Here is a 57,671-nt window from a genome sequence, read left to right as displayed (position 1 = left end):
AGCGTGGCGCGACTCGGTCTGCTCGCGAACATAGGGCTGACGAACGTAGGGCTGACGAACGTAGGGCTCACTTGTTCGTTATGGGCGCCAGCGCACCGACCCGCAGCCAGGCTCGGCATAGGCTCGTCACACCAGCCGCCGGATCGTGTCTTCGACGCTGGCCGCACATTCAATCTCACGCTCAGGAGCACACCATGAACAAGGATCAAGTTAAGGGTCGTATCGAAGAGGCCAAAGGCAAAATCAAGGAAGCCGCTGGCAACATCGTGGGCAACGATGAACTGGAACTTAAGGGGAAGACCCAGAAAACCGGCGGCAAAGTGCGGGCTGCCTACGGTGATCTGAAACAGGACATCAAGGACGCGAGCAAGGGGAAGTAAGCATTTGAGCCATGGGCAGCGTGACCCGCGCCCGGCAGCGCCTGCCGCATCCTAGTGGTGCGTCGGGCGCCTTTTTCTCTGTGGTAACGCTCGCCACAGCTGGCCGAAGCCACTAAGTTGCAATGGCTGGTTTCGATCGAGCCGTGATGAACGTGCGAGCAAAAAAAGACCCCGGACGAATCCGGGGTCACCGTAGCGCCTGGCGGGATGATGCCGGGCGGGAGGAAATGGGACGCGGGCGGTGTTCGCGGGGGTGCCGGCGTCCCGAGGGTTGCGCTGTGCGATCAGGCGGTGGCGAGTTGCCGTTTGCCGCCGTGCTCGAGGCCGCGTTGCAGCAGGCAGAAGGCGCATAGCAGCACGCCGACGGCGATGCGGGTCCACCAGGAGTTGAGCGTGCCGTCGAAGGTGATCAGCGACTGGATCACGCCGAGGATCAGCACGCCGACCAGCGAGCCGGCGACATAGCCGACGCCGCCGGTGAGCAGCGTGCCGCCGATCACCACCGCGGCGATCGCATCGAGTTCCATGCCTTGGGCGTGCAGGCCGTAGCCCGAGAGCATGTAGAAGGTGACGACCACGCCGGCGAGCGCGGAGCAGGTGCCGCTGAAGGTGTAGACGAGGATCTTGGTGCGGCCGACCGGCAAGCCCATCAGCACCGCGGAGCGTTCGTTGCCGCCGATGGCGTACACGGTGCGGCCGAAGCGCGTGTAGTGGGCGAGGAACACGCCGAGCGCGACCACCGCGAGCGCAATGACCACGTTGATCGAGATGAAGTTCTCGCCCCACAGCATGATCTTGTGGTGCGCGATGGCCATGTAGGCGGGGTCGGTGATCTCGATCGAATCGATGCTGATGACGTAGCACAGGCCACGTGCGAGGAACATGCCGCCGAGCGTGACGATGAAGGGCTGCAACTGGAAGAAGTGGATCAGGCAGCCCATCAGCGCACCGAAGCCCGCGCCGATCGCGAGGCACAGTGGCACCACGACATACACCGGCCAGTGGTGATGCTCGACCAGGCTCGCCGATACCATGGTGACCAGCGCGATGATCGAACCGACCGACAGATCGATGCCGCCGGTGAGGATCACCAGGCTCATGCCGATCGCGACCACGAGGAGGAAGGCGTTGTCGATCAGCAGGTTCAGGAACACCTGGCTGGAGAGGAAGCCGGTGTAGGCCACCGCACCGTAGCCAAAGGTCAGCACGAACAGCAGGCTGGTCACCGCCAGCGGCAGCAGGGCGGGGTTGAAGAGACGGTTGCGGCTCATCAGCGGGGCTCCCGACGCAGGTGTTGCAGCAAGGTGGCGCGGAAGCTGTCGGACTGCATCAGGCAGACCGTGAGCACCACCACCGATTTGACGACCATGTTGATTTCCGGCGGCACGCCCAGCGAGTAGATCGCGTAGGTGAGGCTCTGGATGATCAGCGCACCGATCAGGCTGCCTGCAAGCGAGAAGCGCCCGCCAGCGAGCGAGGTGCCGCCGAGCGTGACGGCGAGGATCGCGTCCAGCTCCATCAGCAGGCCGGCGTTGTTGCCGTCTGCGCTCTTCACGTTCGATGCGACGATCAGTCCGGCGATCGCGGCACACAAACCGCAGAACGCGTACACCATGATCAGGATGCGGCGGGCGTTGAGGCCGGCAAAGCGTGCCGCCACCGGGTTGATGCCCACCGCTTCGATGAACAGGCCCAGCGCGGTGCGATGCACCAGCAGCAACATCAGCAGCGCCACCGCGGCCACGATGTAGAGCGCGACCGGCAGGCCGAACAGGAAGCCGTTGCCGATGATGAAGAAGGGCTCGTAGTACACCGTGATGATCTGGCCTTCGGTGATCAACTGCGCCACACCGCGGCCGGCGACCATCAGGATCAGCGTGGCGACGATAGGCTGCATGCCGGCACCGGCGACCAGCGCGCCGTTCCATAGCCCGCACAGCAGGCCGGCGCCGAGTGCGATCAAGAGTGCCAGCGCCATCGGGGTCTGCGACACATACACCGGCGTGCCGTTCTGGATGATCAGCGTGCCCCCGATCAGGCTCGCGGCCACTGCGCCGCAGATCGCAACCACCGCGCCGACCGAGATGTCGATGCCGCGTGTGGCGATCACCGGCGTCATGCCGATCGCGACCAGCATCAGCGGCGCTGCGCGGTTGAGGATGTCGATCAGTGCGCCGTAGAGGTGGCCGTTCTTCACCGTGATGCTGAAGAAGTTCGGGTTGAAGGCGCCGTTGATGATCAGCAGCAGCGCAAGCGTGGCGCAGGGCCAGAACAGCCGGCGGCGGGTCAGCCCCTGCAACGGGGCCGGCAGTGCGAAGCGGGCGGGTTGAGGCATGGTCTCGGCTTTCATTGTTCGGCTCCGGCGATCAGGCGGAACACGTCGCGCTCTTGCGCGCCGGCCCCGTCGATTTCACCGACCTTGCGGCGGTCGCGCAGCACCGCAATGCGGTCGCTCACACGCAGCACCTCGGCCATCTCGGACGAAATGAACAGGATCGCAAGGCCTTTGCGGCACTGCGCTTTCACCATGTCCATGATCTCCAGCTTGGCCGCCACGTCAATGCCGCGTGTCGGTTCGTCGAGGATCAGCATCTTCGGTTCGGTGGCGAGCCAGCGCGCGAGCAGCGCCTTCTGCTGGTTGCCGCCCGAGAGCTGGCCGATCGGCTTTTCGGCGTCCGGCGTGCGTACGCCCAGTTGGGCGATCAGCCGGTCGGCGATCTCGCGCTGCTTGCGCTTCGGGATGTAACGGAAGATGCCGCGCCGCGCCTGCAGTGCGAGCACAATGTTCTCGCGGATCGACAGTTCGGCGACGATCCCCTCGGTCTTGCGGTCTTCCGGGCAGAAGCCGATGCCGGCGCGGATCGCATCAGCCGGGCTGCGGAACTGGCGCTTGGCGCCGCCGCAATCCACGCTGCCGGCGTCTGCACGGTCGATGCCGAACAGCAGGCGCGCGGTCTCGGTACGGCCGGAGCCGAGCAGGCCACCGAGCCCCAGCACACGGCCGGCGCGGAACTCCAGATCGAGCGGTTGCACCGCGCCACGCTTGCCGAGGCCGCGGGCGCTGAACATTGGGGCGCCGGTGTCCTGCGCAGCGTGTTCGCCGCTGGCGTCTTCGGCGGGGCGCGCGAAGGCGCTTTCTTCAATCGCGCGGCCAACCATCTTTTCGATCAAGGCCATGCGCGGCAGTTCGGCCGCGAGGTATTCGCCGACGAATTCGCCGTTGCGCAGCACTGTGATGCGGTCGGAGATCGCGTAGGTCTGATCGAGGAAATGCGTGACGAAGAGGATCGCGATACCGCGCGCCTTGAGCCCGCGCAGCGTATCGAACAGCCGCGCGACTTCGTCTTCGTCGAGGCTGGATGTCGGTTCATCGAGCACCAGGATGCGTGCGTCGGTCGACAGCGCACGCGCAATCGCGACCATCTGCTGGATCGCGACCGGGTAGTGGCCAAGTGGCAGCGATACGTCGACATCGACGTTCAGCGCCTTCAGGGCGGCCACCGCGTCCTGCTGCATGTGCTTCCAGTCCACCATGCCGTGGCGCATCGGGAAGCGGCCGATGTAGATGTTCTCCGCCACCGAAAGGTTGGGGCAGAGGTTGATTTCCTGATACACGGTGCTGATGCCCAACTGCTGGGCGTGCCCGACGCACTCGGGGTGCACGACCTCGTTGCCGAGGCGGATCTCGCCGGCGTCCGGCGTTTCTACGCCGGTCAGCACCTTGATGAGCGTGGATTTGCCTGCACCGTTCTGCCCCATGAGGGCATGCACTTCGCCGGGAAAAAGGCGCAGCGCGGCTTTCGAGAGCGCATGAACGCCCGGAAAGCGTTTGTCGATGCCCTGCATTTCGAGCACCGGCTGTGAAGCGTTGACGACCATGACCGTCCCTTGCTGGAAAGGATTCCGTCGCGGGGCCCCGGCGGGCCACTACCGCGGGGGTACCCCGCGGCGGAACCGGTTGCGCGTCAGCCTTCGCACCAGGCGAGCCCGGTGCGATCAGGCGGGGCTCAGTACTTGCGGTTCGGGAATTCCTTGGCCGCGACTTCCATCGGGAACACGCCTTCCTTCGTCACGATGCGCTTGGGCAATTGCTTGCCGGCAACCACGGCCTTTGCGGCTTCCATCAGCTGCGGGCCGAGCTGCGGGTTGCACTCAACCGTGACGTTGAGCTTGCCGGCAATCATCGCTTCGAAGGCGCCCTTCACGGCGTCGATCGAGATGATGATGATGTCCTTACCCGGCTTGAGGCCAGCTTCTTCGATGGCCTGGATCGCGCCGATCGCCATGTCGTCGTTATGTGCGTAGAGCACGTTGATCTTCTTGCCCTCGGCCTTGAGGAAGGCTTCCATCACTTCCTTGCCCTTGGCGCGGGTGAAGTCGCCGGTTTGCGAGCGGATGATCTTGAAGCGCGGTTGGGCCTTGATCACTTCTTCGAAGCCGTTCTTGCGGTCGATCGCCGGGGCAGAGCCAACGGTGCCTTGCAGCTCGACGATGTTCACATCGCCCTGGCCCTTGTAGTTGTCGAGCAGCCATTTGCCTGCGCGGCGGCCTTCTTCAACAAAGTCCGAGCCAATGAAGGTGACGTACAGCGAATCGTCCTTCACGCTGACGGCGCGGTCGGTGAGGATCACCGGGATCTTCGCGGCCTTGGCTTCCTGCAGCACGGTTTCCCAGCCGCTTTCCACCACCGGCGAGAAGGCGATCACGTCGACCTTCTGCGCGATGTAGGAGCGGATCGCCTTGATCTGGTTCTCCTGTTTCTGCTGTGCATCGGAGAACTTGAGGTTGATGCCGGCCTCCTTGGCCGACTGCTTGATCGACTGCGTGTTGGCGGTGCGCCACTCGCTTTCTGCCCCCACCTGTGCAAAACCAAGCGTGATCTTCTTGTCCGCTGCCTGTACGCCGGCAGTTGCTGCGAGCAGCAAGCCACCCGCCAGCGTGAGGACACAACGTCTGCTGATGCTCATCTTCTTGTCTCCTTTGGTGTTTGGGGCCTTTTTGGCGGGGCTCCGACCGCGTGTGCCTGTGTTTCCTGCTCCGGTCTTGCGGCGCTCTTTGGCGCCTTGTGTGATTTGAAATGCGCAGCCGCTGGACGCGGCATTCAACCAGTCAATCTTCGGGTGACTTAGTGCTTTAAAGCATAGGCCAGCTCGTTCCACCGAATTTCGTTACGGAAGGCGTCGATGCGGGTGTCGCGGCCGATCTGCAGGAACTCGATGTCGAGCATGTCGGCGAAGATGCGCAGCGTGTCGACATCCAGCGCCTGCGTGAACACGGCGTGGTGCGCGCCGCCCGCGTGGATCCACGCTTCGGCCGACACCGCGAGGCTCGGCAGCGCCTTCCACACCGCACGCGCGGTGGGTAGCTTGGGCAGATCGTGCGGCGGGTCGATGACATCGAGCTCGCTGACGATCAGGCGGAAGCGGTTGCCCATGTCGATCAGGCTGGCGTTCACCGCCGGGCCGGCCTTGGCATTGAAGATCAGGCGGGCAGGGTCGTCCTTCTTGCCGATCGACAGCGGCAGCACATCGAGCTTTGGCTTCGTGTCGCCGGCGATCGAGGGACAGACCTCCAGCATGTGCGAGCCGACAACGAGGTCGCCCGACATCGCGAAATCGTAGGTGTAGTCCTCCATGAACGATGCGCCGCCGGGCAGGCCTTCGCTCATGAACTTCAGCGTGTGCAGCAGCGCGGAGGTCTTCCAGTCGCCTTCGGCACCGAAGCCGTAACCCTGCTGCATCAAGCGCTGCACCGCGAGGCCCGGCAGCTGCACGAGGCCGTGCAGGTTCTCGAAGGTGGTGGTGAAAGCGCCGAACTTGCCGCGTTCGAGGAAGTTCTTGATGCCCAGCTCGATGCGCGCAGCTTCCAGCAGGTTGACGCGTTTCTCGCCGCCCGCGCGCACGCTGTCGGCCAGCGTGTAGCGCGTTTCGTATTCATCCACCAGCGCCTTCAGGGCGCTGTCTTCGACCGCCTCGATGTCTTTCACGAGGTCGCCCATGCCGTAGCCATCGACCGCGTAGCCGAACTTGATCTGCGCCTCGACCTTGTCGCCCTCGGTGACCGCCACGTCGCGCATGTTGTCGCCGAAGCGCGCCACCTTGAGTTGGCGCATGTCGTGCACCGCAGCGGCCACGCGAATCCAGCGGCCCAGCTTGGCCTGCGCGGCAGGGTCCTGCCAGTGGCCGACCACCACCTCGTAGCTCTTGCGCATGCGCGCGCCGATGAAACCGAACTCGCGACCGCCGTGCGCGGTCTGGTTCAGGTTCATGAAGTTCATGTCCATCGTCGCCCAGGGCACCGATGCGTTGAATTGCGTGTGGAACTGCATCCACGGCTTGTTGAGCGCCTGAAGGCCGGCGATCCACATCTTGGCGGGCGAGAAGGTGTGCATCCAGGTAATCAGGCCGACGCAGTCCGGCGCGTTGTTCGCTTCACGGCAGACGGCGAGGATTTCTTCCGCGCTCTTCACGGTGGGCTTGAGCACGAGTTTGAGCGGCAGGCCGGCTTCGGCGTTGAGGCCGGCGACCAGCTTCGTTGCGTTGTCCGAAACCTGTTGCAGCGTCTTCGGGCCGTACAGGAACTGGCTGCCGACGACGAACCAGACTTCGAGTTGTTTGTAGCGTTCCACGGTATGTCCTTCCTTGGATGGATGCGTGCGTCAGCCCCGGCCCTGGCCGTAGTAGGCCTTGGCGCCGTGCTTGCGCAGGTAGTGTTTGTCGAGCAGGTAGTCGGCGATCGGCCCCTGCCGTGGATTCAGTGAGAGCGTCAGCAGCGCCATGCGCGCGACCTCTTCGAGCACCACCGCGTTATGCACCGCGTCATCCGCCGACTTGCCCCAGGCAAAGGGCGCGTGTTCGGACACGAGGATGCCGGGCATCGCGAGCGGGCTGCGTTCGCCCAGCGTCTCGATGATCACGCTGCCGGTGTTCAGCTCGTATTCGCTCTCGACCTCGGCGTTGCTGAGCGGCCGCGTGCAGGGGATCTCGCCATGGAAGTAGTCGGCATGCGTCGTGCCAAAGGCCGGTATCGGCTTGTGCGCCTGCGCCCATGCGGTGGCGTGCGTGGAGTGCGTGTGCACGATGCCGCCGATTTCGGGATAACGCCGGTACAGGGCCAGATGCGTCGGCGTGTCGGAAGACGGGCGCAGCTCGCCTTCCACCTTCTCGCCATCCAAGCTCAGCACCACGATGTCGCGGGCGGTCATGTGCTCATAGGCCACGCCGGAGGGTTTGATCGCAACGAGGCCGCGCTCGCGATCCACGCCGCTGACATTGCCCCAGGTGAAGGTGACAAGGCCGTGGCGCGGCAGGGCGAGGTTGGCTTCGAGTACCGCTTCGCGGAGGGCGAGGGTCGACATCAGTGGATCTCCGCCGCGAAGAGCGGTTCGCCGGCCTTGGCCCATTCGAGGTAGCGCTGGTACAGCGCGTCGAACTTGCCGGTGCGTGCTGCGTCGGGCGTGAAGGTGCGTTCGATGCGGCTGGCCATCTTCTGCTGTGCGGCTTCCACCGTACCGTAGGTGCCGGCTGCGACGGCCGCGAAGATTGCGGCGCCCAGCGCACAGCATTGATCCGACGCAACCACGTCGATCGGCCGCTGCATCACATCGGCGCAGACCTGCATCACCGTCGGCGCCTTGCGCGCGATACCGCCCATTGCGAGCACGCTGTTCACGGCGACTTTCTGGTCGATGAAGCATTCCATGATCGCGCGGGCGCCGAAGGCTGTTGAGGCGATGAGGCCGCCGAACAACGCCGGCGCATCGGTGCCGAGGTTGATGTCGGTGATGACGCCCTTGAGGCGTTGATTCGCGAAGGGCGTGCGGCGGCCGTTGAACCAGTCCAGCACCACTGGCAGGTGATCCAGATCCTGCGAGGCGGCCCAGGCTTCGGCGAGCGCCGGGATCAACTGTGCCTGCGCCTCGGCCAGCGGACCGGCGAGCGACGGGTTGTGTTTGGCAGCGAATTCGAGCGGCCAGCCGAGCAGGCGCGCGTACCAGGCGTAGATGTCACCAAAGGCGGACTGGCCCGCTTCGAGGCCGATCTTGCCGGGCAGCACGCTGCCATCGACCTGGCCGCAGATGCCGGCGATGGCGCGCTCGCCAATCGTGGCGGCGTCCGCCATCAGGATGTCGCAGGTCGAGGTGCCGATCACCTTGACCAGCGTGTGCGGGCCTGCACCGCCACCGACCGCGCCCATGTGGCAGTCGAAGGCTCCGCCCGAGATGATCACCGTATCGGGCAGGTTGAGCTTTTCGGCCCACTCCGGGGTGATGCGGCCGACCGGGTGTTCCGCCGTCCAGGTGTCGGCAAACATCGGGTACCGCAGCGTTTCGAAGATTTTCGGATCGAGCGCTTCGATGAAACCGCGTTCGGGCAGGCCACCCCATTCCGGGTGCCAAAGACTCTTGTGGCCGGCGGCGCAGCGGCCACGGCGAATGTCCTGCGGACGGGTGGTGCCAGAGAGCAGGGCAGGCACCCAGTCGGCGAGTTCGACCCAGCTCACCGCCGCGCGGCGCACGCGCTCGTCCGCCGCGGTGACATGAAGGATCTTGGCCCAGAACCATTCAGAGGAATACACACCGCCGATGTAGCGGGTGTAGTCACGGAACTGGCCGCTGCGCGCCAGCGCGTTGATCGCTTCGGCTTCGTCGATCGCGGTGTGGTCCTTCCACAGCACGAACATCGCATTCGGGTTGTCGGCGAAGTCCGGATGCAGCGCCAGCACATGGCCGGCTGCGTCCACCGGCGCCGGCGTCGAGCCGGTGGAATCCACACCGATGCCGACCACCGCGGCGCGTTGCTCGGCGCTGAGTTGGGCGACAACTTCGCGCACCGCTGCCTGCATCGACTCCATGTAATCAAGCGGGTGGTGGCGAAACTGGTTGCGCACCGGGTCGCAGAACTCGCCGCGCTTCCAGCGTGGATACCAGGCGACATGGGTGGCCAGCTCTGCGCCGTCGCCGCAGCGCACCGCCAGCGCACGCACTGAGTCACTGCCGAAATCGAGGCCAATCGCGATGGCGCTTGAAGGGCTTGCTTGCACGAATCGAATCTCCAGACAGCGGCATCGCGTTGATGCCATCGATGTGGCGAACCTTAGGAGTTCGAATCAGAGGGGTGTCAGGAGGGGGCGGCTGGCTTCATGCACTTTTCGGCTATGACCCCGAATGTTGCGGCGCAGTAAATGGATGGACTGACTGAGTTCTGTCGTAGTTATGGACAAAACGGCTGAGTCCGCCTGTTTGGTCTTGCAGAGCCTTTTATGGGTCGATCATCGGGACTTATGATCCGTTCCGCGTCGTCGAACAGCCTTGAGGTGGGTGGTAGCGTTGGTCTTCAAGGCAAGTAACTGCAAGGTTTTGCGTGCATTTCTGTGTTTCGGGTTGGGCCGGGCTGTGCGTGCTGGCCGACGCGAAATCGGGCGGTTCAGTGGGTGCATTCCACGCAAAACACTGGATGCAAGGGCGCCCGAACAGTTGTGCTTGGTGCTGTTTTATGGATTTTTGTGTGGAACGCGGGGTGCGCCGATATGGACGAATGGCGGGCCCCGGATGTGGAGAGAGTCACTACCGGGGGCGGTAGTGATGCAGGAGGCGGCAGGCCGAACCGGCTGCCGGACAAGGGGGCGTGGCGCACCGCAGAAGAGCGGGGGCTGCACTCCGGACACAAACAAGACAGGAGACGAGAAGATGCAACGCAGAACTGCTTTGGCGACCGCGCTGGCCTTGGCCGCAGCCGCCTACATGCCCGTACTGAGCGCGGCCGACAAAGGCTTGGTGGGGATCTCGATGCCGACCAAGTCCTCGGCACGCTGGATCGCCGACGGCAACAACATGGTCAAGGTCTTCCAGAGCCGCGGCTACAAGACCGACCTGCAGTACGCAGACGACGACATCCCGAACCAGCTCGCGCAGATCGAGAACATGGTCACCAAGGGCGTCAAGGTGCTGGTGATCGCGTCGATCGACGGCACCACGCTGACCGATGTGCTGCAGAAGGCGCACGACAAGGGCGTCAAGGTCATCGCCTATGACCGCCTGATCAAGAACTCGAAGAACGTCGACTACTACACCACCTTCGACAACTTCCAGGTCGGCGTGATCCAGGCGCAGTCGCTCGAGAACGCGCTGGGTCTGAAGCAGGGCAAGGGCCCGTTCAACATCGAGCTGTTTGGCGGCTCGCCGGACGACAACAACGCCTTCTTCTTCTACAACGGCGCGATGTCGGTGTTCGACCCCTACATCAAGAGCGGCAAGCTCGTGGTGCGCTCCAAGCAGATGGGCATGGACAAGGTTTCGACGCTCCGCTGGGACGGCGCTGTTGCGCAGGCGCGCATGGACAACCTGCTGTCGGCCTTCTACACGAAGGACAAAGTCAACGCGGTGCTGTCACCGTATGACGGTCTGTCGATCGGCATCCTTTCCTCCCTGAAGGGTGTTGGCTATGGCACGGCCGGTCAGCCCTGGCCGTACGTCAGCGGCCAGGATGCGGAGATCCCGTCGGTTAAGTCGATCCTGCGCGGCGAGCAGTACTCCACCGTGTTTAAGGACACGCGTGAACTTGCCAAGGTCACCGCCGATCTGGTCGACGCGGTGCTGCAGGGCAAGCAGCCGGTGATCAACGACACCAAGACGTACAACAACGGCGTGAAGGTCGTGCCGTCCTACCTGCTCAAGCCGGTTGCCGTCGACAAGACCAACTACAAGCAGGTGCTGGTGGATAGCGGCTACTACACCGCGGATCAGCTGAAGTAAGCCGGATGCGGTGCCGCGCGGTGCGGCACCGCTGCGTTTGAAACCGGGTGGGCGGTGCGCCGCACGCCCGGTAATCGGAGGAGCAGAGTGGAATCCATCCTCGAGATGCGCGGCATCACCAAGCGCTTTCCGGGCGTGGTTGCGCTGAAGGACGTGAACCTCGCGGTGCGAGCCGGCGAGATCCACGCGATCGTCGGCGAGAACGGCGCGGGCAAGTCGACGCTGATGAAGGTGCTCAGCGGCGTGTACCCCTACGGCAGCTACGAAGGAACGATCCGCTTCGAAGGGCAGGAACAGCGCTTCGAATCGATCGGCGACAGCGAAGAACAGGGCATCATCATCATCCACCAGGAACTGGCGCTGGTGCCGATGCTGTCGATCGCCGAGAACATCTTTCTTGGCAACGAACAATCACGTCGCGGCATCATCGACGAGGCACAGACACATCGCCGCACGGTCGAGCTGCTCGCGAAAGTAGGGCTCTCGGAGTCGCCGGATACGCCGGTCGGAGACCTGGGCGTCGGCAAGCAGCAGCTGGTTGAGATCGCGAAGGCGCTCTCCAAGCGTGTGAAGCTCCTGATCCTCGACGAACCGACGGCGAGCCTGAACGAGAACGACAGCCAGGCGCTGCTCGACCTGCTGCTGGAGTTCCAGTCGCAAGGCATCACCAGCATCCTGATCTCGCACAAGCTCAACGAAGTCTCGCGCGTCGCCGACACGATCACCGTGCTGCGCGACGGCTCAACGGTTACCTCACTCGACTGCAGCGGCGGGCCTGCCAGCGAGGATGTGATCATCCGTAACATGGTCGGCCGCGAGATGGCCGATCGCTACCCGCCGCGCACGCCGAATATCGGCGATGTCGTGTTCGAGGTGCGTGACTGGACCGTGATGCATCCGCTGCACCGCGAGCGCGAGGTCACCAAGGGTGTCAGCTTGAACGTGCGCCGCGGCGAGATCGTCGGTATCGCCGGCCTGATGGGTGCGGGGCGCACCGAATTTGCAATGAGCCTGTTCGGTCGTTCCTACGGCCGGCATGTGAAGGGCAACGCCTTCCTGAAGGGCGCGCAGATCGATGTCAGCAGCGTCGAGCGTGCGGTGCATAACGGTCTGGCCTACGTCACCGAAGACCGCAAGGGCTACGGCTTGGTGCTCGAGAACGAGATCCAGCACAACATCTCGCTCGCACACCTGAAGGGTGTCGCCGCGCGCGGGGTCATCGACGTTGGCCGCGAGTTCTCGGTCGCCACCGAGTACCGCCGCAAGATGCGCATCCGCAGCGCGGACGTGTTTCAGCACGTTGGCAACCTGTCGGGCGGCAACCAGCAGAAGGTCGTGCTCTCGAAGTGGCTGTTCTCGGAGCCCGAAGTGCTGATCCTCGACGAGCCGACTCGCGGCATCGACGTTGGCGCGAAGTTCGAGATCTACAGCCTGATGGCGCAACTGGCGGCCGAGGGCAAATGCATCATCCTGATCTCGTCCGAAATGCCCGAACTGCTGGGCATGAGCGACCGGATCTATGTGATGAATGAAGGTGCTTTCGTGGCCGAAATGCCGGCCGCCGAAGCGAGCCAGGAAAAAATCATGCGGGCCATCGTCACGGCCGGCAAAGAAGGCTGAAGTCGGGAAATGAAAGACATGGATACGATGATGGAAAGCGCGGCACCGGCCGCCAGCCGTGGCAAATCCCTGCTCGGCTTCGTGAAGACCAACCTGCGTGACTACGGCATGCTGTTCTCGCTGGCGGTCATCATGGTGTTCTTCCAGTACATGACCGAAGGCACGCTGCTGCAGCCCCTGAACATCACGAACCTGGTGCTGCAGAACAGCTACATCGTGATCATGGCGCTGGGCATGTTGCTGGTGATCGTTGCCGGGCACATCGACCTCTCGGTCGGCTCGGTTGCGGGCTTCATCGGCGCGCTCGCGGCGGTGCTGATGGTCAACTACCACTGGCACTATCTGCCGGCGGCGCTCGTATGCCTGGGCGTCGGCGCGGTGGTCGGCGGCCTGCAGGGCTACCTCGTGGCCTTCCACAAGATCCCGTCCTTCATCGTCACGCTGGGTGGCATGCTGGTGTTCAAGGGGCTGGCGCTGGCCTTGCTCGCCGGGCAGTCGGTCGGCCCTTTCCCGCCCGAGTTCCAACTGCTGTCTTCGGGCTTCATCCCAGATCCATTTGCTGGTGAAGCGCTACGGCTGACCTCGATGGCGCTCGGCGTTGTCGGTGCGGTAGCGCTGCTTTATACCGGGCTGCGGGCGCGGGCGAACAAGACGCGCTACGGTGCGCAGGTTGAGCCGCTAGGCCTGTTCCTCGCGAAGACCGGCATCTTTGCAGCGGCGATCCTGTTCTTCACCTACCTGCTCTCCAGCTACAAGGGCCTGCCGAACGTGCTGGTGATCATGCTGGCGCTGACGCTGATGTTCGACTTCGTTACCAAGCGCACAACGATCGGTCGCCGCATCTACGCGCTGGGCGGCAACGAGAAGGCCGCACGGCTGTCGGGCATCAAGACCGAACGGCTGTCCTTCCTCGCCTTCGTCAACATGGGCGCGCTTGCGGCGCTCGCCGGCCTGGTCTTCGCCGCGCGGTTGAATACCGCAACGCCGAAGGCGGGCCTGGGTTTCGAGCTCGACGTGATCGCCGCCTGCTTCATCGGCGGGGCGTCGGCCTCCGGCGGGGTGGGCAAGGTCATGGGCGCAGTGATCGGCGCATTCATCATGGGCGTGATGAACAATGGCATGTCCATCCTGGGTATCGGCATCGACTACCAGCAGGTGATCAAAGGCCTGGTGCTGGTCGCCGCAGTGTTCGTCGATGTCTACAACAAGAACAAGTGAGCGCTTGCGATGCATGAGCCGATGCCGGCATCCGCGATGAACTACGGCGACAACGGGGGCAAGCAGCTCAACCCGTTGTTGCCGGGCTACTCCTTCAACCTGTATCTGGTGGCCGGGGTGACCCCGATCATCGAGAACGGGCCGCTGGATTTCTTCATCGACCGCCCGAACGGCATGAAGGGCTTCATCATCAACATGACGGTGAAGGGCGAGGGCAAGGTGGTCGACGGCGATGAATCCTTCATCTGCCGCACTGGCGACCTGCTGCTGTTCTCGCCTGAAACCCCGCACTACTACGGCCGCGCGCCGGGTAGCCCGGACTGGTATCACCGCTGGGTGTACTTCCGTCCGCGTGGCTACTGGGCCAACTGGCTCAAGTGGCCGCACCCGACGCGACGCGTGGGCAAGCTGAGCCTCGGTTCGCCGGAACTGATCGCCGAGTTCGATGCGCTGTTCCAGGAAATCGACCGCACCCATCGCGGCGAGCGGCGCACCTCGGAAGAGCTCGCGATCAACCTGCTCGAACGGCTGCTGATCCGGGCCTACGAAGAGCGCCCGGAGAATCTGCCCAAGCCGATCGACAGCCGCGTGCAGGCCGCATGCCAGTTCATCGCAAAGAACCTTGCCGATGACCTGGGGCTGGACGACATTGCGCGGCATGTGTGCCTGTCGCCCTCGCGGCTCGCCCACCTGTTCCGCGAGCAGATGGGCATGAACATCGTGCGCTGGCGCGAAGATCAGCGTGTGCTGTTGGCAAAGCATCTGCTGCAGAGCACGCGCACGCCCGTATCGCGCGTTTCGGAAATCGTCGGCTACGAAGACCAGCTCTACTTCTCGCGCGTGTTCCGAAAACGGGTCGGCATCAGCCCGAGCGGTTATCGCAAGTCCTGCGACACCGAGCCTCATCCGCTGGTCGATCCGCAGTTGATGGCGCCGCTATCGAACTTCGCCTTCGAGGCCTTGCAGAAAGGGATCAGGGGATGACAATCCGCCTCGTGGCGCTTGATCTGGACGGTACGCTGCTCGACAGCCGCTTGCAGATCCGCCCCGAGTCGGTTGCGTCAATCACAGGTTTGCGTGAGCGCGGTGTCGACGTGATGCTGGTGACCGGTCGTCACCACGCCGCAGCGGCGCCTTACCATCGCGCGCTCGGTCTTGAACTACCGGCCATCTGCTGCAACGGCACCTACCTGTACGACTACGCGCGTGGAGAGGCGCTGATGCCGAATCCGTTGTCGCGCACCCAGGCGCTGTTCCTCCTGCGCAAGATTCGCGAGAGCGGCATCCACGCTTTGATGTACATCCGCGACACCATCACCTACGAGCGCATCGAACCCCACCTCGCGCGCCTGCTCAAGTGGATCGAGACGCAGCACCCGTCAGACCGCGCTGCCTTCCAGCAAGTCGCTCGATTCGAGGATGTGGCGGTCACCGCCGACATCGTCTGGAAGTTCGCGCTCACGCATCCGATCGCGGAGCCCTTGGTCGAGCTCGTCGCGGAGGTTCAGCGCGAAATGGGGTTGGCGTGCGAATGGTCAGGCAGCAACCGCGTGGATATCGCGCAAGGCGGCAATAGTAAAGGTGCGCTGCTCGCCCGCTGGCTTGCCGAGAACGCCATCGCGCCTGAAGACGTGATCGCCTTTGGCGATAGCCCCAACGACATCAGCATGCTCGAACTCGCTGGCGTCGGTGTTGCCATGGCGGGCTGCCTGCCCGAAGTCCGCGCGGCCGCAGACTGGCTCGCGGGGCCCAACGATAGCGACACCATTGCCCGCACGCTCGAGCGGTTCGTCACCTGACACTTCCGGCTACATGCCCCTCCGCCTAGGCAGGGGAGCCTGGGGGTCGTGGATCAGTTTGATCGCGCTGGTGTGCGTTTTTGGGGCGATGCTCAGGCCTCTGCGTCGGCCCAGCAGTTGGGCGTTTCGTACAGCCGAACCCGAGCGAGCTTCAGCCGACCGGCATACGCGTTGTCAAAATGCGGTGCGAGGGTGTCAAACGCGATTCGTGCCAGATTCTCGGCCGTTGGCACGAGCGCTAGGACCACCGTCTTGTGATCCGGCAATGATTCCAGAAAGCTGCGTACCGCCGTATCGTCGGCGTGCACCAGGAACGCGTGATCCCAGCGATCGACGATCTCGCGTTTTGCGATGAATTTGACGTCGGAAAAATCCAGCAGCATCCCTTCGTCCGACGACCCCTTGGTACTGATCGGCTCGCCTTGCAGCGTCAGTTCCAGCGTGTAGCGGTGGCCATGCAGATTGCGGCACTGGCTGGCGTGGTGCGGGATTCGATGACCTGCATCGAACTCCAGGCGGCGGGTAATTTTCATGTTCTGCTGTCTTACGGGTGCGTTGGTGCTGCCTGCTGAGTCCGTACCGGAGTCAGCAAAAGAAAACGGCATCCTGCAGGATGCCGTTTTTCATTATGCCGGGAAGTCGGGGCTTAGCCAGCCTTCTTCTTCGCCTTGGCTTCCTTCTTCAGGTTCTTCAGCAGATCCGGATCGGCCTGCTTCAGGTACTCGATCACGTCCAGATCATCCTTGCGGATCTTGCCGATGTCGACCTGTTCAACGTGCACCAGACGGAGCAGGGCTTGAACCGGGCGCGGAATGTTGCGACCGCTTTCATAGCGCGAGCCCCCGCTCTGCGTGACGCCGATCTTCGACCAGAACTGGGATTGATTCAGTCCAAGCTTGCGGCGGATCTCGCGAACATCAACCTTGTCGTTAGTACTCTTCATGATGGCAACCTCACTTCGTTTTTTTGCGCTTCCCCGACCGTCGTTATAAAAACGGCCTGCCTTGCGAAGACCGGAAACTGATCGTCCAGTTCCCGAATTATAGATCAATATCTGATTGCCATAGTTCCATATGCCAAGCCATTGTGCGAGCAACTGTTAAACAGTGTCACCCGGGATCTGCGGCGGGCAGGGGAGTTCGTGTACAATCGCGGGTCCTACGCGAAACAGATAAGACGATGGCTCTGATTGTTCAAAAGTACGGCGGCACGTCGGTTGGTACCACTGAGCGTATCAAGAACGTGGCCAAGCGGATCGCCCGCTTCCAGAAGGAAGGTCACCAGCTGGTGATTGTTGTCTCCGCGATGACCGGAGAGACCAACCGCCTGATCGGTCTGGCCAAGGATATTCAGGCCTCACCCGATCCGCGTGAGCTGGACGTGGTGGTGTCGACGGGTGAGCAGGTCACCATCGGATTGCTGTCGATGGCGCTGATGGAGCAGGGCCTCAAGGCGCGCAGCTACACCGGCCCGCAAGTCCGCATCCTGACTGACAACACGCACACCAAGGCGCGCATCCTCAAGATCGACGAGGACCGTATCCGTCAGGATCTGGACGAAGGCCATGTCGTTGTCGTGGCCGGTTTCCAGGGTGTCGACGAGGCGGGCAACATCACGACCTTGGGGCGCGGCGGTTCCGATACCACCGGCGTAGCGCTTGCCGCAGCCCTGCACGCCGATGAATGCCAGATCTACACCGACGTTGACGGCGTCTACACGACCGACCCGCGCATCGTTCCGGAAGCACGCAAGCTTGATCGCATCACCTTCGAAGAGATGCTCGAGATGGCCAGCCTTGGCTCCAAGGTGCTGCAGATCCGCTCTGTCGAATTCGCTGGCAAATACAAAGTCAAACTGCGCGTGCTCTCCAGCTTCCAGGAAGATGGCGAGGGCACGTTGATTACCGTTGAGGAAGATAGCAGCATGGAACAGCCGATCATTTCGGGTATCGCGTTCAACCGTGACGAAGCCAAGCTTACGGTTCTCGGCGTGCCGGACCGTCCCGGTATCGCTTATCAGATTCTCGGCCCGATCGCGGATGCGAACCTGGATGTAGACATGATCATCCAGAACGTCGGCCACGACGGCACCACTGACTTCTCCTTCACCGTCAATCGCAGCGAGTTCGACAAGGCCCGCGGCGTGCTCGAAGAGGTCAAGGCCCATATCGGCGCCCGTGAAGTGGTCGGCGACAAGGGTATCTGCAAGGTGTCTGCCGTAGGCGTTGGCATGCGCTCGCATCCGGGCGTCGCGAGCAAGATGTTCCGCACGCTGGCAGAAGAGGGCATCAACATCCAGATGATCTCCACTTCCGAAATCAAGATTTCTGTCGTGCTTGACGAGAAGTACTTGGAGTTGGCTGTTCGCGTGCTGCACAAGGCTTTCGAGCTGGATCACGCGAACTAAAGTTGTACCGGCGCGATTGACGGCGGAGGTAAAAAACCGCTATAGTCGCGCCTCTTAAGTGCGGAGAGTTGGCCGAGAGGTCGAAGGCACTCCCCTGCTAAGGGAGCATACGGGCTAAAACTCGTATCGAGGGTTCGAATCCCTCACTCTCCGCCAAAAGAAAAAATGCAGGTGTTAAAAAAATACTTGCAATGCGGAATTAGGTAGTCTATAGTTCTGTTCTCGGTTGCACCCGTAGCTCAGCTGGATAGAGTACCTGGCTACGAACCAGGGGGTCGGGCGTTCGAATCGCTCCGGGTGTACCAACTTCTTCAAGCACTTAGCCCAGTCCTCGGACTGGGCTTTTTGCTTTCTGCTGGTCGATGGCGCGTTTTGTGCCTGTACTGTGCCTGTTTGCCGCTTGCTTTCGGTTTCGTCGGGGACAGGGCGCACGTTCCTGCTTCCACTTCTGTTGGCGTAGCGCCTCGTTGATTCCCCGCAAAACTTCGCGCCACTCGGCAGACCGCGTGCCATGCTCGGGGGAGTCGCCCGCGGCCTTGTCGTGCCCTCGGTGGTACGCGGGGCAACATTGGTTTCTCCCTAAAGCGCCAATGCTGGATCAGTCCCATCTATTCCGAAAGTTGCTACGCTGAAAGTGTCGCGCATCGAACCGGATGCCGTCGGCTTCAGGAAGAAGCTTGGCCCGCAGTTCGACAACATCGGCAGCGACCCGGCCGTCGACAGCGACGGCCGCTTGACGTGGGGCGACCATGAGCAAGCACGGAAACAACAGGCGCAGGTTGTCGGAACTTCCCGACACGATGACGCCGGCACAACGCGCGTCGGTAGCGAAGATGATCGCTGACTACGAGAAGAACGAAGCGGCGCGAACCATCGCGGTAGGCGTTGGTGCCCAGGGGCGAAGCAACAATGACCCGACGCGGCTCAGTCCGGAAGAAATTGAGTCGTTGCGCCAAGGCGCGCGTGACGCCTTGGCTTCCTTGCGGGCGAATCGACTGCCCGATCTAGCTGGGACGCCACCAGCGATTAACAAGCGGCGAATCTCTCAGTTGCCGGACGCGACGACGCCAGAAGAGCGCGCCGCAGTGAACAAGATGATCGCGGACTGGGAGGCGAAGGAGGCGCTGCGGAAATGGGAGGGAGACCATCCACCAGTTGGTGGTTCGGAAGTACAGCCTGACACCACAATGCTGGGCGGGGTTTGACGCGCATGAACGTCAAACGTGCTGATTTTTACTGATTTCACGCGCGGCGAGGGATGCGCGCGAATGCGATGCAGCCACGGACTGACCAATTCGGTTCGTGGCCCACGTCGACCGATTTAGTTGTTCTATGCAAGGAGGAAGCAGTGCAAATGGACACAACGGCCCGGTTTGGATATCGAGATTTCATCAAACTGTGTCGTGTTACTGATCCTGAAAACTGGGAGGACTGTTTCTCGGTTCGTGGTGACGGGGTGTATGTTCGCGAGCATCAAGGGATCCTTACTCCGGCTGAACGGGAAGCGATTTCGGAGCACCCGACTGGCAACTTGAAGGAACCTGCCCTGCCGTTTCCGTGCTCGCTAGTGCAATTCCAAGTCTTCCTCGAACGACAAAGACTCTACCCATACGTGGATCCGTTCGACATGCTCGAGTGGGCATTGGCGCGTTCATCCCCGCCGAGTGCAAGTGCTAAGAGTGCGTCTGGATCTGCCGTAGTGCAGGAAACACTCTTGGTTTTGGTCGCAACGCTCTGCGACTACAAGGGGATTGACCATAAAGAGCGCGGAGCTGCTCGTCGGATCGCAAAAATGACCGAGGAGTTTGGCGTGCCGGTGTCCGATGACACGGTTCGTCGAGTCCTAGAAAGAATCCCAAACGCGCTTGAGAACCGCCAGAAATAAGGACTCGATGCCGCATGCGGTATTCATGAAACCGCATGCGGCCCTGCATCAAGATGGATCTAAGAGGATGCCTCCACCCTAACTTGGATGAGGAAGTATCCAAATGAACCACCTCCCCGAAACCGGTTTTCTTCGCCTTTCGCAAATCATCGGCAATCCCGATGCCGAACCGCCCATCCCGGCGATCATCCCCGTCAAAAAATCCTGTTGGTGGGCGGGCGTCGCTGCAGGCAGATTCCCCAAACCTGTAAAGCTCGGGCCACGAGTTACTGCGTGGCGGGTTGAGGACATTCGCGCCCTGATTGCATCAGTTTAGGGGACGAAGATGACTAAAAAACAATGGGCCGGAACGGTGGCGACCGTCCGACCCAAAGGACTTCTGATAGCCGTAATCCTACCGGAGTCAGCGCGCTGCAGGGATGTTCCTGTCACGCCAAGTCGCGCCGCAGCCAATGCCTCCAAGAGCGCGACTGGCAACGGAGGTGGCAATGACGGATTACTTTGATCGCATCCGTGAAGCCCTGCAATTCATCCCTGTCGGTGGGCATGACGAGCGGTTTCGCATCGGCTGCATGGTGAAGTCAGAACTAGGCGACGCCGGCCGCGACCTATGGGACGAATGGCGGGATGGGCGTGGTAACGATGAGGCCGCATACGTCTGGAAGAGCATTAGCGAAACCGGGCCGCTGAGAATCGGCACCCTGTTCCGTGAAGCCAAAGTGAATGGCTGGCGCGATGATGGGCGATACCAGAGGCCGACACCTGAACAGCTCGCCGAGCGGCGACGCATTGCGGCGGAGTTCGCAGCAAATGAGGATGCCGAGACCGCCCGCGAACGCGCCGACACTGCCTTGAGGGCGGCGGCGATTCTGAATGCGGCGACCGAAGCGAAAGCCGATCATCCATACCTCGCGCGCAAGCGGGTTCTACCGGTGGCAACCCTGCGGGAGATTGACGCAGGCGTGGCGGCGGAGATCCTTGGCTATGCCCCGAAGTCGGGCGCTGATGTGCTAAGCGGGCGTTTGCTAGTGGTTCCCGTCAAGCAGGGCAATGGCATCTCGACGCTGGAACTGATTGACGGCGCTAAACGCAAGGCCGCTCTTGCCGGGCGCGGTAGCAAGGTGGGTGGCTATTGGGCAAGCGAACGCCTTAGCAGTGGCGACGGTGAGGGCCTCACCCTACTGATTGGCGAGGGCGTGGCGACCGTGCTGTCTGCCAAGCAGGCGACAGGGCACCCAGCCATTGCGGCGCTTTCGTCCGGCAACCTGCGGACCGTGACGAAGGTGATGCGCGAACGCTACCCTGCTGCGGCACTGGTGATCTTGGCTGATCTAGTGAAGGCGACTGGCGAGCCTGATCCGCATGCGATCGAGGCCGCCCAGGCGGTGAGCGGGCTGCTCGCAGTTCCTGACTTCGGAGCCGACCGCGATCCCGCCGCCACGGACTTCAACGACTTGGCAGTGATCTGCGGGCCAGATTCCGTGGCGCGCGCCATTGCAGGTGCAAGATTACCCGCAAGGGGTAAGCAACTCCTCCGCAATCATGACGAGGCTGCGTGCGAATACGCGCGGGACGTGACTCTGATCCGCGCCTGTGATGTGACGCCCGAAGCAATTGCATGGCTTTGGAATGGTTGGCTCGCGGCCGGGAAGATGCACGTCTTCGGAGGTGCGCCGGGCACTGGCAAGACCACGATTAGCATGGGTCTGGCGGCGACGGTGACAACAGGCGGGCAATGGCCGGATGGCTCCCGATCCACAGCCGGGAACGTTGTGATCTGGAGCGGTGAGGATGATCCGGCCGACACGCTGATCCCGCGTCTGACACTGTCCGGCGCAGACCTGTCTCGGGTCTATTTCATCGCCGACATTCGGGATGGCAACGAACGGCGTTCCTTCGACCCGGCTCGCGACATGGAGCCGCTAAGGCGCAAGCTCACCGAGATTGGTGGCGTGCAACTGCTGATCGTCGATCCAGTGGTTTCAGCGATTGCCGGCGACAGCCACAAAAATGCGGAGGTACGGCGAGGCCTCCAACCCTTGGTTGACCTGGCTGCTGCGATGCGCTGCGCCCTGTTGGGTATCACACATTTTTCCAAGGGCACAGGTGGACGCGATCCGGTAGAGCGGCTGACCGGAAGCCTCGCTTTTGGTGCACTGGCCCGCGTGGTGTTGGTTGCCGCGAAGTGCCAGGAAGAAGGTCAGGATGGGCGCACCGTGCGACTCTTCTGCAGGGCAAAATCCAACATCGGTCCGGATGACGGTGGCTTTGAATACGATCTGCGTCAGGCCGAGCTCAAAGCGCATCCTGGCGTCTTCGCGTCATCTGTGCTTTGGGGCAATGCGGTGGAAGGCGCGGCGCGGGAACCGTTGGCCACAGCGGACGCCACGGGCGACGACGGTGAAGGTGGCACCTCTGCCGATGCAAAGCGATTCCTTTCGGACCTGCTGGCGGCTGGCCCGATGCGAGCCGGGGACGTGTTCAAGGATGCCGACCAGGCCGGATACTCCAGACGCAGCATCCAGCGTGCCGCCAACACGATCAAGATCGACAGGCGAAAGGACGGGATGAGAGGTGGATGGACGTGGCGACTACCTCCGAAGGTGCCAACCATCCACGAAGATGCCGTAGATGCCAGTCAAAAGAGCTTGGCGCCTTTGGCACCTTCAACACCTTCGGCCGCCAATTCGCTTGTCGAGGTCGAAATATGAACGCGGCGAGCATCATCCGCGAAGCGCACGCGGACGGGGTGCGGCTGGTGCTATCGTTAGTTGGCACCATCAAGGCGACGGGCGACGGCGCCGCCGTGAGTCGTTGGCTGTCTACGCTTCGCGATCACAAAGCAGAAATCATTGACGCACTCAAAGCCGGCCGAGGCGACGTTGACTCTCTTACCGCCCGCGAGGAGGCAGCAATCCGGGCATGGCTAGCGCTGATCGAGGAAACCGACCCGGCGACGATTGATGAAGTGATCTGCCGGTGCCGGTGGAGCGCGGATGTGCGGGACTACTTCAACTGGAGGGCGGAGTCATCGTCCCCGCCCGCCTGAGCTACTAACGGCCACTTGCAGCTTTTGGCCTCGACTGCGGGTGGCGAGCCGCAGGCGACTAATTGGCATTGAGGCGGCAAGCGCCGGTGACACATTCCTGCGCACGATGTGCCGAGTGCCGGAGAGCCAATTCGTTGCCTTAAGGTGCGACCCGTTCCAGCCAAGCTCTGTAGCGTCCGTCGGATTCCCCTTGTCGCATTGTGTGGGACTGATTGAACTCTTCGTCCATCCCGAAGATTCGCCAAACTAGCGGCGCCAAGTCGCTTGCAACACTGTTCGCGTGCGTGGCGTCTTTGAGTAGCTGAAGCGTTCGTGCTTTGTATTCGGGGAGTACGTCGGAGCCATACTCCTTTGCTTTCGCAAGCCCCGACAGATACATGAGCTTTGGCACCTCAGCGCTTGGCCAGTGCAGTGCCATGTTCAAGGGCCAATCTAGCATGTTGCGTTCGCCCCAGAGTCCGCTTTTTGGTGCGATGTTATTGGCGACGAGGGTCAGCATGAAGAGCTGGCCAAGCTCGGTGAGGTAAGGGGCCAGCGCGTCAGCAGGCGGGCGACGGTAGAACGCGTCGAGCGGTGTTTCCCGTTTTCGGCCCACGTGAGCCAAGATCTTCTGTTCAAGGTGACGCACGGCATCACCGATTTCGGCTCGCGTTGCGGTGGCCTCTTCGGTCACGTGGTGTGTTCGTGTTGCGCAATCCCACAGCGTCAGCGAAATCTGCCAAGCGTCTCCTTGATTGCCGATCTTGCCGGTGACCAACCAAGCCGTTTGCGACGGCACGATGTCGAACAAGCCTTCCACGTTCAGCTCTTCGCTGAACACGATGGGCCCTCCGCCATCAACGGCCAGCACGTATGTCGCAGCTGCGAAGTCCGTCCAGTAATGGGCCGATTCGGCGAGGTAGAGTGGAATCGCGCGCGTATAGCGGCCGACATCGTCTTCCCGTTGTTCCTCCGCCGCATTGGAAGCAGAGTCGACTTTAGCCAGCGCAAAGAAGCCGATCTGCGGCGCGTCGTCCGGTTTTTGATGCAGCAACCAATCCGGTTGTTGCAGCCCGTACTGCCAGATTGGCTGCGTGATCGCGACTGTGGTCGTCTTGAGTTGATCGGTGTCGATAGGCTTTGATGCAGTCTGCGCGGTCTTGATGTTCTGCAGTTCGTTGGCGAACCGATCCAGATGCTGTTTGTACGGCGCAAGGTTCAATGCATAAAGTCGGGCGAGAAGCGCCTCACCATCATTCACCCGAGCTAGGTGAACACACGCTTGCAGCAGATTAAGTCCAGCGCGCGGATCGTGTTTTTCTGCGTCGAACACCGGGCCCAGCAAATCAAGCATCAATTCGATATGTCCGTGGTTGCCCAGGTCGCCCGAAATCATCATCAGGGACTGCGCGTCAAACTGACCGCCGGCCAGCACCTCCTCATAAAGTCGTCGCGCCGAATCAAGCTCTTTGGCGTCGAGGTGGTGGCGCGCAATCCACAGCTGGGCTCGCCAACTGCCTGGCAAGTCCGCAACCGCCTGCAGCGCTCGCAGGTGGCCGGCATCACCCTCGCGGTCCACGTGGATCGCAGCCCACCACAGTAGGCCGTTTTCCATGTTCGGGTCTTTCAGCAAGGCTTGCCAGAGCAGTGCTTCAGCCTGCTCGTGAGCGCCGCGCTCGGCTTGAACCTTGGCCAGGTTCGTCAGCAGCGTCGCGGTCTCACCCACCTTCTGCACACCCGTTTTGAACGCCGCTTCCGCTGCATCGAGCTGGCCGGTTTTCAACAGCACGATGCCCTGGATCGTGAAAGCGCGCTCAGGAGTGCCATCGATCTCGGTCAACCGCCTTGAAGCCGCGACAACGTCGGCAGCGAAGCCGTCATCCAGCGCGGTGAGGATCAGGCGGTACAGCTCATCCGCGTTGTTCCACTGCTTTTCGAGATTGGGCAGCAACATCTTTTCGCGCCATTCATTGCGCGTGATCTTCAGTTCACGCCCGTAGGCGTCATACACCGTGATCAGCTGCTCTTCCGCTGGCGAGGCATCGGCGGGTGTCGTCTCTTGTGTAGTTGGAGCGGCGTTCTTCTTGCCGGTCAGGGCGGAGAGCAGGCGTTTGAACATTGTCGTCGCGTCAATAGATGAGAGGAACGGTGACTTCCCCGATCACGGGAAATTGCTTGCACCGCACTGTCCCCGGCTCGTTTGCAGGTCCGGTGCAGTGCGGACGAACCTGAGTCGTCCTGTTGGCCTCTGGGCGCATGGAGTGTAAGTTTGCCTGGCGTGCGGCTAAGCGAGCCCGATAGCCTCAAGAACAATGGAACAAAAGTCGGAGGTCGGCGTTCCGTGCGAAATCGGCACGACGCCAACACGGTGCGCGGCGATGAAAGCGCTGCTCTCCAGACCAAGTGCGCCGCCACCAGCGGGCACCAGGAGCAAGGACATCTCCGCGCGCTGATCACCCCAACGCAAACTGTCCTGATAAATGTGTGCTGATGACATCGCGTCGAGCACCGCAGAGCGGTGCGTTCGGTACTTTGCGTCCAGTACGGCGAACTTCTTGCCCGTCGCTGTTTCGCTGGTCAGCACGATATCTGGCCTGCGTTCGCCCGACAGGCTTCTGAATCCTCGCCATGGCGGCTGGTCGAATGCTGGGAAGCGAGGCTGCAGATAGAGCGTGACAACCCCATCGGCGGACTCGCCGCGATACACGATGCCGTCGTCGCGTTTTGAAGGGTATTTGCGCGACCAGACCAAGCCCGGAACGCTGTCTTTGATGCAACGGAACACTTCCAGAAAGCACCAGCGCTCATAGACTTCCCACGTGGGGCTCATCCACAACAATTCATCTCGCGCTGCGCCCGCAATACCCTGTCGCAGGATGCGCCAGCATGACTTGTAAGCGCGCGCGTAGGTCGGGTGGGCAGATATCGTGTTCAACGCCGCGGCGGATATTTCCCGCCGGCTCGCATGACTAAGTGGTGCGCTTGCGCAGGCCCTCCGCAAACTGCCCTCAATTCGGTTGAGATAATTTAGGCGATAGGGCAGGCGGGGCGCCACAGACGTTCGTGTCTCGCTCGATGCGTCGGATGCTGCACTGGAGACAAGTTCATCGCGGACGCTTCGCAGTCGCCTCAGCACTGCATGCACCACCGTCAGCAACGCGCGGTGCGCTGGCGTATCCAGATCTGGTCGAGAAAACGGAACGTCGAAGCCAAGTGCTGCTACAGCATCGTCCAAGTGTCCGGCCACAGCGGCCAATGCAGGCACATTGCGGCGCATTGCGATCAGTGAGCGCTGATCTAGCCGCCGCACCTGGTTGATTGGCAACACCTCGCGATCGTGCGTAGTGTGGGTCAGCGGACGCGCGGCAATCCGGTTCAGGGCGTGCAACAGTTCGTCGCCGTACTGACGAATGCGCGCGTACTCCAGTGCTAGCGCTGTAACCGCGCCTTCCGCGCCGATTTCGAACTGCGTGGATTCCGAGCCCATCAGCAGCGCGGGCTCCTGCTCGTAGATCGCATCGAGCATTGCCACAAACGCGTCCTGCCCCAACTTTGCGGGATCAGGGGAAACGTCCAGCCGGTAGCGGCAGATCACGCGCCCGGCGGTATCCATCAGCTCGGCCATCACCGTTCCGGCAAAGAACGCTGGCGACCATGTCCAAGCGTTCGTCTTGCCCGGCACTACGGTCAGCGGTACTTCGTCGACCACCAGTGAGCAGGGGGCCGGTCGAGCGGCAACGAACTCGCAGGCGAGCATCTCGCGAAAGCCTGGCGTGGCGACGCCAACATCGGGTGCCACTTCAAACTGCAGGCCGTCGGCGCGAATGCAGTAGAGCAACATCGCATCAGCGCCAGAAACGGGCGCTGCCGGTATGTTTCAGATCCTCAGCCAACTCGGTCAGTTTTGCTTTTGACTCCGCCAGCCCCGCGTCCTGAAGCACCTCGATAGCGGTCTTGAATGCCTCACGCAGGCGCGGGCTGTCTTCCCCTCGCAGCTTTGGCAGCACCTTGCCGTAGATCGCCTGGTCGAGCGCTTCGGCGTCAGTAACGCTGCCCGCCGAGCTCGCTGCGCGCACGTACCCAAGCACGTCGCCGACTGTGCGCCAGCCAAAATGCAGCCTCACCGGGCGCAGCGCCTTAGAAAGCGCGACCAGCGTGCTACGAATCGTCTCGACGGTGGCCGGCGCAAGTTCCGACTTTGCCCAGTCGGGATACTTGGCGATGTCGATGTCCCAGAACTCGATCACCGAACAACGATCCAGCACCTTGTCGCTCAAGCCGTGGGTCGTTTCGTCCATGTTCACGGTGCCGATGATGACCAGGTTCTCTGGGTAAGGTACGCGCGGCGGTACGCCACTGACTTCGCCCTCCTCAGCGTGAAGAACAATGTCATCGCCCGTCTCCATCGCCGAGAGCAGAGGGGCGAAGTACTGTTCGGGGTGAGACAGGTTCATTTCGTCGAGCACCACCGTATAGGGGCGCCCCGGGTCGCCGCTGGCTTCGAGCAAGAACTCAAGGAACGGCGTGCGCACGTAAACCTCTTGCGCCAACGGGTTCACATACCCGAGCAGGCTGCTCGGGTCATGCCAGCCCGGCTGAACCGGGATCGTGCACAGCCCCGCCAACGCGTCGCCCGCGTCGAGTCGCAGCGCCTTGCCATATGCGCGCGCCAGTGCGGTCTTGCCTGCGCCGCTTAAACCGGTGAGTACCGCGAAATGACGGCGGGGGTGGAGCCACAATCCGGCATGCAGTCGCGTGACCAGCGTCGGTGAGAATGGCGTGGCGCTTGGCATGGCGGCGATGATCTCTGCGGCGTTGGGGCTGCAGAGGGTTTCCTCCTCGTCCTCCTCGTCTTCCTCTTCCTCTTCTACTTCCGATCTCGTGAGCACATCGGTTGGTGGCTGCAGACACTCCGGCGTCCAATGGATCCGCGCGGCCCACTCACTGCCGTCGTCCGTCAGGCGCCACTTCTTGCCATGATCCAGTTTGATCAGCGCCATGGACTTTGCCCACTGCACCATTACGCCAGGGGCAAAATTGCTCTTCCAGCCGGGATTTGCCTTCTGAAGTAAGGCCACCAGTTCCTTCTGTGTTGCGGGAGTTTGCCGCAGGGCGAACAAGATGTGGTCGAACCCAAGAATCCGCGTCAGCAACCAGTCCGACGCTTCCGCCGGGTCCTGTGTCTCAAGCAGCGCAGCACCCCGCGGCGTCAGCCTGATCTGATTGCCCTCGGCAACCAGCGCACCCCATTCCGCGATTAGCGAATTGATCGTAGTCGCGATTGAGTTGGGGTTGAGCTTGGCGTTAACTGAGTGAATGTGGACCTTCAAGTCTTCACGGGAACACCCCTCGGCCGCGAACTGCAGCAGCTGTGGCAGCGTGTCGAAGTAACCCGAAATGCCCAGCATGCCACGCCGACGCCGCGCGGCAGGCAAAGGCTTCAGCTTTTCGTGCGCACCTGTGGCGCTCCCTTCAACGATGGCGTCTTCGCCCTGTTCCTCCAAGCCTGCAAGGTAGAGCATCCATGGCAAGGTCATCCGGGCCGCAGGGTCGGCACCCACCGCACCCAGCGCATCGGTCAGCGCATCGAGCACCCTGCGATGCAACTCCACCACGTGCAGTGTGTTCGCCTGCGGAATCTGCATCCATTGCCCCAGGGTGCGCAGTTTGGTCCCGTGCGCGATCGTCGAAAACTCCTCGGGGTGCAGGGCAGCAAAGACTCTGCAAAGCTTCAGGCGCGGCATGCGCTTAGTGAGCGTCGAGAGTCGCAACACGCATTCGTTCCACGCCTTCACCAGCCCCGCGGTGCGCTCAAGCGGCGCGGCAGGTAGCGGCGTCTGCTTGAGCGTCCAGAGATACTCGGCAAACGAGGCATCGTGCAGCACGGGTTCGATGTTCACATGACCATTGCCCGTGGCGGATATCGCCTGGTCGTTCCAGAGCCTGCGCTGAAAGTCGGGCGAAACGAATTCGTCATGCCCCACTGCGCCCACCATTGCGAGGTGGGCGCGCAGTTCGACCAGCCACTTCTTGTAGCTTTCTTCGCTGCCGTATTTCTCTTCAACCAGTTTGCTGCTTGCAAGCAGATCGTCTTTCGTTGCGAGTTTCATGACTTGCCGTTTCGTGCGGGGCTCAGGTTATTCGGGGTCAGGCGCTTGCGGCTTTGCGGCCGCGTTTGGGTTTGGGGGCGGCGTCGCGCTGGGTGGCGAGGCGTTTGAGGAGTTCGGTGGCGGGTTCGTCGTTTGGGTCCTGGGGGACGAGTTCGCCGCGGAAGGCTTTGGCGAGCAGGGCGGGGGTGAGCTGGCCGGCCTGCTTGCGGGCGGTGGCGAGGCGGGCTTCGAGGCGGTCGGCGAAGGCGAACAGGGTTTCGACGCGGCGGACGATTTCGTGTTGTTCTGCGCGCGGCGGTGTCGGAATTGGAAACGTCTTGAACAACGACAAATCAATGCGCAAGCGCGTAACGCCAAAGCAAACCGATTCGGTGATCTTCTTGGATGTCGGCGAATTGAAGTAGTGCATCAAATACTCTGTGCGGGCCACATCTTGATCTACCGTCATCTTCATCACATCTGGAGTGACCATTGCTGTGCCGATGCCCGCTGGATAAATGCAGGCGTCTCCAGGTGGGTCTCCGAGTTTCGTGACCAAAAGTTCACCACCAAAAACTGAGTATGGCTGGTGATGCTCCTTCCAGACCGCTGAATCCATAAAGTTCGGTTTGTGGGTTCGATACTCTCCCGCACCAACGTGGCGAAGGAAGATAATTGGGACACCACTGTCTCGAAAATCCTTGGCTTTAAAGATAGTGCCGAATGGGCCGGCGCAAATTGCGTTGCTATCAGCGGCGGCTAAGCGATGGTTTTCGATCCATGCCCACGACGGAGGAAGCGGGTGCAGCAGTTCAGCTTCTACTTGTATTGAGGCGCCGCGGACTTTGACGCCAGCCGTGCGCTTGATTTCTTTCGCGGATACTTCCAATTCGGCTTGATTGTCCTGCCCAGGATTCGTGGCGCGCCAGTCTTCGGTCAGGCGGCCGGAGGTGGCGGCGGCGAGGATGGATTGGCGGAAGCGTTTGAGCAGGGCGGGGATGCGGTCGAGGCGGTCGCGGCAGGCGTCCACCCGCGCCAGCACGGTGTCGAGCTTGTCGGCGATGCGTTTTTGTTCGGGGAGCGGGGCGAGCGGGACCGCAATACTTCCGAGCGTCTTGAGATACACGCCCTTCTGAGCCGTACCTTGTGCGCTATCACCAAGGATCTTCTGAACCAGCGGCGACTCCAGGGCGTATGAGAGGTATTGGCTGTCGAACGATGGAGCGCGAAGGACCGCGACACTACGCTGGAGAGCGAATGGGGAAACGTGGTCACCGACGACCGCCGTGCGACCGATGGTCCCCACAATTGTCATAAGGACGTCGCCAGCGCGAACGGCAGTGCGCTGATGCTCGACTTGAAAATCGGCTTCGCTAATCAGGCGGTATTCACCGAAGTTGATCCGACGATCTTGGATGTTTCGTGCGCTCAGCATTGGTCGCCCGATGTCCACGCCTTTCGGTGGATTGTGGGAGCCATCGACGATGCGATCGCAAATGTCGGAGAGTGAGGCGACGTGCCACCCGCGTGGCAATCCAATCATTCCACCACCTCTTCACCCAGTTCCTTCAAGATCGCCTGCAACTCCGCAATCGCGCCTTCGAGTTCGTTCATCGCCTCCTGCGCGAGCACGGCGGGTTCGGGCAGGTCGGCGGCGTCCTCCGCGTTGTCGTCTTTGAGCCAGGCGATGTCGAGGCTGTCACCGCGTTCCCTGATCCACTCGCGGGTGAAGCGGCGGAAGCGGCCCTGTTCGCCTTGGTCGGTGCGCGGGCCGTGGCTGGCGCCGGTGGCGGCGCGGGCCTGGGCGGTGAGCGGGGCGTAGGCGGATTCGAAGTCCTTGAAGTGCTCGCGGGTGAGCGGGGTGCGCTTGCCGAAGCGGGGCATGTTGGCGCGCAGGTCATAGACCCAGACTTCCTGCGTGGCGCCCTCGGCGTTGTCGCTGAGCTTGTCGAAGAACAGCACGTTGGTCTTCACGCCTTGGGCGTAGAAGATGCCGGTGGGCAGGCGCAGCAGGGTGTGCAGGCGGCACTTGTCCATGAGGTCGCGGCGGATGTCGGCGCCGACGCCGCTTTCGAACAGCACGTTGTCGGGCAGCACCACGGCGGCGCGGCCGCCGTCCTTCAGATGCCGGTAGATGTGCTGTACGAAGGCGAGCTGCTTGTTGCTGGTGGTGTAGGTGAAGTCGTCGCGCGTGGGGCCGCCGCCGCCCTTGGCGGTGCCGAAGGGCGGGTTGCTGAGGATGACATTGCTCTTGGGCAGGTCGGCACCGGCGCTGCCGAGCGTGTTGCCCAGGTGCACGACGCCGGCTTCGTCGCCCTCCATGCCGTGCAGCAGGCAGTTCATGAGCGCGAGGCGGCGCGTGCCGGGCACGAGTTCCATGCCGAGGAAGGCGTGCTTGCGCTGGAAGGCGCGGGCTTTCTCGTTGAGGTCGTAGAGGTTGTCGGTGCGGGCCTTGATGTAGGTGTCGGCCGCGATGAGGAAGCCGGCGGTGCCGGCGGCCGGGTCTTGCACGGTTTCGCCCGGTTGCGGGTCGATCAGTGCGACGATGCTGTCGATGAGCGGGCGGGGGGTGAAGTACTGCCCGGCGCCGGACTTGGTTTCGGTGGCGTTCTTCTCGAGCAGGCCTTCGTAGAGGTCGCCGAGGCCGTCGCGCTGGGCGGAGAACCAGTCGATGGCGTCGATGCTCCTGATGAGCTGTTCGAGGTGGCGCGGTTCCTTGAGGCGCGTTTGCGCGTCGGCGTAGATGGCGGCGAGCAGCGGGTCGGTGCTCTTGGATAGATCGAGCAGGGTGGCGCGGTAGTGGTTGAGCAGGTTGAGGCCGCTGAGTTTGGCGATGTCTGGCCAGCGCGCGCCGGCGGGCAGCTTGTGGCCGGACATGACGCCGCTCTCGGCGTTTTCGTGCTCCATCTTGATGAAGAGCAGCAGCACGAGTTCGGTGACGTAGTCGGAATAGTTGATGCCGTCGTCACGCAGGACGTCGCAGAGGTTCCAGAGTTTCTGGACGATTTCGTTGTTGCTCATGGTGCTTCCTGATTGAGCAGCGCGATGTAGGCGCTGTAGGCAAAGACGCGGTTGCGGCGGTTGCCGGTGAGCTCGCGGACGATGCCGAGGGTGTGCTCGAGTGCGTCCAGCGCCTTGCCCACGGTGGCCGGGGTGAGGCCGGTGGCCTGGGTGATGGCGTTGACGTTGGCGATGGGGCGGGCGAAGAGGGCGTCGAGCACCTGCGTGGCGGAGCCGGCGAGCCGCCCGAGCGCCGGCAGGCGGGCCTTGTCGGCCGCATGCAGGGCACTGAGTTGCTGCGCGGTGCTGACGGCCTGGCTGGCGGTGGCGGCGATGGCGTCGACAAAGAACAGCAGCCAGGCTTCCCAGTCGCCCACGGTGCGGACCTGTTGCAGGCGCTCGTAGTAGGTCTGGCGGTGGCGCTTGAAGAAGACGGAGAGGTAGAGCAGCGGCTCTTGCAGCACGCCGGCTTCGACCAGGATGAGCGGAATCAGCAGGCGGCCGAGGCGGCCGTTGCCATCCAGATACGGGTGGATGGTTTCGAACTGCACATGCGCGAGCGCTGCCTTGATGACCGGCGCGGTGGTGGTGTCGGCATCGTTGATGAAGCGTTCCAGCGCGGCGAAACAGTCGGCGATGTGGGTGGGCGGCGGCGGCACGAAGGTCGCCTCGTCGGCACGGTGGCCACCGATCCAGACCTGGGTGCGGCGGAACTCGCCGGGGCCGCGCTGGATGCCGCGTCCGGAAGTCATCAGCGCGGCGTGCAGCTCGCACAGCAGGCGATAGCTGATGGGCTGGCCTTCGCGGATGCGCTGCATGCCCAGATCGAGCGCCTTCACGTAGCAGGAGACTTCCTGCACGTCGTCCATCGGTACGCCGGGCAGGCCTTCCATTTCGTAGAGCATGAGATCGCTGAGCGAGGACTGTGTGCCTTCGATCTGCGAGGACATGACCGCTTCCTTGCGCACGTAGCTGTAGAGGAAGAGCTTGGCGTCGGGGAGCAGGGTGCTGATGGCGTCGAGCCGGCCGAGGGCGAGCAGGGCGTCGTTGATGCGCGCCTGGAGCTTGTCGCCGAATTCGAGCGGTGGCACCGGGGGCAGCGGGGTGGGCACGAAGGCCTGGCAGGGCACGCCGCCCGCGATGCTGGGCGTGAAGCTGCCGGTAAGACCGCGTTGCATGGCTAGGCTGGCCCGAAGTTAAAACAAGCGAGCATGTTATTTTAGTTTTGGCTTAAAAGTAAAACAGAGGCGGCGCTTGTTTCAGGTTCAGGCGGCCTCGGGCCAGATGCCGGTGGCGAGTTTATCGAGTACGTCGCCCAGCTTCCCGCCGAGCAGCCGGTCGAGCTGCTTGGCGCCGCCGTCTTGCTGGAAGGCCACATTGACGAACTGGGTGTCGATGACCACTTCGTGGGTGAGCTGCTTGGCAAGGCGCTCCAGCCACTTGCGCTGAATCGGTGTCCAACTGGTGAGTGCGAAGATGCGCTGCATGGCTTGTGCGACGCGCTGCTCGAAGGGGAGCAGGGCTTCGCCCAGTGCGGCCTGGCGGATGTAGCCGATGATGCTGGCGGCGATGTCGTGGTTGGTGGCATTGCGCCAGGCGGACTGCAGGCGGGCTTCGGTGAAGCCGTGCTGATCGAGCAGCAGGCGCACTTCCTTGAGCTGTTCGCGGGTGAGGTCTTTCGGGCGATTGACGACGACGGCGAGCGCGGCGGACTGGTTGAGCTGCTCGCGCACGAAGTGGTTGAAGCTGTCGAGGTAGTCCTCGGGGCGGTTGTAGGCGCCGTAGCTTTGCTCGCGTGCGACGAGCTCGTCCTTGTGGTCTGAGAGCACCGGCATGTAGGCGCTGCCGACGAGTGCTCTGACTTCGTCGATCTGCTGCAACAGCGCGGCTTGCTGGCGCAGGAACGCGGCGGCGTCTTGCGGGCCGAGAGCCTTGAGGTGCTTGTGCAGCTCGGCCGGGGCGACGCCCCAGAGGGCTTCGAGTTCGCCGAGGCGGGTTTTCAGTGCGGGCTTCTTCTCTGCCTTGTGGGTGGCGTCGCGCAGCACGCGCATCAGCTTCTGGCTGAGGGCGTCGAGCACGTCGTGGGCGTGGGTTTGCTCGCTGCGGCTGCCGGGGGCGTTGAAGCTTTCGGGGTTGTGCAGTTCGCCGAGCAATTGTTCGAGCGTGACGTTGGGGTCTTTGACCAGTGGCTTCATGGTGCTGACCTCTTGCAGATCGCTGTAGAGGTCGACCGGATCGTAGATCTTGAACACCGTCTTGCCGATTTCGTCGCAGCGGCGCGTGGCGCGACCGATCATCTGCTCGTAGAGGATGCGGGAGCGCACCCGGCGCATGAAGACGAGGTGCGCGATGCGGGGCACGTCGATACCGGTGGTGAGGAGATCGACGGTGATCGCGATGTTGGGGTAGCGCTCGTTCTTGTAGCGCTTGATGAGCTCGTTGACCTTGTCCGATTTGCCGGTGATCTTGCGCACGGCGGCTTCGTTGTAGGCCTCGCCATGCACGGCCTTGAACGCATCGTCGAGCAGGCGCTTGACCATGTCGGCGTGCAGATCGGTGGCACAGAAGATCATCGTCTTCTCTTCGCCGAAGGGGTCGAGCTCCTGCGCGAGTTGCTCGCAGATGACGCGGTTGAAGTCTTCATTGATGACGCGGCGGTTGAAGGCTTCGACCTCGAAGTTGAGTTCGTCTTCGAGTTCCGCCTGTTCGATTTCGCCAGTGCCGAGGTTGATGGCGCTGACGGTTTCGCCCTTGTCGAACTTGATGCCTTGTTGCGACAGCAGGGTCTGGTAGCGGATCGGCGGCTCGTGGTCGATGAGCCAGTCGTCGGCGACGGCTTCGCGGTAGGAGTAGGTGTAGACCGGGCGGCCGAAGATCTCGGTGGTGTGCCGGGCCGGGGTGGCGGTGAGGCCGACCTTCACTGCGTCGAAGTAGTCGAGCACGCGGCGATAAGTGGAGAGGTACTGGCCCTGGTCGCGCACCCGCAACTCGCCTTCGGACATTTCCTGGTCGAGCGTGTAGCCGCGGTGGGCTTCGTCGACGATGACGCAGTCGAAGGCGTCGATGCCGGGTGGGTCGTCTGACTGGAAGATGCGCTTGACCATGGCTTGCACCGTGGCGACCTGCACCCGCGTTTCGGCCTCGGCGGCCATGTCGCCGAGCTCTGCGATGTTGTAGATCTTGGAGAGCGGTTGGTTCTGTTCGAGCAGCGCGTCGCCGAAGGCATCCAGCGCCTGCGTGCCGAGCGCAGTGCGATCGACGAGGAAGAGGATGCGGCGGAAGCGCTCGGCTTTGAGGAAGCGGTAGATCAGGCCAATGATGGTGCGCGTCTTGCCGGTGCCGGTGGCCATGGCGAGCAGGCAGGCGCTCTGGTTGGCGGCGATCGCTGCTTCGACGGCCTGGATCGCCTTCTCCTGATAGGGGCGCAGCTGCAGGTAGGCGAAGCCTTCGGCCTTGAGCTTGGCCTCGGCCGCTTCCTTGCTGCGCTGGAGCTGGTCGAGCAGGCCTTCAGGCCTGTGGAAGTCCATCAGCGGCCGGGCGAGGTTCGCAGGGCTGCGGACATCGCGGAACCAGATGCCGGACTGTTCAGCGAGCTGCTGCAGGTAGGGGCGGCTGTTGCTCGAATAGACGAAGGGGATCTGGAAACTTTCACCCTGGCCGTCTGGCCACGGCGCCGGCAGGCCAGCGAGTTCCCATGCCGGCTTGAAGCCTTGTTCCTGCTGAAAGCCGCGCGAGTAGCGCTCGGCCTGCGGAATCTTGCCGGCGACGTTTTCGTTCTCCCGCTTTGCTTCGACCACCGCGATCGGAGAGAGCCCGGCGAAGAGGACATAGTCGGCCGCCTGCTTGCCGGTGGTGGGCCATTCAGCAATCGCGCGCTGCTTGCCTTTCTCTGGCCGCGTGCCCTTGGCGTAGGTGAGGTTCTGGGTATCGGCTTCCCAGCCTGCGGCGACGAGTTGCTGGTCGATCAGGATGCGGGTCAGCTCTTCGTTGAGGACGAGCTGCTTGCTGGCGGACTGCGTGGCTTGGGTGACCGACTGGGCGGCCTTCTGGCTGTCGGCCAGCTGGGTCTGCAGGTCGGCGATGCGCACTTCGAACTCGGCGCGAACGCGGTCCACTGCGGCGCTTTGTTCTTCAGCCAGCGATTGATAGGTGCGCGCTTCGACATCCATCTGCTGCGCGAGCACCGCGAACTCTTCCTTCTCACGGGCGAGCAGGGCGGCGAGCTGCTGGTTGGAATCGAGCGCCTCGCGCTTGCCGAGCAGCTCGGCCCTGAGCGCGTCGATCTCGGCATGCAGCTCCCGCAGTTGCGCGCTGGGGTCTTGCGGCGGGACGAAGGGGCCGGCCTTGAACGAGGCGCCCGCCTTGCCGAAAGACTGGTGGAACCAGATCGCGAGTGCGCGGGCAACCTTCAGGCCGTCCATCGCCTGCTTGTGCTGGGTGCGAAACTGATGCGTCGCCTTGTTGCCCTCGATGCGCAGCGTGTGGAAAAGCTCCCGCACCGTTGGGTCGAGCTTGATCTCGCGATTGAGCCGGAACAGCAGATCGGATTGGCTAGTCTCCGCATCGAACTGCACGCCAGCCCGCGCGGCCACGTCTTGCGCTAGTGCTTCACCGAGCTGGCGGAGCTTGATCAGCGTGGTGTTCGGGTCGGCGGCGAAGACCTGCTCGGCGGTTGTGGCCAGTTGCAGGAAGACAGGGTCGTGTTCCGCGAGAAACGAGAAATTGCTCAGCGTCGCCATCGTCCAAGTGAGGTGTCAGGGCCCAAACAGCGGAAGTATCGCCGTTTTGCATTCCAGCGTGTGCTTTGCGAGATGAGGGTTGATCACGCGCAGACGGCCCTGCACGGTTTGGCCCGCCGAACGAGTCTTGCGGCAATCGACAAGATCGCCAAGCGAGCACTCATGGTCGAAATTGTGTGTACGCGCCAGCCGGGAGGGGTGTCCGGTTTTCGGCCCGTCGGCCTAGGCGCGGCTGGGCTCAGTTTCGCCGGTTATGCCTGAGTCCGTCAGGCGCGGTTCTTGAGCGTCAGCACGTGATCGGCGGCGCTGGTCAGTAGTTCGATCCGTTCGCCAAGCATTTGCCAGGCTTCGCGCATTTCGCGGGCGTAGTCGTGCCGCTGGTAGATCCGCTTCATGCGGTTTTGCTCAAGGTGGTTCAGGCAGCGCTCGACGACTTCCGGCAACACGCCAAGCGCCACCATCATCGTGGCGCCGGTGCGGCGTAGATCGTGTGGTGTCCATTTGCCTCCGGGCAGAATGAGCGCATCAGTGCTGGATGTGCGATTGCTCATGGCGCCCCGGTCGCCCCGTTGGCGGTCGCCGATCTGCTTGGCAACGGATTTCACACATAGGTGCTGGTCGTGGTGCTTTGCGGGCATGACCCACGGCGATGGAATCAGTCGGCCCGCTTCGTCGGTGACGGCCCCGGACAGGGGGCGCAGCTCTTCGAAGCAGCGCAGGGCGAAGTCCGATAGATAGACGACGTGCTCGCGCCCGTTCTTGGCAACGTCTGGCGGAACCGTCCAGGTGCGGGCTTCGAGGTCGATGTGCTCCCAGCGCGCTTGCGTGATTTCACCGACGCGGCAGCAGGTTGCCAGCATGATCCAGATGGATAGCTCGGTAGTCTTGAGCAACTTGCCAGTCTGAATGGCGGCGGGGAGGGCGCGGATCTCGGCATCGGTTAGCACCCGCTCGCGCTCGTCGGCCTTGGCGCCAATGTCGGTGCGTTTGATCGCGGCGGCGGGGCTCGCTTCGATCCAGTCAAAACCCACGCAGTAGTCGAAGAACTGCCGCAGGTCGGCGGTCATGTGGCGGGCTAGTACCAGGGCGCCGCGTTGTTCGATAGCGGCCAGCAGTTCGCGGACGTTACCCTTCGTGATGTCGGCCAGTGCCAATGCCCCGATCTTGGGGAACACATCCCGCTCGAAGCGGCGGATCAGTTCGTCGCTCTTGGGTTTACCGCTGCGCTTGCCGGGGGCAGCGAACCAGTGGCGGGCGGCCTGTTCAACGGTGCGGCGCTGGGCAATGCGCAGCTGTTCTGCTGCCGCTGCGGCGCGCTCCGCAAGGTGCCTCGACTCGTCGGCCTCGCGTTGGGCTTGTTCCAGTCGCGCGATCTGCTCCAAGTGATCGCGAACGTTCTTGACGCCGCTTTGATAAAGCTTCGACAACTCGCCGGCCTTGGCGCGCGCCTGCGCCAGCGTAAAGCCATGCACCCCCTTCGGGTCGTACTTGCCAATCGGATAGCGGTCCTGCTTGCCTTCCGCATCGTTGTATCGGAAGTAGAACGCGGCAGCGCCGCCGCGCGTGATGCGGGCGGTGAGGCGCCCAGTCCCCTTGGTGCCGGGGTCCGTAAGCCAGTTTGACGTTTTGCCGTCCTCGAGCCCCATCTTCAGCTCTTTGTCGGTGATATTGCCCATAGTGCGCCGCCCTTGTACCTGTTTGTACCTGTACTGTGCCTGTTTGGTGCTGGCTCTTACGGGATTTTGCCGGACAGCCCTGGACGATGCAATTGGCTGTAAGTCAATTAATACGGTGGTTTTTGATCTTTTCTCAGGATCGAGTGGACTCAGCTGGATGGATTGTTACCTATCTACGAACCAGGGGGTAGGGCGTTCGAATCGCTCCGGGTGTACCAACTTCTTCAAGCAAAAAGCCCAGTCCTCGGACTGGGCTTTTTGCTTTCTGGCGCCAGTGGTGACACTTTTGGTGACACCTTCCGATCCAGCGCCAAATGCGCCCAAGCAGCCTTTTCGACGGCCTTTGGTGCTCATCTCGTTGGGCAGGGTTTGACGATGACGCCCATGACTTGGGGTCTGACGCTTTGTTTGCGGGACCGTCTTTGCGGAGCCGGGAGCAGCGAGATTGGGTGGGTTTGCCCATAAGCGGGCCGTTCGAGTTGCAAGACTAGTGGCGCCGTGAGTCGATGACTCTACCGGCGGTGCAGCACTGCATTGCCTTCGTCGTTCGTTTAGCTTCGGCGGCCTGAGTAGCGGTCCCGTTCTAGGCCATGGCGTGCGGCCTCCGGCCTGAATTGCGGATTCCGGTGCCGCTGATTGGCATCACGGCGTCTATCGAAAGCTCGTCACCCGCGGTGATTCGGTGGGTAGTCTTCCCAGGCTGGAAGAGGACCTTACGCTCGCGCATCGGCGCGCCTGCGTTCAGAGAAAGCTGTCGCTCGGCTGAGTCCCTTGGGAACCGGACATTCGGGTTCCGAGAATTGCTAACCGCTTGAGCTGCGGTCGTGTCTTGCGAGGTTGTGGTTGCCGTCGTCCAATACGGCGCTTGCGAATTTCAACGTGTGAGCCAGGATGGCTGGGCCGTCGGCGTCAGCCGGCGGCACGCCGTTCAAATCAGTCCAGCCGTCGTTGAGCGAGACGGCTCCACGCTTCTCTCTCGTTGCCGAGACACGTTGTGTCCTGTCGTATCCCGCAGGGCCGTACTTGAGAGGCTCACGCGGAACTCATCGAGGTCTGGCGCCACACGTCTGGTGAGACGCCGCACGCTTTCTTGAAGGCGCGCCCAAAGGCGCTGCAGTCGGAATAGCCAAGGTACGCGGCGATCTGTCCGGCGGTGAGGTCAGTATCGCGCAGGAGTTGGGACGCCACTTCCCTACGCGCAGCACTCAGCTCCTTCCGAAACGTGGTGGCATAACGTTGGAAGATTCGGTTCAAGGTCCGTTCATGGACGCCGAGGGCATTGGCCAGCGAGGCTTGGCACGGCGTGTCGTGGGTCAGGATCATCGTTCTGAGTTGTCGCCGGGCGAAGTGCCGCAGGTCGATGGGGGCGGACGTCAGTGCTTCATTCGGCGCCGGTACATTCGCGCGTGCTTGCCCCTGATCTGCCAAGGCGTTCGGATAGTCCAGCCAAGCTTTTGAAAATACGACGGCCGAGATTTCCGATTGATAGCGAATATTTGCAGAGCCGAAGTGCTGACTAAATAAGTGAGGCCGATCCGGACGACGGCACGGCAGCCGGATGTCAAGAGGCCTCCATCGCGGGCCACAGATCTCTTTAAGTAGCCTGTAGGCCATGAGGATCGCCCCGGCGTTCAAGTGTTCACAGCCAGGGCAATCGGGTACGTAAACGCCGTAGGACAGGTATACGAGCTCGCCTTCGATGGCCAGCGCCACAACGGCGCCCGTATCGTGAACATGCATCGAGTCGACCAGACTTCGCAGTGCAGATCGAACATCCGGTGCAGCCCGCATCAGACGTCCCACTGCGCCGAGATCGCGCGTTCCCCCTTGCGCCGCGACGAGGAGCGGGAGATCGGGGCGCCCCGAGATTTGCGCGCCTCGGTTCAATAGCCAACCAACGGTGGCGTAGTCCAGGTATCGATCCTGATCACGCAGGTCCGCCTCCGTTAGGGATCGCGCGGCGAGCAGCGGTTCGGGGTCGATGCCGAGCCCACGCAAAGCCCCTGGCAGATAAGCAATGATGCTGACGCGCAACTGCCCCTCGCGGGGGGGCAGTTGCTTTTCGGAATTGTCCAACTCGTCCATCCGTGCTCCCTTTGCCGATGCTCTGACACGACTGCTTGGGCCGAACCCACCACCGCGTTGCGGGCGCGTGCTCCGTGCTTGCCGCGCGCATTGTGGTCGCAATGTAACGCGTAGCGCCCACCGGCGACCGTGTTGAGTTGCATTCCCTGAGCGAAAGAAAGAACGCTGGCCGAACCCAAGGGCTCGGCCTTTCGCCTCAGATGCTCCTTCGGTCTTGTTTGTTCCGACCAGGCGAGTTCGCGTTCGTGTGGCGGTGCTGCCGAGCATGCATGCTGTCGGCGCAAATCGCCCAGCCAAGCATTGAATGCAGATCAACTTGTGTCGCACTAGTGTCGCAAAATGTCCAACCGGTCTTCTATATCAGTGAAATGATTCGAGCGCCTCACTGTGGTGTTCAGAGGTTGCCCCCCATACGGCACTCCGACTGACGACTGTTCAACGGTCCAGGTCGATGAGTGCCGAGAGATCGAGGACTGGACGATGCGAATTCAACTAAGTCTCTCTGCCGTGCTGCTGCTGGCGACGATGACGGCATCCGCGCAAACCTATGTGTACCCGGCAAAAGGACAGTCGGCTGAGCAGCAGAAGAAGGATGAAGCGGAGTGCTACACCTGGGCTGTTGGTCAGACTGGATTCGACCCAGCCAAGCCTCCGCCTGCGCCAACCACCGCCGCAGCCCCGCCGCCAGCGCCGAAGCCGAGCGGCGCACGGGTAAGGGGGGCGGCTGCCGGGGCAACGGTGGCGGCCATTACGGATCACGACACGGGTGACGCGGCCGTGGCTGGAGCGGTTGCCGGTGGGGCTGCACAACGTGGCGCCAAGCGCCAAGCCAGCCAGCAGCAAGCCGCTGCCCAGCAGCAGGCGGCACAGCAGCAAGCCACGCAACAGCAGAACCAGACGTCAGCCTTCAACAAGGCCCGTTCGGCGTGTCTGGAAGGGCGCGGATACACGATCAAGTAGGACTCTTCGCCCTACGCAATGAATTTCATCCGACGCCGAGGCGCGCTCAAGCTCGGCGCAAAGATGAAATCCGCCGGGTGGCCGGCCCGACGAGTCTGATTTGTTGTGCGGTACTGGCGCGGGTGGCGACAGATCTAAATGTTCTTCAAAGGAGTAGTCGACATGCTTGCGCGTTCTGCCTTTACAGCCTTGGCTTTGTGCAGTGCAGCCGTTTCGACCAGCGCGCTGGCGGGCAACACCGACGCGTGGTCGGTGACTGGGGGGATCTACGCCTACCTGCCGACGATATCCGGCACTTCCGCTTTTTCGGTGCCACCCAGCACGGGTGGCAGCGAAGCGAGCGTGGATATCAACAAACTGCTTGACCACCTTAATGGCGTATTCATGGGGTCCTTGGACGTTCGCAAGGGCGAATGGGGCGGCTTTACTGATCTGCTCTACATGGATATCGGCGGCACGAAGTCGCAGACGCGTGCCATGACGATCGGACCGGCAGGCTTGCCCGCCGATGCCACTGCCACTGCTGACTACAGCCTCAAGGGAATGGTGTGGACCTTGGGTGCCTACTTCCACGCTGAAGCGAGGCCAGATCTGAATGTCGACCTGCTGATGGGGGCGCGTTTGCTGGATCTGGATCAGTCCTTGGGCTGGACGCTTGCCGGCGACGTGGCGTCGGTTCCTGTCATCGATCGTGCGGGCCATCGTGCGGCGGGGATCAAAAGCTGGGACGCCATCCTCGGCGCCAAAGGTCGATATGTATTCGGCGAGGGCCGCAAGTGGTTCATCCCCTTTTACGTTGATGTCGGGGGCGGCGACGCCGACTTGACGTGGCAAGCAATGGCGGGGCTCGGCTACTCCTTCGGTTGGGGCGATGTGCTGGCCTCCTGGCGCCACCTCGACTACGAGTTTGCCGAAGGGAAGGCGCTGCAAAACTTGGCATTCGATGGCCCCGCGTTTGCTGCGGTGTTCCATTGGTAATTGTTGTTCAACCCGGCTGACATCTGAGGTCGACGTTCGATCGCGTAAGTGTTTTCGAAGTGACCTCGTGCTCGACTCATTCTGGATGGAGTAATTGATGAAAATTCGCTCACTGGTCGCCGTTCTGGCTTGTCTTGGTATGTCGTTCAGCGCGATTGCGGACGATGCATCTGGTGCGTTTGTTTCGGTGCCCGGCAAGGCTGCGCTGCTTCGTCATCAAACGGTCACCGGCCAGGTCACGGCGGTCGACCCCGCCACGCGCGTGGTGAAAATCAAACCTACCAACGGGGAAGAGCGGGAAATCGTTGCAGGCAATGAGGTCCGCAACTTTGCCCAGATCAAGGTTGGCGACAAGGTGAGTGTGGAAGCGATCCAGGCGCTCACACTTGAGCTCAAGAAAGGCGGCGCCGGCATCCGTGAGCGTGTTGACGCGGTCGATGCCCAACGCGCCCAGGAAGGTGAGAAGCCGGCGGGTGCGGTTGGTGCCAAAGTCACCGTATTGGCCGACGTGACGAAAGTGGACAAGAAGAAGAGCACCATCGACCTGCGTGGCGTGCACCACTCCCTGACACTGAAGATCAGCGATCCGAATCAGCTAAACCTGATCGCTGTGGGCGATCAGGTTCGCGGTACCTACGTCGAAGCGGTAGGCGTCGCGGTGACACCTGCGACTGGCAGCAAGCAGTAACGGGCGCCAAGCGAGCGCGTCCGAACGCAAGACTTGGCTGTTGATCGTCAGGCCTGCCGTTCGGACCGTTCAAACAATGAATGGAGGGGCCGTGCAATGACACGCAGGACTAACGTTTACCGAACTCTGGCGCCCGCGGTGGCGTCGCTGTGTGCGACGGGCGCCGTTGCGCAGACGGCAATCGATCGGTCGGTATTGCCGATCGCCGAACCGAAGCGCCCAAAGTACACCGAAGTCGACGCGCGCAACGTCAAATCGCCGGCGCTGTTTGAGGTGAAGGCGCCGCAGGCGGCGCCAAACGTGGTGATCATCCTCCTTGATGACATCGGGTTTGGCGGACCCAGTACCTTCGGCGGACCGATCAACATGCCGGCGCTTGATCGCCTTGCCGAAAGCGGTCTGCGCTACAACAACTTCCATACAACGGCGCTGTCGTCACCCACCCGCGCCGCACTTAAGACTGGCCGTAACCACCACTCGGTGAACATGGGGTTCATCACCGAGATGGCGACTTCGTTGCCGGGTGCGACCGGCCAGGTGCCAAGCAACGCGGCACCGCTCGCAGAAGTCTTGCGACTCAACGGCTACAGCACGGCGGCATTCGGTAAGTGGCACGAAACCGCAGCGTGGGAAACCAGTATCGCCGGGCCGTTTGATCGTTGGCCCACTCGTCAGGGCTTTGACAAGTTCTACGGCTTCCTGGGGGGCGAGACCAACCAGTGGGCGCCGTATCTGTATGACGGCACCGCACAGGTGGAATTGCCCAATGATCCCAACTACCACTTCATGTCCGACATGACGGACAAGGCGGTGGCATGGATCAAGCATCAGAAAGCCCTCGCGCCGGATCGGCCGTCCTTCGTTTACTTCGCGCCAGGGGCGACACACGCGCCGCACCATGTTCCGAAGGAATGGATCGAACGTTGGAAGGGTAAGTTCGACCAGGGATGGGACAAGATCCGGGAAGAAACGCTGGCGAGGCAGATCCAGATGGGCGTCGTGCCACCGGGAACCCGGCTTGCGCCGAAACCTTCAGCGCTCAAAGATTGGGACACGCTATCGGCCGATGAAAAGCGCTTGTTCGCGCACCAGGCCGAAGTCTTCGCCGCCTACGCCGAATACGCGGACCACGAGATCGGCCGCATGCTCAAGGCCTTCGAGGATGTGGGGCAGGCCGACAACACGATGGTCGTCTACATCGCGGGTGACAACGGCACCAGTGGCGAAGGCGGCCAGAGCGGCATGTTCAACGAGTACACCTATTTCAACGGTGTGCAGGAAACCGTGCCGGACATGCTCAAGAAGATCGACCAATGGGGCGGGCCTGAGACCTACCCGCACATGTCGGCTGGTTGGGCTGTTGCATTCGATTCGCCGTTCGGGTGGATGAAACAGGTGCCGTCTGACTTTGGCGGAACACGCAACGGCATGGTTGTGAGTTGGCCCAAGCGCATCACAACGCGGAACGAAGTGCGTACGCAATTCAGCCATGTGATCGATGTTGTCCCAACCGTGTTGGAGGCGACGGGGCTGCCAGTGCCGAAGAGCGTAAATGGCGTGAAGCAGATTCCCATGGAGGGCACGAGCTTCGTTTATTCGTTCGATGCACCGAAGGCAAAGGAACGCCACACGACACAGTATTTCGAGGTGGCCGGCAACCGTGCGATCTACCACGACGGATGGTTCGCTCGCACGATTCACCGCGCTCCGTGGGAGGCAAAGCCGCGTCGTGCGCTGTCCGACAATTCCGCGTGGGAACTGTATGACGTTCGCACGGACTTCAGCCTCGCAAATGACCTCGCTGCAAAGAATCCGAAGAAGCTTGCCGAGATGCAGAAGCTGTATCTCAAGGAAGCGGCGAAGTACAGCGTGCTGCCTATGGATGATCGGCTCTTTGAACGCTTGAACGGTGAGACGGTTGGGCGGCCCGACATCATGCGTGGGCGCAAATCGATCACGCTCAGCGAGGGCATGACCGGGATGATGGAAGGCGTCTTCCTCAACGTGAAAAACCGCTCCAGCGTGATCACCGCCGACGTCGAAGTTGACGCATCTGGCGGCAACGGGACGGTGTTCGCGCAAGGCGGGCGTTTCGGCGGTTGGTCCTTGTACGTCAAGGATGGCGTGCCTGCCTACGATTACAACTTCCTCGGCATGCAGCACACGTCGATCAAGGCGCCGAAGAAACTCGCTGCCGGAAAGTCGACGCTGCGCTTCCAGTTCGACTACGACGGCGGCGGCCAGGGCAAGGGTGGGCAGGGCGCCCTCTTCGTCAATGGCGAGAAGGTCGCAGAAGGGCGCATCCCCGCGACCGAGGCGGGCTTGTTCTCGGCCGACGAAACGGCAGATGTTGGAGTCGACCTGGGAACAGCCGTGGTGGAGTCGGTGGGGGCCGAGCATAAGTCCCGCTTCACCGGCCGCATTCCAAAGCTGACGATTGAAGTGAAGTAACACCCGCAGTGCTGCCGGGGATTCCCTGCAGGGGGATCTCCGGCCTTCAAGGTTCAGGGGGCAGATTTGACGAATGCGTCCGCTGTTGGCGGTAAGCCCGGAATCCATGTACTCGCCAAACCGATCGGCGCAGTGTGCGACATCGCGTGTGATTACTGCTTTTACCTCGAGAAGCGAGCGCTTTTCCCGGGTAGCGAGCAGTTCAAGATGCCCGAGGCGGTACTTGCGAAATACATAGAGGAATACGTCGCCGCGCAATCCACCCCGGTGGTGGAGTTCGTCTGGCACGGCGGTGAACCGACGCTGCTGGGCATTGACTTCTTCCGCCGCGTCGTTGAGTTGCAGCAGCCTTTCCGTGCGCAGCGTGAGATCCGTAACGTGCTGCAAACCAACGGCCTGCACCTGAGCGACGAATGGTGCAGGTTCTTCAAGCAGAACGACTTCTTTATCGGGATCAGCCTAGATGGGCCGCAGGCCATCCACGATCGCTACCGAAAGGACCGCCACGGTGCTGGCACTTTCGAGCGCGTCATGGCCGGTGTTCGTCTGCTGCAGCAACACGGGATCGAGTTCAACGCACTCGCCTGTGTGGGCAGGGAGACGGCACACCACCCGCTAGAGGTCTATCGATTCTTCAAGGCAGCGGGCATCAACTTCGTTCAATTCACGCCGATCGTGGAGCGCGAGCCCGATGCCGAAACCAAGGCAATCAAACTCTGGCTCGCCCGCCCGTCGGTCCTTGATCGCCAAGAGCCCAATGCGCGCGTTACACCGTGGACCGTCGAGCCTGAGGCCTACGGCGACTTCCTGATTGCGATCTACGAAGAATGGGTGCGCCACGACGTCGGCGCGGTCTTCGTCATGAATTTTGAATGGGCGCTGACGGCGTGGCTTGGCGAACCATCACCTGTTTGCATCTTCGCAAAGCAATGCGGGCGAGCGGTGGCGATGGAGCATGATGGCAGTGTGTTTGCGTGCGACCACTATGTCTATCCGGAATATCGGCTTGGCAACGTGATGCGTGATTCGCTTGAGGCGATGGTCGATCGTTCGGTGGCGTCCGGCTTTGGCCCGCACAAGGAAGCGACGTTGCCACAGTACTGCCGTACTTGTGAGGTGAAGGAAGCCTGCTGGGGCGGCTGCCCGAAGCACCGCTTCGCGATGACGCCGGACGGCGAGCCCGGGCTGCATTACTTGTGTGCGGGCTACAAGAAGTTCTTCAAGCATATCCGCAAGTACCTGCGTGCCATGGCGACCTTGATCGAGAACGACCTTCCGGCCTCGGCGGTGATGGAGGCAACCAAAGGCCCCTTGATCATCACGAAAGCACCACCGCGTGAAGGCAGTGCCGTCACGATGGGCATGAACGCCAAGGCGAGCCCGCCCTCCGGTGGGTCAGTCTGAGATATTCGACCTGCGAGGCCGCGACATGAGGCGTTTCAGATCACTTTGCCGAGCGCTAATACAGGTCGTGCTCGGGGCGCTGGCCATTCAGTGCTGCCATGCGCAGTCGCTCGAACCGCGCAACTATACGAACCTGCCGGTCGGCATGAATTTTCTGATTTTCGGTGCCAGCCACTCGAGCGGCGGGATTGCCTTTGATGCTGCGCTTCCGGTCCGGAATCCGGAGTTGGATGTCTGGACGACCGTTGTAGCGTATGCGCACGCATTCGAGTTCCAGGGCCAGACTGGTCGCATTGATCTGGCGTTGCCCTATGCACAGATGTCGGGCAATGCTGAATATGCCGGCCATCGAACCGACCGCGAACAACATGGTTTCACCGATTCGGTAGTCCGCCTGGCGTTGAACCTGAAGGGGGCACCGCCGCTGACCTTGCCGGAGTTTGCACGGTTTGAGCCCGATTTGATTATCGGGACGAGTCTGCAAATTACGGCCCCGACGGGCAGCTACGACCCGGAATACGTGGTCAACCTTGGCACCAACCGCTGGAGTTTCAAGCCGGAGCTTGGGCTCTCCAAGGCGTTTGGGCCGCTATCGCTTGAGTTGGCGGGCGCGGTCACCCTGTTTACGCAGAATACCAACTTCTACGGTGGCAGTACGCGTCGGCAAGATCCGCTCTATTCGGTACAGGTGCACGGCGTTTATAACTTTGCCACTGCGGTGTGGGCCTCCATCAGCGCTACGTATTACGGCGGAGGGCGGACCTATGTCAACGACGTGGCTGATGACGACCGCCAGGAAAACTGGCGCATCGGCGCCGCCTTTTCGGTGCCGATTGGTCGCCACTTTTCGGTGAAGCTCTCCGCCAGTGATGGCGTATATGCCCGAACCGGCAACAACATGAGTCTCCTGAGCCTTGCATTGCAGACCCGTTGGGGGGGAGGGCTGTAAGCACGTAAATGTTCGATAGCCAAGGCCGTGCACGGTGTTCGTACGCAACAAAGGTTCGAAGGTGCGCTTTTACCAATCCATTGATGAGAACCAGAATGTCCAGCGCTTTTGGTTCGCTCTGCCGGGTTCCGCTGCCAGCTGCGTTCACGTTAGCGAGCAACGACGACACCTATTACTCACGAGTTTCAGGAGGAGAAGTGAATGAAGGCTAAACCCATGATGGCCGTGTTCGCTAGCGTGCTCGCCTGCGCGCTGGCCGTAAGTCCGGCGCAAGCGAAGAAGCCGCCGAAAATGAAGATGACGACCGAGATTCCGGCAGGCGTCGCCATTCCGGACAAGGTCGAGACCCGCTTGGGTACCTTGAAGTTCTTCGACGGTTTCCCTGACGACGCGACCGTTGAAAAGCTCTACGACAATCTCGATTTCCAGCGCGCCGTGCAGGCGTATTTGTTGGGGCTCGCGCCGGTCAATCAACTGGCCAACCGCAAGGGGATCGCTGAACTCGGGCCGATCAATACGACCGTGCCGATCTTCGAGGATCGCATGGACTCAAAGTCCCTGTTCCTCACGCCCAACAACAACACGCCGTATACGTGGTTCTGGCTGGACCTGCGCGGCGGGCCGCTAGTCCTCGAAGTACCGCCGAACGTGCTCGGGCTGATGGATGACATGTGGTACAGCTTTGTCACCGATATCGGCCTCGTTGGACCTGACAAGGGCAAGGGCGGCAAGTATCTGATCCTGCCGCCTGGCTACACGGGCGAAGTACCTGATGGCTACTTCGTCGTGCGCCCAGCAACCTTCAGCGTCTGGGTGCCGTGGCGCTCCTTCCTCGTTGATGGTGATCCGAAGCCGGGGGTGGACGTCGTAGAGAAGCACACCAAGATCTATCTCCTGAAGGACGCCGCCAACCCGCCGCCGGTCAAGTTCGTGCACGTCTCCGGGAAGGATTTCAGCACGCTGGCGCCCGCTGACTATCCGTTCTGGGATTACCTGAACCAGGTGGTGCAGGAAGAGCCGACCGAATCGATCGATCCGGTTACGCTTGGCTTGTATGCATCGATTGGCATCCAGAAGGGCAAGCCTTTTGCGCCCGATGCGCGCATGAAGAAGATCCTGACCGAGGCTGCATTGGTCGGCGATGCCACGGCGCGTGCCATGAATAGCCGTTTGCGGATCAAGGAGAGTTACTACTACCCCAACAGCGCGTGGCGCTCGGGCTTCTACGGCGGCTACAAGTTTGAGCAAAACGGCGTGCGAATCCTCGACGCTTACTCCGCGTTCTTCTTCTACGCCACCGGCGTAACGCCGGCCATGGATTCGAAGACCGTCGGTGAGGGCTCGCAGTACATGGCGGCTTTTGTGGACGCCAACGGTCGCCCGTTCGATGGGGGCAAGAACTACAAGCTCCATCTGCCGCCCAACATCCCCGTCAAGCAGTTCTGGTCGGTCATCCTGTACGACAACCAGACCCGCTCAATGCTCCAGACCGACCAAAAATGGCCTGCGGTCACCAGCCAGAACAAGGCGGTGTTGATCAATCCGGACGGCTCGGTCGATGTCTACTTTGGACCGAAGCCCCCCGCTGGCAAGGAGAACAACTGGGTGCAAACCATTCCAGGCAAGGGATGGAATACGCTTCTGCGCCTCTACGGGCCGCTGCAACCTTGGTTCGACAAGACATGGCGGCCAAGCGAGATTGAGTTGATCAAGTAAGCCAGGACCCACTCAACGACCAGCCCAACTGATGGCGACAACGCGCCGTCAGTTGGGCTGGCTTCGTTTGGGCACCGATCGTTAGTCGTAGGCTCGTTTCAACGACCGCTTAGTGGCTTGGTGTTGTTGCAGAGTCACGTTCGCCCAATGACCACAACCGCTGCGTTGCTGAGAATGGCGCGGGCGAGTTGAGCGGTTAAAAAGGGGGCTGGGGGCAGGGCGTTCGAATTGCTCCGGGGGCCCCAACTTCGTCAAACAAAAGCCCGGTCGTTGGACTGGGCTTCTGCTTATCAACGCCCGGACAGCCTTTTCGTGGCCGTTTGTCGAAAGCTGCGTTGGTTTCCGAGGATGCTCTGCGACCTAAGAGACTTCGCAGCGGCGCGTAGAACCGCTCGCGTGGCTCGATGGGAAGATCGGACGAAGGCTTAGCCCAAATAGCCAGGCCGATAAGAACCGCATCGGCGGCTGCGATGGCGGTTTCCACTTTACTTTTGACGTGTCAGGCGAGGTCGTGTGACGCGCCGACAAACCCCTCCAGCGCTTCGATGCACGCGAGCAGGTTGGAGGGCCTTGCGCGACCCGCAAAACCCTTGTAGCGAGCGCTGCGTCATCCGGCAGTGACGGCGCAGATCGACCGTGTTCGGCGGGCCAATCAGCAGCGCTGTGATGACGATACAGCGTGGTCGGCGGTGTGCAGTGCCTGACATCCTCAGGACGTAGGTTTCGGACCCGGTGTTGGTCGACGGGCACCTTGTCAGGCAGCCGGTGCTCACGAATACTTCATTGCGCTAGCAAGCAGGACAACGCGGCCGAGGTGGCATCCAGGGCGTCGTCAGGGGGCATTGCCATGCACTTCGCCCGGCTTGCGGAGCCCGCCCGCGGCGTGGCCGACGGTGCAGCAGACTGAAGTGCGGGCGTTTCGATCGTTCCGCCAAGAAACGTGGGTGCGGTGAGATCGCCGGTGTGGTGAGCAGGATTCCGCATCAACACAGAGCCGGTCAGACCAGCGAAATGGAGTGGCAGACGTGAACAAAGGGCTTGCGCCGTCACTGACGGGGACCACAAGCACACGAGGCTTGCGCGATGGGGCGTATCTGGTGGTCGATGACTTTGACGCGATGCGCAAGGTCACGGTCAACCAGCTTCGGCAGCTCGGTGCACAGAAGATCTTCGAGGCTTCGAACGGCGCTGAGGCATGGAAGATCATCCAGAGTCACCCGCTGACACTGGTCATGTCGGACTGGAACATGCCGGTCATGGACGGCTATGAACTGCTGCTTCGGGTGCGGGCGAACCCGGCGACCAGCGCGCTTCCCTTCATGATGATTACGGCCGAAGGCGAGCGTCGTCGGGTCGAGCAGGCGATTGCGGCGGGCGTGTCGCAGCTGGTGGTGAAACCCTATACCTCGGGTGGGCTGATAGACCGCGTGGAACGCGCTCTGAGCTGGAAGCCGCGTCCTGCCAGTATCCGGACGCCACCTCCAGAGCCGAACGAAGCACCCGGGGCCGCAACGCCGACGACACAAGGCAAACTGCCGGCGCGTGCAGCTCGGGCGACGATGCTTGTCGTCGATGACGTGGCCGATAACCTGACACTCTTGTCGGGGCTGTTCAAGGATGAGTTCCAGGTCAAGATCGCCCATAACGGCGAGCGGGCGTTGAAGATCTGCCATTCCGACTCACCTCCGGATCTGGTGCTGCTCGATGTCATGATGCCGGGCATCGACGGATTTGCTGTTGCTGAGGCGATCCGTAGCCACCCGTCGTCAGAGCACATCCCGATCATCTTTGTCACGGCATTGGCGGACGAGGCGTCGCGGCAGCGCGGGCTGACGCTGGGCGCAATCGACTTCGTGACCAAACCGATCGATCCGGAAATGCTGCAGCTGCGGGTCAAGAACTTCCTGCGCTACATCGAATTGCACCGCGGCCTGCAGCAGGACTACGACACGATGATGGAGGCGGCACGCCTGCGCGAAGATGTCGAGCACATCACCCGCCACGACATCAAGGGGCCGTTGGCAGGCGTGGTCGGCCTGACCCAGGAACTGATCGAGCGTGCGGGCCTGCCCGGAGACGTTCTGGCTCAACTTCGCCTGATCGAAGAGTCGACGCTCTCAGCACTCGATCTGATCAACCTGTCCGCCGAACTGTACAAGATTGAATCTGGCCGCTTCGAACTGGATGCGAAAGAGGTCTTCCCCGCACGCCAGCTGCGGCGACTTGTCGAGCTGGCACGCAAGACCTTCGCCTCGAAGGATCTGGCGATTCGGCTGGACCTGCCCCAGGGCTACGGTGTGGACGACGTGGTGGCATGGGGCGATGCGTCGCTGATGTACTCCGCGCTGCAAAATCTGCTCAAAAACGCCTGCGAAGCGGCGCCGGATGGCGGTAAGGTGGCTGTTGTTTTCGAATCCGCAACGCCGGTTAGGATCCTCATCCGTAACGATGGCGCGGTCCCGGTGGAGGTCCGCGAGCGCTTCTTCGACAAGTTCGTGACTGCCGGCAAACGTGAAGGTACCGGACTTGGCACCTACTCCGCGCGCATGCTGATTGAGGCACTGCATGGTCAGATCGCCATGGAAACCAGCGATAGCGACAACACGACGACGATTCATGTGGAAGTGCCCGCGCCCCCGGCGAAGAATGCATGAACGGGTTGCCTCTGGCGCTCCGCTTCGCTTGTCCGTACCCGCAGCGTTTCGTTTGTGGTTTGCGTTGCACTGACACAGCCTTCACCTCCAACGGCAAGGCCAGGCTGGCGTGGCAGCGCAAGAGCAATAGGTGGTGGGCAAGCGTTGGTGGGACGGAGTTCAACCTGATCCCGGATGCGCTGATCAACGGCCGCTAAGACCAGCTCCGTGGCGCAAATCCCCCGCGGCGCTCGTACCAGACTGCCATAGCCGGGCGGCCAGGCCCGGTCGCAATGACAGGGCGTGTGTGCAGGCGCATCTGCGATGCCGAATAAGTGTGTCGTCGATCTCAAACGACCTCGCTGGGCGATGGCTCGATCAACATCCTTGCTATGAGGGCTGATCCGATCGCAGGTGCGTTGTTCGACGTCGCTCGCGCCTTTCCAGCACTGCTATTGGCCGGGTGAGTGACTTGCGGCATGAACGGCAGATTGGGCGATGTCCAAGCAGTGGGTGGGTCAGCACGCGGTGCTGTGCATTGATCAGCGCACAAATCGCCGTGTTTTCGTTGCCGACCAAACCGCCCAACATCGATCGGACAAGTTCTGCGGATCGCGGACTTACACCCTACCCATGCCGCGTCCTGAGGCTCAGTGACCGGCGATGATGGCGCCGCCGGCGGCACCCAGCGCTGCGCCCTTGACTACATCGTGCCCGCCGTTCCCTGCCACTGCGCCGACAGCTCCGCCGATCAACGCACCCTTCACGGCACCGTCCCGCGCGTCGCGTCCGCGATGGCCATGTTGCGTTGCTGCAGCGACGCCGCCGCCGATCACCGCACCTTTCAGCGCATCGCCCACACCATGACCGGCCACCGCGCCCACGGCACCACCAACCAACGCGCCCTTGACCACGCGGTCACTTGCCAGGGCCGGTTGCGCAGCCATCACCAGACAGGAAAGACTCAGTACGACGCCCATGATCTTGTTCATTTTCGAATCCCTTTCGCTTGAGTGTTGCGGGGGCGCGCTACGCTGCCTGCCCAGTCCTTCATCGATGCGATGAAGCGATGGGTGAACGATATGCCCGGGCGTAACATGCATCCAGCGAACGTTTCGCATGGGAGATATGCATGGAATTCAACCTAAGGGCTGTGGATCTGAACCTGCTCCCAGTCTTCCTGGCAGCCTACGAAGAACGCAGTCTTTCCCGCGCTGCAGTGCGTCTCGCGATGACTCAGTCAGCGACCAGCCATGCACTTTCGCGACTGCGCCATCTGTTCAAAGACGAGTTGTTCATCCGTCACTCGCGGGGCATGACGCCTACGGCGACGGCTGATCTGATCTACCCGCCGTTGCGGGCTGCGATCAATGGCGTTAGCGAAGTGATCACGGAATCGGTCGCCTTCGACCCCGCAACGTCAACCCGCCGCTTCGCGGTCTCCATTCCCCACCCACTCGGCCCGCGCATTGCCCTCCGGCTCAGCGAGCGGCTCGTGAGCCTCGCTCCATCCCTAAGGGTAGATTTCGACACGCTCACCCGACCGACTGATCTGGATCGGCGCCTATCCGATGGAACGTGCGATCTGGCGCTCGACTGGTTGTTGCCGACAGCGGCCCAGCACCATCACGAAGTCTTGTTTGAAGACGTGCTTCATCTCATGACACGCCGCGACCACGCGCTGCAGGGGCAGACAGTGACCGCTGCACGCCTTCGCGACGCCCGGTTTGTGTCGATCAAGGCACGGCGGCGCGACGGACAACAAACCGAAGCTGGGCGCATGTGGAGCGAATTTCCGTGGTCCATCACGCTTGAGGTATCGGAGCTGTTTGAAGTGTTGATGGTGCTTGCCGAATCGGATCTGGTGGGCTTCGTTCCCAGCAGCCTGGTTCGACTGGCGGAAAAGTCGTTTGATCTGCAGATTCTCCCCGTGCCGTTTCTCAAGCCGCTCTCGATGCCAATCTACTCGGTCTGGCACCCCCGTCGCGACAATGACAGCGCACACCGCTTCCTCCGTAATCAGCTGGTGCAGGTGCTGCAAACGTTGGCTGACGAGTGAGACGCGGTCTTCACTAGACGGGGGATCCTCGCGACCAATCTGGCAGCAAATAGCAAGGTCTCGTCGCTAAGGCGTGCTAGAAGGGGCGACCGATCCGTAGAGAGCGGAAGCGTGTTGATAAAAGGGAGGAATGAATGTTGGAGACAAGTCGAGGCCCATGCGGAGATTCTGAGTTGAACGATCAAGACTTACTCGTGACCGCAGGGGGCGCTGATGGCGCGTGCTGAACTGAAACGTCCGGAGAAGGCAGAGGCGTTCGCGCAGCGGATGAACCGCGTCATTGATTACATCGACAGCCATCTCGCCGAAGCCGAACCCCTGCGACTGGAAGCTGTGGCTGCAGTGGCTGCCTTTTCGCCATTTCACTTTCACCGCATCTTCCGGGCGTGGACTGGCGAGACGCTTCAGGACTTCATCAGGCAGCGCCGGCTGGAGAAGGCTGCAGGGCAATTGGTGCACAACCCGTCGATGACAGTCCAGACGATCAGCCAGCTCTCCGGCTTCAATTCTTCGGAAGCGTTTTCGCGGGCGTTCTCACAGCATTTCGGAATGCGCCCGAGTGCGTGGCGTCTGGGTGGCTACCGGCAGTGGGATCCGGTCGTGGGCAAAGCGGCTGGCGAGCCGGGGGAAGATGGGTTTGAGGTTCGCATCCGTGTCGAGCCGGTGCGGACGGTGGTCTATTTTCGGGTCGGTGGAGATTATCGGACCACTGCGCTGGAGGCTTGGACGAGATGCCTTGAGTGGATGGATCAGCATGGTCTTAACGACCAGCCGTGTTTCGGCATGGCGCTCGATGATCCGCGGATCACGCCGCCCGACCGTTGCCGCTACGATGCCTGCGTCGAGTTGCCTGCGGGCTGGGACGTCCGCGGCGAACGGACCTCGCGCAAGGTGATGGTCGGAGGCCTCTACGCCAGCCTCTTGTATGTTGGTCCACGCAGCGGTATCGGCGATGCATGGTTGAAGATGCTCGACGATTGGCTACCCAGCAGCGGTCGTGGTCTTGGCGAGGCAGCGTTCTTCGAGCACTACCAGCGCGGGGAATTGCAGAACAAGGACCCAGTGACGGTCGAACTCTTCATGCCGCTTGGCGACTGATGCAAGCCCCCCGGCAGGGGGCTTGCAGTTCCGTGGTGCTCCGCGCTCAACGGATCCAGCAGGCGTGAGTGCGTCGATGAGGCGCATCGGCGCGCTGGTGTGAGCGCGTAGAAGCGTTGGCCGGCGTCACCGTATCTTGGCCGCCGAAGCACTCAAGGCGCGCGACGTGACAATCGAGCAAGCGGGCTTGCTGGGCGGTTCGACCTATCACTGCCCCCAACAACATGCTTGTGATGACTGCGCCAAGGCAACTGCCGCTGGTAGGGCAGAGCAAGGTTCGCTTGGTCTGGGGTGTTTCGCGGCGCGTGACGTAGAGCTCGATTCGGGCCGCGGACGCCCTTCTTGTGGTCTGAGGCCTCTGGCCCAGGGCCCCTCAGGGCTTCGTGCGATGGCCGGACGTTTGTTCTTCGGGTTCAGCGGCTTCGACGGCTTGCGCTGCGAGTAGTGCGTTCGCGTACGGGCCCAGGCGGCGCGCATCGGACCAACCGAGCGGGTAGCCAAACCAGGTGCCATCGCGTTCCCGCGCGACACCGCCGTGATCGAGGTGCAGCCACCAGTGCCGATCGGCGCGTATCCACCGCGGCGGCATCTTGAGGCGGGCGGGGGTGCCAGTATCCACAGTCTCCGACGTAGGGGCCGGCATGACGGTTTCGTGGTCGTGGATACGGGTGGCGCGTTTCATGGCGCAAAATTCTATTCCTGCGTTCGCGTCGCGGGTATCGGTGCTTTGCGTATGACACGAAGATTTGCAGTCTGGGTAAAACGTCGGCCGGCGTGCGGCAACTTGGCCGCCTGCACTGAGCGCATTTTTGGTGTGCTACCCTGCGCCTCGCCCACTGCGCTTGTGGTGCGGCTTTCCCCCTGATGGTCTGGAGTTTGCATGGATTTGCTCGTTCAGTTCTTCGATATCGTTTTGCACCTCGACAAGCACCTGGCGATCCTCGTTGCCCAGTACGGCACCTGGATCTACGCGATTCTCTTTCTGATCGTGTTCTGCGAGACGGGGTTGGTGGTCACGCCTTTCCTGCCGGGGGACTCGCTGCTGTTTGTGGCTGGCGCGCTTGCCGCGACCGGCGGCATGGACATCGCGGTGCTATCCGGATCGCTGTTCGCAGCCGCAGTCTTGGGCGATAACTGCAACTACTGGATCGGGCGCTGGATCGGGCCGCGGGTGTTCCGCTGGGAAAATTCGCGCGTCTTCAACCGCAAAGCCTTTGATACAACCCACGCGTTCTTCGAAACGCACGGCGGCAAAACGATCATCATCGCCCGCTTCATGCCGCTGGCGCGGACGTTTGCACCGTTCGTAGCCGGTGTGGCGCGCATGACTTACCGCCGTTTCCTGCCCTTGGACATCCTTGGCGGCGGCTTGTGGATCTTCTCGCTGACGCTGGCCGGCTACTGGTTCGGTAACCTTGCGTGGGTGAAGGCCAACCTGAGCCTGGTGATTGTCGGCATCATCGGCATCTCGCTGATGCCGCTGGCCATTGGCTACATCAAGGGGCGCCTGGCTGGTCGCGCCGTCGCCTGAACTGTGTCCCGCCTAGGCGGGTTAAACTAGGAGGCCGACCGGCAAACCCGGCCGGCCTTTTCATTTCTGACATGAAGAAACTCGTCATCCTAATTTCTGGACGCGGCTCCAATATGGAAGCCATTGTCCGTGCCGCGATTCCGGGGGCGAAGATCGCGGCGGTGATCGCCAACAAGCCGACGGCAGCCGGGCTGGCTTTCGCTCGTGCGCACGGCATTGCGGCCGAGGTGGTCGACCACACGGCCTACGCTGACCGCGACGCCTTCGACAACGCGTTGGCGATCGCCATCGACCGCCACGAACCCGATCTTGTCGTATTGGCGGGTTTCATGCGTGTCCTGGGTGACGCCTTCGTGCGGCGCTACGAAGGCCGGATGATCAACATTCATCCGTCGCTGTTGCCGAGCTTTCCCGGCCTGCATACGCACCGCAAAGCAATCGAATCCGGTGTGCGCTTGCATGGTGCCACGGTGCATTTCGTTACGCCGACGCTCGACTGCGGTCCGATCATTGCGCAGGCGGCGGT

At 62.0% G+C, this 57,671-nt stretch carries 44 protein-coding genes and 2 tRNA genes (1 of these 46 running past the window's edge); 26 read left to right on the top strand and 20 right to left on the bottom strand.

Annotation, left to right across the window (positions count from 1 at the left end; all coding sequences use genetic code 11):
* The first annotated feature begins 194 nt into the window (after nt 1–194).
* A complete protein-coding gene (locus HH302_RS15430; protein ID WP_172203111.1) occupies nt 195–380 on the top strand; it encodes a CsbD family protein in 186 nt (61 codons plus the stop codon).
* Between the two features lie 284 nt (nt 381–664).
* On the opposite strand, the gene yjfF is transcribed toward HH302_RS15430, so the two are convergent.
* The 7 genes from yjfF to HH302_RS15395 all read right to left on the bottom strand — a co-directional run bounded on the left by yjfF (nt 665) and on the right by HH302_RS15395 (nt 9,422).
* The gene (gene yjfF / locus HH302_RS15425) at nt 665–1,651 is read right to left on the bottom strand and encodes a galactofuranose ABC transporter, permease protein YjfF (RefSeq protein WP_172203110.1); all 987 of its coding nucleotides are present in this window, start codon (nt 1,649–1,651) and stop codon (nt 665–667) included.
* Complete coding sequence (locus HH302_RS15420) at nt 1,651–2,730, bottom strand: ABC transporter permease (RefSeq protein WP_246479829.1); 1,080 nt, start codon at nt 2,728–2,730, stop codon at nt 1,651–1,653. The genes yjfF and HH302_RS15420 overlap by 1 nt, the downstream gene beginning before the upstream one ends.
* Nucleotides 2,727–4,259 carry a sugar ABC transporter ATP-binding protein gene (locus HH302_RS15415; RefSeq protein ID WP_216661927.1) on the bottom strand — a complete coding sequence of 511 codons (1,533 nt, stop codon included), beginning with the start codon at nt 4,257–4,259 and terminating at the stop codon, nt 2,727–2,729. Before HH302_RS15415 ends, HH302_RS15420 begins: the two co-directional genes overlap by 4 nt.
* Before the next feature lie 128 nt (nt 4,260–4,387).
* A complete protein-coding gene (locus HH302_RS15410) occupies nt 4,388–5,347 on the bottom strand; it encodes an ABC transporter substrate-binding protein (RefSeq protein WP_172203109.1) in 960 nt (319 codons plus the stop codon).
* 158 nt (nt 5,348–5,505) lie between these two features.
* Nucleotides 5,506–7,008 carry an L-arabinose isomerase gene (araA, locus tag HH302_RS15405; protein WP_172203108.1) on the bottom strand — a complete coding sequence of 501 codons (1,503 nt, stop codon included), beginning with the start codon at nt 7,006–7,008 and terminating at the stop codon, nt 5,506–5,508.
* A 30-nt stretch (nt 7,009–7,038) separates the two neighbouring features.
* Nucleotides 7,039–7,737 (bottom strand): L-ribulose-5-phosphate 4-epimerase, encoded by a 699-nt coding sequence (locus HH302_RS15400; protein ID WP_172203107.1) that lies wholly within the window; start codon nt 7,735–7,737, stop codon nt 7,039–7,041.
* Nucleotides 7,737–9,422 (bottom strand): ribulokinase, encoded by a 1,686-nt coding sequence (locus tag HH302_RS15395; protein WP_371814723.1) that lies wholly within the window; start codon nt 9,420–9,422, stop codon nt 7,737–7,739. Before HH302_RS15395 ends, HH302_RS15400 begins: the two co-directional genes overlap by 1 nt.
* Before the next feature lie 646 nt (nt 9,423–10,068).
* Between HH302_RS15395 and chvE the strand changes: the two genes are divergently transcribed.
* The 5 genes from chvE to HH302_RS15370 all read left to right on the top strand — a co-directional run bounded on the left by chvE (nt 10,069) and on the right by HH302_RS15370 (nt 15,770).
* A complete protein-coding gene (chvE, locus tag HH302_RS15390) occupies nt 10,069–11,133 on the top strand; it encodes a multiple monosaccharide ABC transporter substrate-binding protein (RefSeq protein ID WP_172203105.1) in 1,065 nt (354 codons plus the stop codon).
* Nucleotides 11,134–11,220: 87 nt separating this feature from the next.
* A complete protein-coding gene (gene mmsA / locus HH302_RS15385; protein ID WP_371814722.1) occupies nt 11,221–12,753 on the top strand; it encodes a multiple monosaccharide ABC transporter ATP-binding protein in 1,533 nt (510 codons plus the stop codon).
* Between the two features lie 9 nt (nt 12,754–12,762).
* Complete coding sequence (gene mmsB, locus HH302_RS15380; protein WP_305847228.1) at nt 12,763–13,971, top strand: multiple monosaccharide ABC transporter permease; 1,209 nt, start codon at nt 12,763–12,765, stop codon at nt 13,969–13,971.
* A 9-nt stretch (nt 13,972–13,980) separates the two neighbouring features.
* Nucleotides 13,981–14,955 carry an arabinose operon transcriptional regulator AraC gene (araC, locus tag HH302_RS15375; protein ID WP_343073453.1) on the top strand — a complete coding sequence of 325 codons (975 nt, stop codon included), beginning with the start codon at nt 13,981–13,983 and terminating at the stop codon, nt 14,953–14,955.
* Nucleotides 14,952–15,770 carry a pyridoxal phosphatase gene (locus HH302_RS15370; RefSeq protein ID WP_172203104.1) on the top strand — a complete coding sequence of 273 codons (819 nt, stop codon included), beginning with the start codon at nt 14,952–14,954 and terminating at the stop codon, nt 15,768–15,770. Before araC ends, HH302_RS15370 begins: the two co-directional genes overlap by 4 nt.
* A gap of 92 nt (nt 15,771–15,862) precedes the next feature.
* Here the strand turns inward: HH302_RS15370 and queD are convergent, their stop codons facing one another.
* Nucleotides 15,863–16,303 carry a 6-carboxytetrahydropterin synthase QueD gene (gene queD / locus HH302_RS15365; protein WP_172203103.1) on the bottom strand — a complete coding sequence of 147 codons (441 nt, stop codon included), beginning with the start codon at nt 16,301–16,303 and terminating at the stop codon, nt 15,863–15,865.
* Between the two features lie 113 nt (nt 16,304–16,416).
* Nucleotides 16,417–16,713: a DNA-binding transcriptional regulator gene (locus tag HH302_RS15360; protein ID WP_172203102.1), complete on the bottom strand. Its 297-nt coding sequence runs from the start codon at nt 16,711–16,713 to the stop codon at nt 16,417–16,419.
* 236 nt (nt 16,714–16,949) lie between these two features.
* On the opposite strand from HH302_RS15360, the gene HH302_RS15355 reads away from it, so the two are divergent.
* From HH302_RS15355 to HH302_RS15320, 8 genes are all read left to right on the top strand, one after another.
* Complete coding sequence (locus tag HH302_RS15355) at nt 16,950–18,176, top strand: aspartate kinase (RefSeq protein WP_172203101.1); 1,227 nt, start codon at nt 16,950–16,952, stop codon at nt 18,174–18,176.
* Between the two features lie 62 nt (nt 18,177–18,238).
* Nucleotides 18,239–18,332 (top strand) — tRNA-Ser (locus HH302_RS15350).
* A 72-nt stretch (nt 18,333–18,404) separates the two neighbouring features.
* Nucleotides 18,405–18,481: transfer RNA gene (locus tag HH302_RS15345), tRNA-Arg, on the top strand.
* Nucleotides 18,482–18,925: 444 nt separating this feature from the next.
* Nucleotides 18,926–19,381 (top strand): hypothetical protein, encoded by a 456-nt coding sequence (locus HH302_RS15340; RefSeq protein WP_172203100.1) that lies wholly within the window; start codon nt 18,926–18,928, stop codon nt 19,379–19,381.
* A gap of 149 nt (nt 19,382–19,530) precedes the next feature.
* The gene (locus tag HH302_RS15335; protein ID WP_172203099.1) at nt 19,531–20,061 is read left to right on the top strand and encodes a hypothetical protein; all 531 of its coding nucleotides are present in this window, start codon (nt 19,531–19,533) and stop codon (nt 20,059–20,061) included.
* A 103-nt stretch (nt 20,062–20,164) separates the two neighbouring features.
* Nucleotides 20,165–20,377, top strand: coding sequence for an AlpA family transcriptional regulator (locus tag HH302_RS15330; RefSeq protein WP_172203098.1), 213 nt, complete (start codon nt 20,165–20,167; stop codon nt 20,375–20,377).
* 172 nt (nt 20,378–20,549) lie between these two features.
* Nucleotides 20,550–22,772 carry an AAA family ATPase gene (locus HH302_RS15325; RefSeq protein WP_172203097.1) on the top strand — a complete coding sequence of 741 codons (2,223 nt, stop codon included), beginning with the start codon at nt 20,550–20,552 and terminating at the stop codon, nt 22,770–22,772.
* On the top strand, nt 22,769–23,110 hold the full coding sequence (locus tag HH302_RS15320; RefSeq protein ID WP_172203096.1) for a hypothetical protein: 342 nt from the start codon (nt 22,769–22,771) through the stop codon (nt 23,108–23,110). The genes HH302_RS15325 and HH302_RS15320 overlap by 4 nt, the downstream gene beginning before the upstream one ends.
* 139 nt (nt 23,111–23,249) lie before the next feature.
* On the opposite strand, the gene HH302_RS15315 is transcribed toward HH302_RS15320, so the two are convergent.
* The 9 genes from HH302_RS15315 to HH302_RS15275 form a co-directional block, all read right to left on the bottom strand.
* Nucleotides 23,250–25,208 (bottom strand): lipopolysaccharide assembly protein LapB, encoded by a 1,959-nt coding sequence (locus HH302_RS15315; protein WP_172203095.1) that lies wholly within the window; start codon nt 25,206–25,208, stop codon nt 23,250–23,252.
* 165 nt (nt 25,209–25,373) lie between these two features.
* The gene (locus tag HH302_RS15310) at nt 25,374–26,846 is read right to left on the bottom strand and encodes a DUF2357 domain-containing protein (RefSeq protein WP_172203094.1); all 1,473 of its coding nucleotides are present in this window, start codon (nt 26,844–26,846) and stop codon (nt 25,374–25,376) included.
* An 88-nt stretch (nt 26,847–26,934) separates the two neighbouring features.
* Nucleotides 26,935–29,199, bottom strand: coding sequence for an McrB family protein (locus tag HH302_RS15305; protein WP_172203093.1), 2,265 nt, complete (start codon nt 29,197–29,199; stop codon nt 26,935–26,937).
* Between the two features lie 37 nt (nt 29,200–29,236).
* Nucleotides 29,237–30,721, bottom strand: a complete 1,485-nt coding sequence (locus HH302_RS15300) for a restriction endonuclease subunit S (protein ID WP_172203092.1) — start codon at nt 30,719–30,721, stop codon at nt 29,237–29,239.
* Nucleotides 30,718–32,199 carry an N-6 DNA methylase gene (locus tag HH302_RS15295; protein WP_172203091.1) on the bottom strand — a complete coding sequence of 494 codons (1,482 nt, stop codon included), beginning with the start codon at nt 32,197–32,199 and terminating at the stop codon, nt 30,718–30,720. Before HH302_RS15295 ends, HH302_RS15300 begins: the two co-directional genes overlap by 4 nt.
* Complete coding sequence (locus HH302_RS15290) at nt 32,196–33,356, bottom strand: Fic family protein (protein WP_172203090.1); 1,161 nt, start codon at nt 33,354–33,356, stop codon at nt 32,196–32,198. Before HH302_RS15290 ends, HH302_RS15295 begins: the two co-directional genes overlap by 4 nt.
* A gap of 87 nt (nt 33,357–33,443) precedes the next feature.
* On the bottom strand, nt 33,444–36,917 hold the full coding sequence (gene hsdR / locus HH302_RS15285; RefSeq protein ID WP_172203089.1) for a type I restriction-modification system endonuclease: 3,474 nt from the start codon (nt 36,915–36,917) through the stop codon (nt 33,444–33,446).
* A gap of 266 nt (nt 36,918–37,183) precedes the next feature.
* Nucleotides 37,184–38,593, bottom strand: a complete 1,410-nt coding sequence (locus HH302_RS15280; protein ID WP_172203088.1) for a site-specific integrase — start codon at nt 38,591–38,593, stop codon at nt 37,184–37,186.
* A gap of 1,032 nt (nt 38,594–39,625) precedes the next feature.
* Complete coding sequence (locus HH302_RS15275) at nt 39,626–40,678, bottom strand: AraC family transcriptional regulator (RefSeq protein WP_172203087.1); 1,053 nt, start codon at nt 40,676–40,678, stop codon at nt 39,626–39,628.
* 480 nt (nt 40,679–41,158) lie between these two features.
* On the opposite strand from HH302_RS15275, the gene HH302_RS15270 reads away from it, so the two are divergent.
* From HH302_RS15270 to HH302_RS15235, 8 genes are all read left to right on the top strand, one after another.
* Complete coding sequence (locus tag HH302_RS15270; protein WP_172203086.1) at nt 41,159–41,638, top strand: hypothetical protein; 480 nt, start codon at nt 41,159–41,161, stop codon at nt 41,636–41,638.
* A gap of 162 nt (nt 41,639–41,800) precedes the next feature.
* Nucleotides 41,801–42,616: a hypothetical protein gene (locus tag HH302_RS15265; RefSeq protein ID WP_172203085.1), complete on the top strand. Its 816-nt coding sequence runs from the start codon at nt 41,801–41,803 to the stop codon at nt 42,614–42,616.
* 94 nt (nt 42,617–42,710) lie between these two features.
* Nucleotides 42,711–43,304: a hypothetical protein gene (locus HH302_RS15260; RefSeq protein ID WP_172203084.1), complete on the top strand. Its 594-nt coding sequence runs from the start codon at nt 42,711–42,713 to the stop codon at nt 43,302–43,304.
* Between the two features lie 96 nt (nt 43,305–43,400).
* Nucleotides 43,401–45,755, top strand: coding sequence for an arylsulfatase (locus HH302_RS15255; RefSeq protein ID WP_172203083.1), 2,355 nt, complete (start codon nt 43,401–43,403; stop codon nt 45,753–45,755).
* Nucleotides 45,756–45,821: 66 nt separating this feature from the next.
* Nucleotides 45,822–47,159: an anaerobic sulfatase maturase gene (locus HH302_RS15250; protein WP_172203082.1), complete on the top strand. Its 1,338-nt coding sequence runs from the start codon at nt 45,822–45,824 to the stop codon at nt 47,157–47,159.
* 25 nt (nt 47,160–47,184) lie between these two features.
* Nucleotides 47,185–48,108: a transporter gene (locus tag HH302_RS15245; RefSeq protein WP_172203081.1), complete on the top strand. Its 924-nt coding sequence runs from the start codon at nt 47,185–47,187 to the stop codon at nt 48,106–48,108.
* Nucleotides 48,109–48,309: 201 nt separating this feature from the next.
* Nucleotides 48,310–49,824, top strand: a complete 1,515-nt coding sequence (locus HH302_RS15240; RefSeq protein ID WP_253946163.1) for a DUF1254 domain-containing protein — start codon at nt 48,310–48,312, stop codon at nt 49,822–49,824.
* 1,025 nt (nt 49,825–50,849) lie between these two features.
* Nucleotides 50,850–52,478 (top strand): response regulator, encoded by a 1,629-nt coding sequence (locus HH302_RS15235; RefSeq protein WP_216661926.1) that lies wholly within the window; start codon nt 50,850–50,852, stop codon nt 52,476–52,478.
* A gap of 629 nt (nt 52,479–53,107) precedes the next feature.
* On the opposite strand, the gene HH302_RS15230 is transcribed toward HH302_RS15235, so the two are convergent.
* Complete coding sequence (locus tag HH302_RS15230; RefSeq protein ID WP_172203080.1) at nt 53,108–53,449, bottom strand: hypothetical protein; 342 nt, start codon at nt 53,447–53,449, stop codon at nt 53,108–53,110.
* Nucleotides 53,450–53,589: 140 nt separating this feature from the next.
* On the opposite strand from HH302_RS15230, the gene HH302_RS15225 reads away from it, so the two are divergent.
* Nucleotides 53,590–54,516 carry a LysR substrate-binding domain-containing protein gene (locus tag HH302_RS15225; RefSeq protein ID WP_172203079.1) on the top strand — a complete coding sequence of 309 codons (927 nt, stop codon included), beginning with the start codon at nt 53,590–53,592 and terminating at the stop codon, nt 54,514–54,516.
* Nucleotides 54,517–54,729: 213 nt separating this feature from the next.
* A complete protein-coding gene (locus tag HH302_RS15220) occupies nt 54,730–55,614 on the top strand; it encodes a GyrI-like domain-containing protein (RefSeq protein ID WP_172203078.1) in 885 nt (294 codons plus the stop codon).
* Nucleotides 55,615–55,987: 373 nt separating this feature from the next.
* On the opposite strand, the gene HH302_RS15215 is transcribed toward HH302_RS15220, so the two are convergent.
* Complete coding sequence (locus tag HH302_RS15215; protein WP_172203077.1) at nt 55,988–56,296, bottom strand: hypothetical protein; 309 nt, start codon at nt 56,294–56,296, stop codon at nt 55,988–55,990.
* A gap of 198 nt (nt 56,297–56,494) precedes the next feature.
* Here HH302_RS15215 and HH302_RS15210 point away from each other — a divergent pair, with 198 nt between their 5' ends.
* Nucleotides 56,495–57,145, top strand: coding sequence for a DedA family protein (locus tag HH302_RS15210; protein WP_172203076.1), 651 nt, complete (start codon nt 56,495–56,497; stop codon nt 57,143–57,145).
* Nucleotides 57,146–57,216: 71 nt separating this feature from the next.
* A protein-coding gene (gene purN, locus HH302_RS15205; protein WP_172203075.1) for a phosphoribosylglycinamide formyltransferase crosses the window boundary here: on the top strand, nt 57,217–57,671 show its 5' portion. It continues 187 nt past the right edge of the window; 455 of the gene's 642 nt are visible here — the first part of the coding sequence; the start codon lies at nt 57,217–57,219; the stop codon falls past the right edge of the window.

It is taken from the genome of Niveibacterium sp. COAC-50 (assembly GCF_013184235.1).
GTDB classification, from domain to species: Bacteria; Pseudomonadota; Gammaproteobacteria; order Burkholderiales; family Rhodocyclaceae; genus Niveibacterium; species Niveibacterium microcysteis.
Note: the sequence above shows the minus strand (reverse complement) of the source record. Positions and strands in the feature narration are given on the sequence as shown.

Bases quoted from the DNA above. Each gene is read 5' to 3' on its own strand.
- HH302_RS15430 (WP_172203111.1), top strand. From the start codon at position 195: ATGAACAAGGATCAAGTTAAGGGTCGTATCGAAGAGGCCAAAGGCAAA.
- yjfF (WP_172203110.1), bottom strand. From the start codon at position 1,651: ATGAGCCGCAACCGTCTCTTCAACCCCGCCCTGCTGCCGCTGGCGGTG.
- HH302_RS15420 (WP_246479829.1), bottom strand. From the start codon at position 2,730: ATGAAAGCCGAGACCATGCCTCAACCCGCCCGCTTCGCACTGCCGGCC.
- HH302_RS15415 (WP_216661927.1), bottom strand. From the start codon at position 4,259: ATGGTCGTCAACGCTTCACAGCCGGTGCTCGAAATGCAGGGCATCGAC.
- HH302_RS15410 (WP_172203109.1), bottom strand. From the start codon at position 5,347: ATGAGCATCAGCAGACGTTGTGTCCTCACGCTGGCGGGTGGCTTGCTG.
- HH302_RS15400 (WP_172203107.1), bottom strand. From the start codon at position 7,737: ATGTCGACCCTCGCCCTCCGCGAAGCGGTACTCGAAGCCAACCTCGCC.
- chvE (WP_172203105.1), top strand. From the start codon at position 10,069: ATGCAACGCAGAACTGCTTTGGCGACCGCGCTGGCCTTGGCCGCAGCC.
- mmsB (WP_305847228.1), top strand. From the start codon at position 12,763: ATGAAAGACATGGATACGATGATGGAAAGCGCGGCACCGGCCGCCAGC.
- araC (WP_343073453.1), top strand. From the start codon at position 13,981: ATGCATGAGCCGATGCCGGCATCCGCGATGAACTACGGCGACAACGGG.
- HH302_RS15370 (WP_172203104.1), top strand. From the start codon at position 14,952: ATGACAATCCGCCTCGTGGCGCTTGATCTGGACGGTACGCTGCTCGAC.
- queD (WP_172203103.1), bottom strand. From the start codon at position 16,303: ATGAAAATTACCCGCCGCCTGGAGTTCGATGCAGGTCATCGAATCCCG.
- HH302_RS15360 (WP_172203102.1), bottom strand. From the start codon at position 16,713: ATGAAGAGTACTAACGACAAGGTTGATGTTCGCGAGATCCGCCGCAAG.
- HH302_RS15355 (WP_172203101.1), top strand. From the start codon at position 16,950: ATGGCTCTGATTGTTCAAAAGTACGGCGGCACGTCGGTTGGTACCACT.
- HH302_RS15340 (WP_172203100.1), top strand. From the start codon at position 18,926: ATGAGCAAGCACGGAAACAACAGGCGCAGGTTGTCGGAACTTCCCGAC.
- HH302_RS15335 (WP_172203099.1), top strand. From the start codon at position 19,531: ATGGACACAACGGCCCGGTTTGGATATCGAGATTTCATCAAACTGTGT.
- HH302_RS15330 (WP_172203098.1), top strand. From the start codon at position 20,165: ATGAACCACCTCCCCGAAACCGGTTTTCTTCGCCTTTCGCAAATCATC.
- HH302_RS15325 (WP_172203097.1), top strand. From the start codon at position 20,550: ATGACGGATTACTTTGATCGCATCCGTGAAGCCCTGCAATTCATCCCT.
- HH302_RS15320 (WP_172203096.1), top strand. From the start codon at position 22,769: ATGAACGCGGCGAGCATCATCCGCGAAGCGCACGCGGACGGGGTGCGG.
- HH302_RS15315 (WP_172203095.1), bottom strand. From the start codon at position 25,208: ATGTTCAAACGCCTGCTCTCCGCCCTGACCGGCAAGAAGAACGCCGCT.
- HH302_RS15310 (WP_172203094.1), bottom strand. From the start codon at position 26,846: ATGCTCGCCTGCGAGTTCGTTGCCGCTCGACCGGCCCCCTGCTCACTG.
- HH302_RS15305 (WP_172203093.1), bottom strand. From the start codon at position 29,199: ATGAAACTCGCAACGAAAGACGATCTGCTTGCAAGCAGCAAACTGGTT.
- HH302_RS15300 (WP_172203092.1), bottom strand. From the start codon at position 30,721: ATGATTGGATTGCCACGCGGGTGGCACGTCGCCTCACTCTCCGACATT.
- HH302_RS15295 (WP_172203091.1), bottom strand. From the start codon at position 32,199: ATGAGCAACAACGAAATCGTCCAGAAACTCTGGAACCTCTGCGACGTC.
- HH302_RS15290 (WP_172203090.1), bottom strand. From the start codon at position 33,356: ATGCAACGCGGTCTTACCGGCAGCTTCACGCCCAGCATCGCGGGCGGC.
- hsdR (WP_172203089.1), bottom strand. From the start codon at position 36,917: ATGGCGACGCTGAGCAATTTCTCGTTTCTCGCGGAACACGACCCTGTC.
- HH302_RS15280 (WP_172203088.1), bottom strand. From the start codon at position 38,593: ATGGGCAATATCACCGACAAAGAGCTGAAGATGGGGCTCGAGGACGGC.
- HH302_RS15275 (WP_172203087.1), bottom strand. From the start codon at position 40,678: ATGGACGAGTTGGACAATTCCGAAAAGCAACTGCCCCCCCGCGAGGGG.
- HH302_RS15270 (WP_172203086.1), top strand. From the start codon at position 41,159: ATGCGAATTCAACTAAGTCTCTCTGCCGTGCTGCTGCTGGCGACGATG.
- HH302_RS15265 (WP_172203085.1), top strand. From the start codon at position 41,801: ATGCTTGCGCGTTCTGCCTTTACAGCCTTGGCTTTGTGCAGTGCAGCC.
- HH302_RS15255 (WP_172203083.1), top strand. From the start codon at position 43,401: ATGACACGCAGGACTAACGTTTACCGAACTCTGGCGCCCGCGGTGGCG.
- HH302_RS15245 (WP_172203081.1), top strand. From the start codon at position 47,185: ATGAGGCGTTTCAGATCACTTTGCCGAGCGCTAATACAGGTCGTGCTC.
- HH302_RS15240 (WP_253946163.1), top strand. From the start codon at position 48,310: ATGAAGGCTAAACCCATGATGGCCGTGTTCGCTAGCGTGCTCGCCTGC.
- HH302_RS15230 (WP_172203080.1), bottom strand. From the start codon at position 53,449: ATGAACAAGATCATGGGCGTCGTACTGAGTCTTTCCTGTCTGGTGATG.
- HH302_RS15225 (WP_172203079.1), top strand. From the start codon at position 53,590: ATGGAATTCAACCTAAGGGCTGTGGATCTGAACCTGCTCCCAGTCTTC.
- HH302_RS15220 (WP_172203078.1), top strand. From the start codon at position 54,730: ATGGCGCGTGCTGAACTGAAACGTCCGGAGAAGGCAGAGGCGTTCGCG.
- HH302_RS15215 (WP_172203077.1), bottom strand. From the start codon at position 56,296: ATGAAACGCGCCACCCGTATCCACGACCACGAAACCGTCATGCCGGCC.
- HH302_RS15210 (WP_172203076.1), top strand. From the start codon at position 56,495: ATGGATTTGCTCGTTCAGTTCTTCGATATCGTTTTGCACCTCGACAAG.